The 57,671-nt window shown below is 47.9% G+C and carries 51 protein-coding genes (2 of these 51 cut by a window edge); 24 read left to right on the top strand and 27 right to left on the bottom strand.

Features of this window, described 5'->3' with window-relative positions:
* The 9 genes from GMA8713_RS07555 to mak form a co-directional block, all read right to left on the bottom strand.
* Positions 1-340, bottom strand: the start of a protein-coding gene (locus tag GMA8713_RS07555; RefSeq protein WP_062707368.1) for an SPFH domain-containing protein. 605 nt of this gene lie to the left of the window's left edge; the window shows 340 of its 945 coding nt (coding positions 1-340); its start codon is at positions 338-340; its stop codon lies beyond the left edge, outside the window.
* Positions 341-460: 120 nt separating this feature from the next.
* The gene (locus tag GMA8713_RS07550; RefSeq protein ID WP_062707366.1) at positions 461-1,414 is read right to left on the bottom strand and encodes a hypothetical protein; all 954 of its coding nucleotides are present in this window, start codon (positions 1,412-1,414) and stop codon (positions 461-463) included.
* A gap of 75 nt (positions 1,415-1,489) precedes the next feature.
* Entirely contained in the window at positions 1,490-3,256 is a 1,767-nt protein-coding gene (locus GMA8713_RS07545) for a chemotaxis protein CheA (RefSeq protein ID WP_062707362.1), read from the bottom strand.
* Positions 3,253-4,812 (bottom strand): chemotaxis protein CheB, encoded by a 1,560-nt coding sequence (locus GMA8713_RS07540; protein WP_062707359.1) that lies wholly within the window; start codon positions 4,810-4,812, stop codon positions 3,253-3,255. The genes GMA8713_RS07545 and GMA8713_RS07540 overlap by 4 nt, the downstream gene beginning before the upstream one ends.
* Positions 4,805-5,716, bottom strand: coding sequence for a CheR family methyltransferase (locus GMA8713_RS07535; RefSeq protein ID WP_062707356.1), 912 nt, complete (start codon positions 5,714-5,716; stop codon positions 4,805-4,807). Before GMA8713_RS07535 ends, GMA8713_RS07540 begins: the two co-directional genes overlap by 8 nt.
* A 15-nt stretch (positions 5,717-5,731) precedes the next feature.
* Positions 5,732-7,849: a CHASE3 domain-containing protein gene (locus GMA8713_RS07530; RefSeq protein WP_062707353.1), complete on the bottom strand. Its 2,118-nt coding sequence runs from the start codon at positions 7,847-7,849 to the stop codon at positions 5,732-5,734.
* A gap of 15 nt (positions 7,850-7,864) precedes the next feature.
* On the bottom strand, positions 7,865-8,446 hold the full coding sequence (locus tag GMA8713_RS07525; protein ID WP_084387675.1) for a chemotaxis protein CheW: 582 nt from the start codon (positions 8,444-8,446) through the stop codon (positions 7,865-7,867).
* Between the two features lie 254 nt (positions 8,447-8,700).
* On the bottom strand, positions 8,701-9,255 hold the full coding sequence (locus GMA8713_RS07520) for a response regulator transcription factor (protein WP_062707350.1): 555 nt from the start codon (positions 9,253-9,255) through the stop codon (positions 8,701-8,703).
* A 158-nt stretch (positions 9,256-9,413) separates the two neighbouring features.
* The gene (mak, locus tag GMA8713_RS07515; protein WP_062707347.1) at positions 9,414-10,313 is read right to left on the bottom strand and encodes a fructokinase; all 900 of its coding nucleotides are present in this window, start codon (positions 10,311-10,313) and stop codon (positions 9,414-9,416) included.
* Between the two features lie 553 nt (positions 10,314-10,866).
* Here mak and cspE point away from each other — a divergent pair.
* The 7 genes from cspE (at position 10,867) to GMA8713_RS07480 (ending at position 18,822) form a co-directional block, all read left to right on the top strand.
* The gene (gene cspE / locus GMA8713_RS07510; RefSeq protein ID WP_062707344.1) at positions 10,867-11,073 is read left to right on the top strand and encodes a transcription antiterminator/RNA stability regulator CspE; all 207 of its coding nucleotides are present in this window, start codon (positions 10,867-10,869) and stop codon (positions 11,071-11,073) included.
* 192 nt (positions 11,074-11,265) lie between these two features.
* Complete coding sequence (locus tag GMA8713_RS07505) at positions 11,266-12,177, top strand: helix-turn-helix domain-containing protein (protein ID WP_062707341.1); 912 nt, start codon at positions 11,266-11,268, stop codon at positions 12,175-12,177.
* Positions 12,140-12,877 carry an AzlC family ABC transporter permease gene (locus GMA8713_RS07500; RefSeq protein WP_062707339.1) on the top strand — a complete coding sequence of 246 codons (738 nt, stop codon included), beginning with the start codon at positions 12,140-12,142 and terminating at the stop codon, positions 12,875-12,877. Before GMA8713_RS07505 ends, GMA8713_RS07500 begins: the two co-directional genes overlap by 38 nt.
* Positions 12,874-13,179 carry an AzlD domain-containing protein gene (locus tag GMA8713_RS07495; protein ID WP_062707337.1) on the top strand — a complete coding sequence of 102 codons (306 nt, stop codon included), beginning with the start codon at positions 12,874-12,876 and terminating at the stop codon, positions 13,177-13,179. The genes GMA8713_RS07500 and GMA8713_RS07495 overlap by 4 nt, the downstream gene beginning before the upstream one ends.
* A gap of 116 nt (positions 13,180-13,295) precedes the next feature.
* Complete coding sequence (locus tag GMA8713_RS07490; protein ID WP_062707334.1) at positions 13,296-14,333, top strand: response regulator; 1,038 nt, start codon at positions 13,296-13,298, stop codon at positions 14,331-14,333.
* Positions 14,334-14,356: 23 nt separating this feature from the next.
* Entirely contained in the window at positions 14,357-18,256 is a 3,900-nt protein-coding gene (locus tag GMA8713_RS07485; RefSeq protein WP_062707333.1) for a hybrid sensor histidine kinase/response regulator, read from the top strand.
* 224 nt (positions 18,257-18,480) lie between these two features.
* Positions 18,481-18,822, top strand: a complete 342-nt coding sequence (locus GMA8713_RS07480) for a hypothetical protein (RefSeq protein WP_062707332.1) — start codon at positions 18,481-18,483, stop codon at positions 18,820-18,822.
* A 250-nt stretch (positions 18,823-19,072) separates the two neighbouring features.
* Here GMA8713_RS07480 and GMA8713_RS07475 read toward each other — a convergent pair whose 3' ends face one another.
* A complete protein-coding gene (locus tag GMA8713_RS07475; RefSeq protein ID WP_084387674.1) occupies positions 19,073-19,285 on the bottom strand; it encodes a DUF4156 domain-containing protein in 213 nt (70 codons plus the stop codon).
* A 180-nt stretch (positions 19,286-19,465) separates the two neighbouring features.
* Between GMA8713_RS07475 and imuA the strand changes: the two genes are divergently transcribed.
* From imuA to GMA8713_RS07460, 3 genes are read left to right on the top strand one after another with little or no spacing between them, the layout of a single operon-like run.
* Positions 19,466-20,173 carry a translesion DNA synthesis-associated protein ImuA gene (imuA, locus tag GMA8713_RS07470; protein WP_062707331.1) on the top strand — a complete coding sequence of 236 codons (708 nt, stop codon included), beginning with the start codon at positions 19,466-19,468 and terminating at the stop codon, positions 20,171-20,173.
* Positions 20,170-21,576, top strand: coding sequence for a Y-family DNA polymerase (locus GMA8713_RS07465; RefSeq protein ID WP_062707330.1), 1,407 nt, complete (start codon positions 20,170-20,172; stop codon positions 21,574-21,576). The genes imuA and GMA8713_RS07465 overlap by 4 nt, the downstream gene beginning before the upstream one ends.
* A 23-nt stretch (positions 21,577-21,599) precedes the next feature.
* Complete coding sequence (locus GMA8713_RS07460) at positions 21,600-24,713, top strand: error-prone DNA polymerase (RefSeq protein WP_062707329.1); 3,114 nt, start codon at positions 21,600-21,602, stop codon at positions 24,711-24,713.
* 30 nt (positions 24,714-24,743) lie between these two features.
* On the opposite strand, the gene GMA8713_RS07455 is transcribed toward GMA8713_RS07460, so the two are convergent.
* From GMA8713_RS07455 to GMA8713_RS07445, 3 genes are all read right to left on the bottom strand, one after another.
* Positions 24,744-26,102, bottom strand: a complete 1,359-nt coding sequence (locus GMA8713_RS07455) for a hypothetical protein (RefSeq protein WP_062707326.1) — start codon at positions 26,100-26,102, stop codon at positions 24,744-24,746.
* 293 nt (positions 26,103-26,395) lie between these two features.
* The gene (locus GMA8713_RS07450) at positions 26,396-26,887 is read right to left on the bottom strand and encodes a SixA phosphatase family protein (protein WP_084387673.1); all 492 of its coding nucleotides are present in this window, start codon (positions 26,885-26,887) and stop codon (positions 26,396-26,398) included.
* Between the two features lie 6 nt (positions 26,888-26,893).
* The gene (locus GMA8713_RS07445) at positions 26,894-27,835 is read right to left on the bottom strand and encodes a chemotaxis protein CheV (RefSeq protein WP_062707320.1); all 942 of its coding nucleotides are present in this window, start codon (positions 27,833-27,835) and stop codon (positions 26,894-26,896) included.
* 396 nt (positions 27,836-28,231) lie between these two features.
* Between GMA8713_RS07445 and GMA8713_RS07440 the strand changes: the two genes are divergently transcribed.
* A complete protein-coding gene (locus GMA8713_RS07440) occupies positions 28,232-29,155 on the top strand; it encodes a chemotaxis protein (protein ID WP_062707317.1) in 924 nt (307 codons plus the stop codon).
* Positions 29,156-29,412: 257 nt separating this feature from the next.
* Positions 29,413-29,721 (top strand): DUF496 family protein, encoded by a 309-nt coding sequence (locus tag GMA8713_RS07435; protein WP_062707315.1) that lies wholly within the window; start codon positions 29,413-29,415, stop codon positions 29,719-29,721.
* A gap of 169 nt (positions 29,722-29,890) precedes the next feature.
* On the opposite strand, the gene GMA8713_RS07430 is transcribed toward GMA8713_RS07435, so the two are convergent.
* From GMA8713_RS07430 to GMA8713_RS07405, 6 genes are all read right to left on the bottom strand, one after another.
* On the bottom strand, positions 29,891-30,571 hold the full coding sequence (locus GMA8713_RS07430; protein WP_062707312.1) for a 3-oxoacid CoA-transferase subunit B: 681 nt from the start codon (positions 30,569-30,571) through the stop codon (positions 29,891-29,893).
* On the bottom strand, positions 30,568-31,254 hold the full coding sequence (locus GMA8713_RS07425) for a CoA transferase subunit A (RefSeq protein WP_062707305.1): 687 nt from the start codon (positions 31,252-31,254) through the stop codon (positions 30,568-30,570). The genes GMA8713_RS07430 and GMA8713_RS07425 overlap by 4 nt, the downstream gene beginning before the upstream one ends.
* 13 nt (positions 31,255-31,267) lie before the next feature.
* Positions 31,268-32,473 (bottom strand): acetyl-CoA C-acetyltransferase, encoded by a 1,206-nt coding sequence (locus GMA8713_RS07420; protein ID WP_062707409.1) that lies wholly within the window; start codon positions 32,471-32,473, stop codon positions 31,268-31,270.
* 379 nt (positions 32,474-32,852) lie between these two features.
* The gene (locus tag GMA8713_RS07415; RefSeq protein WP_062707303.1) at positions 32,853-33,743 is read right to left on the bottom strand and encodes a LysR family transcriptional regulator; all 891 of its coding nucleotides are present in this window, start codon (positions 33,741-33,743) and stop codon (positions 32,853-32,855) included.
* Positions 33,744-33,929: 186 nt separating this feature from the next.
* Complete coding sequence (locus tag GMA8713_RS07410) at positions 33,930-35,006, bottom strand: porin (protein WP_062707300.1); 1,077 nt, start codon at positions 35,004-35,006, stop codon at positions 33,930-33,932.
* A gap of 458 nt (positions 35,007-35,464) precedes the next feature.
* Complete coding sequence (locus GMA8713_RS07405; RefSeq protein ID WP_062707406.1) at positions 35,465-37,348, bottom strand: sigma-54-dependent Fis family transcriptional regulator; 1,884 nt, start codon at positions 37,346-37,348, stop codon at positions 35,465-35,467.
* A gap of 266 nt (positions 37,349-37,614) precedes the next feature.
* Here GMA8713_RS07405 and GMA8713_RS07400 point away from each other — a divergent pair, with 266 nt between their 5' ends.
* The 6 genes from GMA8713_RS07400 to GMA8713_RS07375 are packed head-to-tail and all read left to right on the top strand — an operon-like array spanning position 37,615 to position 43,562.
* On the top strand, positions 37,615-38,718 hold the full coding sequence (locus GMA8713_RS07400; RefSeq protein ID WP_062707297.1) for an ABC transporter ATP-binding protein: 1,104 nt from the start codon (positions 37,615-37,617) through the stop codon (positions 38,716-38,718).
* 4 nt (positions 38,719-38,722) lie between these two features.
* Positions 38,723-39,859 carry an ABC transporter ATP-binding protein gene (locus tag GMA8713_RS07395; protein ID WP_062707292.1) on the top strand — a complete coding sequence of 379 codons (1,137 nt, stop codon included), beginning with the start codon at positions 38,723-38,725 and terminating at the stop codon, positions 39,857-39,859.
* The gene (locus tag GMA8713_RS07390) at positions 39,849-40,718 is read left to right on the top strand and encodes a carbohydrate ABC transporter permease (RefSeq protein ID WP_062707289.1); all 870 of its coding nucleotides are present in this window, start codon (positions 39,849-39,851) and stop codon (positions 40,716-40,718) included. Before GMA8713_RS07395 ends, GMA8713_RS07390 begins: the two co-directional genes overlap by 11 nt.
* A gap of 3 nt (positions 40,719-40,721) precedes the next feature.
* Positions 40,722-41,519, top strand: coding sequence for a carbohydrate ABC transporter permease (locus GMA8713_RS07385; protein WP_062707286.1), 798 nt, complete (start codon positions 40,722-40,724; stop codon positions 41,517-41,519).
* A gap of 11 nt (positions 41,520-41,530) precedes the next feature.
* Positions 41,531-41,803 (top strand): DUF2160 domain-containing protein, encoded by a 273-nt coding sequence (locus GMA8713_RS07380; protein WP_062707283.1) that lies wholly within the window; start codon positions 41,531-41,533, stop codon positions 41,801-41,803.
* Between the two features lie 25 nt (positions 41,804-41,828).
* Complete coding sequence (locus GMA8713_RS07375) at positions 41,829-43,562, top strand: ABC transporter substrate-binding protein (protein ID WP_062707280.1); 1,734 nt, start codon at positions 41,829-41,831, stop codon at positions 43,560-43,562.
* A 288-nt stretch (positions 43,563-43,850) separates the two neighbouring features.
* Here the strand turns inward: GMA8713_RS07375 and GMA8713_RS07370 are convergent, their stop codons facing one another.
* Complete coding sequence (locus GMA8713_RS07370) at positions 43,851-46,172, bottom strand: hybrid sensor histidine kinase/response regulator (protein WP_062707277.1); 2,322 nt, start codon at positions 46,170-46,172, stop codon at positions 43,851-43,853.
* A gap of 82 nt (positions 46,173-46,254) precedes the next feature.
* On the opposite strand from GMA8713_RS07370, the gene GMA8713_RS07365 reads away from it, so the two are divergent.
* The gene (locus tag GMA8713_RS07365) at positions 46,255-47,037 is read left to right on the top strand and encodes a substrate-binding periplasmic protein (RefSeq protein WP_062707276.1); all 783 of its coding nucleotides are present in this window, start codon (positions 46,255-46,257) and stop codon (positions 47,035-47,037) included.
* A gap of 27 nt (positions 47,038-47,064) precedes the next feature.
* Positions 47,065-47,745 (top strand): flagellar brake protein, encoded by a 681-nt coding sequence (locus GMA8713_RS07360; protein WP_062707275.1) that lies wholly within the window; start codon positions 47,065-47,067, stop codon positions 47,743-47,745.
* A gap of 49 nt (positions 47,746-47,794) precedes the next feature.
* On the opposite strand, the gene hppD is transcribed toward GMA8713_RS07360, so the two are convergent.
* The 3 genes from hppD to GMA8713_RS07345 all read right to left on the bottom strand — a co-directional run bounded on the left by hppD (position 47,795) and on the right by GMA8713_RS07345 (position 50,442).
* Positions 47,795-48,868, bottom strand: a complete 1,074-nt coding sequence (gene hppD / locus GMA8713_RS07355) for a 4-hydroxyphenylpyruvate dioxygenase (protein WP_062707274.1) — start codon at positions 48,866-48,868, stop codon at positions 47,795-47,797.
* Between the two features lie 191 nt (positions 48,869-49,059).
* Complete coding sequence (locus GMA8713_RS07350) at positions 49,060-49,407, bottom strand: DUF2750 domain-containing protein (protein WP_062707273.1); 348 nt, start codon at positions 49,405-49,407, stop codon at positions 49,060-49,062.
* Positions 49,408-49,542: 135 nt separating this feature from the next.
* Positions 49,543-50,442 carry an AraC family transcriptional regulator gene (locus GMA8713_RS07345; RefSeq protein ID WP_062707271.1) on the bottom strand — a complete coding sequence of 300 codons (900 nt, stop codon included), beginning with the start codon at positions 50,440-50,442 and terminating at the stop codon, positions 49,543-49,545.
* A gap of 191 nt (positions 50,443-50,633) precedes the next feature.
* Between GMA8713_RS07345 and GMA8713_RS07340 the strand changes: the two genes are divergently transcribed.
* Entirely contained in the window at positions 50,634-51,533 is a 900-nt protein-coding gene (locus tag GMA8713_RS07340) for a DMT family transporter (protein ID WP_062707269.1), read from the top strand.
* Positions 51,534-51,784: 251 nt separating this feature from the next.
* On the top strand, positions 51,785-52,150 hold the full coding sequence (locus tag GMA8713_RS07335; RefSeq protein ID WP_062707267.1) for a cupin domain-containing protein: 366 nt from the start codon (positions 51,785-51,787) through the stop codon (positions 52,148-52,150).
* On the opposite strand, the gene GMA8713_RS07330 is transcribed toward GMA8713_RS07335, so the two are convergent.
* From GMA8713_RS07330 to GMA8713_RS07315, 4 genes are all read right to left on the bottom strand, one after another.
* The gene (locus GMA8713_RS07330) at positions 52,147-52,509 is read right to left on the bottom strand and encodes a hypothetical protein (RefSeq protein ID WP_062707266.1); all 363 of its coding nucleotides are present in this window, start codon (positions 52,507-52,509) and stop codon (positions 52,147-52,149) included. The genes GMA8713_RS07335 and GMA8713_RS07330 overlap by 4 nt on opposite strands.
* A gap of 175 nt (positions 52,510-52,684) precedes the next feature.
* On the bottom strand, positions 52,685-53,887 hold the full coding sequence (locus GMA8713_RS07325; RefSeq protein ID WP_422615192.1) for an ABC transporter substrate-binding protein: 1,203 nt from the start codon (positions 53,885-53,887) through the stop codon (positions 52,685-52,687).
* A 61-nt stretch (positions 53,888-53,948) separates the two neighbouring features.
* Entirely contained in the window at positions 53,949-54,800 is an 852-nt protein-coding gene (locus tag GMA8713_RS07320; RefSeq protein WP_062707264.1) for a carbohydrate ABC transporter permease, read from the bottom strand.
* Position 54,801: 1 nt separating this feature from the next.
* Positions 54,802-55,704 (bottom strand): carbohydrate ABC transporter permease, encoded by a 903-nt coding sequence (locus GMA8713_RS07315; RefSeq protein ID WP_062707262.1) that lies wholly within the window; start codon positions 55,702-55,704, stop codon positions 54,802-54,804.
* Between the two features lie 223 nt (positions 55,705-55,927).
* Here GMA8713_RS07315 and GMA8713_RS07310 point away from each other — a divergent pair, with 223 nt between their 5' ends.
* Both GMA8713_RS07310 and GMA8713_RS07305 read left to right on the top strand, forming a co-directional pair.
* Positions 55,928-57,061, top strand: a complete 1,134-nt coding sequence (locus GMA8713_RS07310; RefSeq protein ID WP_062707261.1) for an ABC transporter ATP-binding protein — start codon at positions 55,928-55,930, stop codon at positions 57,059-57,061.
* Positions 57,062-57,103: 42 nt separating this feature from the next.
* Positions 57,104-57,671, top strand: partial view of a substrate-binding domain-containing protein gene (locus GMA8713_RS07305; RefSeq protein WP_062707260.1) — the 5' portion only. The gene runs 443 nt beyond the window's last position; 568 of the gene's 1,011 nt are visible here — the first part of the coding sequence; its start codon is at positions 57,104-57,106; its stop codon lies off the right edge, out of view.

Raw genomic sequence — 57,671 nt, 5'->3', positions numbered from 1 at the left:
TATAGTCATCCACGCCGTAGCAGGCTTTCACAGGGTCGAGCACCTTGATATACAACACGCCATCTACAACCAATGAGATGTTGTCGCGAGTGATCGCTGATTGCGAAGGGACATCAAACGCTTGCTCTTTCAGTGTTCTTACATACGCCATACGGTCAATAAACGGTACCAACACATTTAGGCCTGCTTCCATGGTTTTGTTGTATTTACCGAAGCGCTCGATCACATAGGCTGTATTCTGAGGAACGAATTTGACTGCTGAACGCAGCGCGATAACCACCAAAACCGCAAGAATGACCCAGGTATTGATGAGTGAAGGTAAGATCTCCAGAAAGTCCATTTTTACCACCCCAACTGTTTGAAATTTCACCCATCATATCGAATAGGGTAAGACAACTGTGCATCAATATATGGAAATTGGGACGGGGAGAGAAATTTATTGAGTCAACACGTCCTTGGCTCAGAACATATCTCTAACTTCTTCAATGTCTACTTTGTAGCCCCGGCCTTGAAGCTCCTTGTTTAGCTTATGGATATCCTCCAACACTTTGAGATATTTCGTTTTCTTATCCTCTTTTTCCCAGAAGCCCTGCTCCGATTCAACCACAACCAGCTCATTCCTTAACTGGCTCAATACATCCAGCACATTGAGGTTTACCGCTGCCAAGGCTGAGAAGTCTGAACTCTCAAGCTTGTGCAGGAAGCACTTATAGAACGCCAGCAAATCCTCTGATTCGTGGATCAAATTTTCGGTTAGTACTGCACCAATCCCTCTCGCCGTTCCTTTGAGCGAGTGATACTCTGTAAAAAACTTGTCCAACAACTCTTCGGGCGAATCCTCGCTTTTGTCGCTCCCCAGTTTTTCAATCGCAAGAATCATCAATTCCAGTGCTATCTCTTTTTCCTCGGAGAAAAGGTCAAGATATTCGGACGTATTTCCCTCTGACGCTGTTGAAAAGTCAGGCTCATAGTTGATTTCTGGCATACCTTTGCCAGCAGAATCTTCAGATAGATCCAAAATGACGTTTTCGGAAAAAAGCGCAAAGTCATTGTTGTTTTCAGAACGGTAAGCGTGATAGTGCTTGATAACAGATAATAGAGCGGGTGGGTCGATGAGCTCTCGTTCAACTAAAAGTTGTCCCAGCGTCCCCCTGCGCTGTTCAACCTCTTTATTGATGATGTCGATAAACTCGCTTTTCCAGATACTTAGTTGTAGACAAGCGGTTCTAAAATCCAGGTTTTCATCACTCTGAAGTGTAACAATCGCCAGAAGTTGCTCAGGAGAAATTACACCTTTCTCGTACAGGATTTCCACGCTATGCGGCGTTTTCCTAACCAGCTCAACCATTGCATCAGCAAGATCTGAGGCTGAAATCAATCCCTCTTCCAGCAAAAAGCTTCCGAGAGTCTTCATCTGTCACCCCAATCATGAAATTGTATCCGTCTTAAGTATAAGATTAGCATCTGCAATTCGGGCGACAGATCCCGATTATCCGTAACGCACAAAACGCAGCACTCTCTTCAGGTTGATCACCAACGCCAAATCACCATTTCCCAGCAAAGTTGCGCCAGAGAATATGTTTTCATGGTTCATGCTTTTATCTAATGGCTTAATAACGATATCCAGAAATGCCCTGACCTCATCAACTACCAACCCCCAGTATTGCCCCCTATCTTTGAAGGTCACTACGCTTAACGACTTCCCTTGTTCATACAGAGACTGAAAACTCTCCCCGTTTACCAGTTCACCAAGGTAGTCTTTAGCTTCAATCAAGGGCGTGACTTTGCCTTTTCTCAGCATGGTTGCAGAGCCGCTTTCAAATCGAATGGAGATTTCGTCGTCAATACGGCTGACACCTACAATGCCTGAGATTTCTGAGGAAGGAATGGCGTAGTTAAGACCACCAACCTGGAACAGGGCGACTCTCAGCGTTGCCATTGTGAGCGGGAACATCAGCGAAATCTCAGTACCCACACCGATTTTCGAATAGATATCGACCGTGCCTTTTATCTCTTCCACCTTTCGTTTCACGGCATCCATTCCCACTCCACGGCCTGACACTGAACTCACTTGCTCCGAGGTAGAAAGCCCAGAATAGAAAATCAACTCCATGATTTCCTTATCCGACATTCTCTCCGCCTGCTCTGACGAAATCACACCGTTATTAATGGCTTTGTTCAACACTTTTTCGGTATCAATGCCTTTGCCATCATCTTCAATGTTGATCACCACTTTCCCCGACTCGTTATAAGCATGAATCAGCAGACGACCAGTCAAAGGTTTTCCCGCCCCAGTGCGCTCATCTGGCATTTCAAAGCCGTGGTCTATTGCATTTCTGACAAGGTGTGTCAGTGGCTCATTGATGGCATCCAGGACATTATTATCGAGTTCGATATTTTCACCAATGATGTCGACATCGACTTTTTTGCCCAACTCATTAGAAAGATCCCGCACCATTCTTCGATACTTGCTCAGCAAGTTGCCCATTGGGCGCATTCGGGTTTTCAGCAAGTCGCCCAGCATATTGTCGGAAATAGTCATCAGCTTGTTAGAAAGCTCAGTTAAGCGCTGATTCTCTTCCTGTTCAGCGAGATCGACCATCATATTGCGGATCTGAACCAGCTCTTCGGTGTGGCTCATGAGCTTTTCAAGCAATTGGGATTTCACACGTGTGGTCTGCTCAAAGTTCGACTGAACCGAAGAGGTTTTTGGCGTTTTAGTTTTAGACAGGAACTTTCGTCCAGACAACGACTTAGGTGAGTTTTCCTGACCTTCATGTTCCACCAATGAACACAGGTACGCCAGCTCATCAGCTACATCACCATCGAAAGCAAAAGTGTCTTCACAAAAACGAATATCAAACGACTCTCTATTGAGAAAACAGGTCGCCATGCCTGCCAGCAAGGCTTCTTTGTGGTTGCTGTATTCCTCGTTAGGCTGACCATTGATAAATGAGCGTAAGTCTTCTTCCACCTCTTCTATAGCACGCATCAATAACTCTCGGCTTTGCTGGTCAAGCTCACTGCTTCCAGCAGCCAGATAATCAGTAAGGGCTTGAATATTTATTAACAAATCATCGACAGCACGATAAGAGGTCATGTCCTTTTCTTTGTGACCTTCGTGGAAGGTGAGGAGGTCTCCGATTTCTTCATTCACCTTGGAAAGTGAAGACTTTTCCCCCAGTAAGGCTTGAATGTGACCAGCTTTCTCTGCCAGGGATTTTAAATGGGTGGTTTTAGATGCCTCCCTTTTCATCCTTCATCCCCACTTATTAGCAAACTCTTTGGTAAGCTTTTTGACTCTGTTTTTTGGAACAACTTCACCGCAAACTCAATCGCATCTGCAATGCCAGATAAAGGGACAGTTCTGCATGCAGCCTCCAGCTCTTCAGCTGCCCGAGGCATACCATAAACAGCACAGCTCTCTTTATCCTGTGTAATGGTGAATGCCCCGTTGCGCTTGAGGTTAAGCAACCCTTTTGCGCCATCCCGCCCCATGCCCGTCATTAAGACTGCTACCTTGTTAAGCTTCTTGAGCTTGAGAGCGGACTGAAACAGGTAATCAACTGATGGACGAAATCCATTCACCAAGGGATCCTCAGTGACCCTCACCACGACACGCTCATCCGGCAGTTGCATTAATCTGATGTGCTTACCCCCGGGCGCGACATACACATGTGAGCCTTCAAGAAGCGCACCGTCTTCCGCTTCACATACTTTTAGTTCACATGACTTGTTAAGCTTCTCCGCCAGTGAGTGAGAATAATCAGGGGGAATATGTTGGACAATGCAAACCGGCGGAAACGGCGAAGGCAAGTGCTTGACTACACAATCCAGCGCATCAATACCGCCTGTTGATGCGCCAAGAAGCACCACTATATCAAAGGGGGCTGGGGTTTTATGCGCCTCCGCTAAACAGCCTCCCGCATTGAGGTTTTCAATCGAAGCTTTTGCTGCCAGTGCTGAGGCTAATACCTGATTCAACGTTGTAGGTGTCGTCACAAAATTATATCGGCCAACTACCTGATTGAGCTTGCGGTATTCTATGCCACTAAGCGAACGTGCGGCGCGAGAAACTAAAATGGTTGGAATGGTTTTATTACTCTTCGCACCTCCCAGCCAATCATTGCCACTGATATGATAGGGGTCCATCACTACCACATCAGGTGCGAGCTTTGCGGCTCGATCAAACAACACTTTTGCATCAGCAAAGTGTTCTACCCTGACATCATCGCTGCCACAAACTCTATCCGTCCACGAAGTGTCAAGGTGAGATCTCCCCAATGTCGTGTAGATCCTTCTTACATCCGAGGTCTTTGGGTGGCAATTTAGGGGGGGCGTATCATGCTCGGACACAAAGCGAAAATCTACGTCGCCAGTGAAGGGGTTAAAGCGGACTTGACGGCCTTCAACACCGCCTATTGATACCCCAAGGACTGGCAAACCGTAAAGCGCCAGAAGTTCAAGGGCGATGGAAATGTTCCTGACGCCAATTTGCTGCGACTGCAGGAAGTCACCGCCCTGCAACTGTGCACCACCAAGTACCCGAGCCGTTAGATTTTCCAGTCGAGAAGAGGTTTGCTTAAAACGACGCAGTAAGTTAGGAATTGCAAAACTGCCAAAGTCATTGGCATCACTACTTTGTGAGAAGTTATTCTGTGCGCTAGGCAGTCTATAATGGCACATACCTCCACTTTGATTTTCCCTGTCACAGATACAAACGGTGACACAAGTCCCTACCAGCGTCTGCATCCATGCATTTTTGCGAAAGAAAAAGCACAGATCGCCGGAACTCACCTGAATATCAGCCATCGCTCTTTCCTCTGTGAGTAACCTTTCTATATACCGAGGTACCCACTTGCTCGAGTCCAAGATCCAAATTGTTCAGCGTTTCTGTCAGCCCAACGAAAATCATCCCTCCATGTTGTAGTTGGCTCAACATAGAGCGAACCACTTTTTCTGCCGTGGAGGGTGGGAAATAAAACAGTACATTACGCAGAAAGATGTAATGAAACTGGATGCCAAATTTGTCAGAAAAATGAACAAGATTGTATTGTCGAAACTTAATTTGCTGGCGAAGTATATCCGCAACATGAAAAGTGTCATCCTGAGGGTCATCAGAGAACTTGGTATACCGGTGCCGAAACTGAATAGGAATCTCACTCAAACGCTCTTTTTCGTATCTGGCGCTCTCGCAAATCGCGAGCCTCTGGGTATCAATATCGGTCGCGAGAATTTTAGCTTCAAACCCCGGGTTATCGTGTTGGAGTTCATCACATACCATGGCAATGGAATAAGGCTCTTCACCACTTGCACACGCGGCGGACCAGATGAAAATCGTGTCTGAACGGTGTTGGTCAATGATATCCTTTCTCATCAACTCAAAATGGCAGGCTCCGCGAAAGAACTCGGTTTTATTAGTGGTGATGGCATTAGTGAATTCTGTTAACTCCCGTCCACTCATGTCGCTTTTCAGATAATCGGCATATTGTTTAAATGAGTGGATTTTTAGCGCGTAAAGGCGTTTTTTCAGCCTGCTTTCCAGCATGGTTCGTTTGTCGGAAGAAATACGGATACCCGCGTGGTGATAGATCAGATGGGTAAAGTGTCGAAATTCCACAGAAGACAGCCGCACCATTGAGGTATCAAAGTTTTCTCTGCCTTCCGCAGCAGCATCAGCTTGGCTAGTGAAAAGACGATCGACTTTTTGCACCACGACCCATCACCCCGTTCAAAGCCGGTTCCAGGCGCTGTTGTTGTTCCCTTCCATCGTTACATCATCACTTTGCGCATTCGCTTTCTGCACATGATTATTTCGTTCAAAGTCATGTTCAATGCTCTCCTCCCAATTCAGAGGCTTCTCTACTTTATTTTCTTCCTTGGCTTCCGCTTCATGACCACACAGAAAGTTGCTCATGTGCAAGACAAGCTTATTGAGATCTTCAGCCTGTCTGGTCAACTCTGAACTGGAGTTAGAGGCCTGATCGGCAATAGACGCCGCGTGCTGCGTCGCTCTGTTGATAGACTCAACCGCATTGCTGATTTCTTGTATGCCCCTTGCTTGCTCATTCGAAGCTTCAAAAATGTTGGTTGCACCTTCCACCATCGACTGCGCCTGCTGGCGGGTTTCCGACACAATGCCTCCCCCATTTTCTACCCGTATGGTGTTTTCCTTCGCGATTGTTTCGGCTTCGCTGATACTTTGCTTCACAATGGCAGAAATGTCTGTTGCTGCTTTCCCGCTCATTTGAGCCAAATTCCCAACTTCCTGAGCCACAACAGCAAATCCTCTGCCATGCTCTCCCGCCCTTTCCGCTTCGACTGAGGCATTGAATGAAAGCAGTTTGGTTTGGAAGACAATCTCGTCGATGATTTCGGTCTTTGCACCAATTTCCGCAATGATCTTAACCAGCTCTGTAATTTTATGATTTGATTCAGAAATCTGGCACATAGCTTCGTCCAAGTCTGTCATTCTATTCCCAACCTCTTTGGACAGGTCCCGGGAGTGTTCGGCGGATTGAACGTTATTTTGGACCATGCTGGAGATCTCTTCCGCACTCGCAGATGTTTCCTCCACTGAACTGGCTTGTCGATTAGAAATTTGGGAAAGGTTCTGAGAAACATCCTCAATGTTGGCGGCGATCATTGCTACTCTGGACGCCCCTGTATTCATGCGTCGCACCACTTCATTGAACGAAACGCGTAAATCCCCCAGTTCCTTCGAGCTGAACACCGTCAGCCCTTTAAAAATATCTTGGAATGGGCGCATGATGGCCGCACTCAAGAAGTTAGCAACAAGCACTGATGCAATAACGGCAAACACCATGCCAGCAATAATGGTGATGTAGGTACTGGTGACACTTTCGTGTGCAGCCTGTGTTCGCGCTGCCATCAGAGTGTCTTCCCGCTCGATAAAAGTCCTCATTTGGCTTCTAAATTTGTCGAAGTACTGCTTCCCGCGCTCCTGAGCCACCAGATCAGAAATATCATCCATGGTTTTGGCATCACCTATCTCACGTCTTAACGTAATATAGTTTTCAGCCACATTCCCACGCCAGTCACCCAAAACATCTTCTATGTTTTCCAGCACTGACACTTGAATGGGGTTGTCCCTGACTTCCAGCTTAAGCCCTGTCAGTAATCGGCTTATTTGGTTGCTCCCTTGAGCATAAGGTTCCAAAAAAGCCTCTTGCCCTGTTAGTAAGAAGCCTCTCATCCCTGTCTCCATATCCAATACTGCGATTTTAATCAGCAGAGCTTTTTGGGCTATGTCGCTAAAGCCCTCTCTATCTTCGTCGGATTGGGAAGCGGGGAAGTTATCGTTCGATATCGAGCGTTGTTGGGCAATAAAGGTATCTAGCAAACCTCTCGCTTTGTCGATGTACGCTTTTCCTTTGGCTTCTCCCACAGTCACGCTCATGTCGTTCATGGTTTTAGCATTACCTATAGAGCGTCTCAGCGAAATCATGTCCTCGGTAACATTGCGTTGCCAGTCTGCAATCGTAACTTCAACGTCTTGAAGTAAAGAAACCTGTCGGGGGTTGTCGCTGACTTTTTGTTTCAGGTCCTCAACGATGCTCTCAAACTCTCGCTTTCCCTCATCATAAGGCTCAAGGAACTGTTCTTTGCCTGCCAACAGATAACCCCTCATCCCGGTTTCCATATTGATGGCGGCAGCAATCAAATTCTGCGCTTTGTTGATAACTTCGTGGGTATGCTCCACCCACCTTTCAGTAGCGCTCAGATTTTTCATGCTATTGAGACTTAGCAACCCAAGCGCAATGAGAAACAAAAGCACTACACCATTACCCAAAAATATTTTTGCTCGTAAAGACAGGTTTTCAAGCATGGCTATCATCCTCGGCTAAATATCAAAATTCGTGTTGCCAGTTGTCGGCTGCACAGAAACGTGTGTGCTAATCAAATCTAATTCCTCTGGCTCAAGCACGTTGAGAATGTCCAGCAATAACACCAGACTGCTATCCTCGGCCTTCGCCACGCCATAGATGTACTCTCGCTTTATACTGCTGGATATTTGAATTTTGGTTTCGATTTGCTCATCCGTGAAGCCTATAACCTCATTCACGTCATCCACGATGGTGCCGACAGTCAGTGAATTGACGTCGCTGATAATGATGGAGGTCTTCTTGGGCTCATAGGCTTTTTCTTCGAACCCGAGTTTCAGCCTGAGGTCGATAACGGAAATGATTTTCCCACGAAGGTTGATAAGGCCTTTAAAAAAGCTCGGCATATGAGGGATGGGCGTCACCTTCACCATACCAATCACCTCTTTCACGGAAGACAGAGGAATTCCATACTGCTCCTCAGCCAGAGAAAAGATGAGTTTCTTCTGTTTTAACCTCGTTCCGCGATGATGACCGACTTGTCTATCTCCCGAATTCAGGACAGCGCTTTTTTCCAAGTATCGCTCAGCTGCATTATCCATGGCTAGCCCTTCAAGCTACAGGCTTACAAAACAACGGATTAGACAAACCCGCCCATAGAGCAACCTCATGTTTCAATTTTGAGAAAGTATTGAGGCTTTGATTTAACAGTAGGCCAGCTTGTCCCAATGTCAAAGCTATCAATAAGCATCTGTAATCTTGGCAATAGGCCAATAACAACATGAAATAGTAGGGAAATTAGAAGGAAGGTTGATGTGATTATCTACCCGAACGAGCAGATAATCACACATCTGACTTACACGATACCGATATTAATAAAGGATTCTGTCTTGTTCAGCTCATCAAACAACCCATGCATTTTTCTCTTTGTAATGGGTTTGCGCATGTAGCCTGAGGCACCGTAATACTCTACAACCTGTACAGGATCTAATCTCAACTTTTCACAACCAATCAGAATAGAGTTGATTTTGCCTTCCTCCACTTCATCGTCAATGACGCGGTGCGCAATCTTATCGAGCAACGCCAGCTTTTCTTCCGTGTCAGCATCCACTTTTATCTTTTCTGCCCGAGAGATTGAGACAAAGCTTTCATTGGAAATGACCACGATATTTTTGATATTACAGTTTGCCTTCAGATAGACTAGCGCTGACAAACCATCCATGTTGGGCATCCTCAAGTCAGTCAAAACCAAATCGACAGAAGGATTTCGCTCAACCAAAGAAATAAGCTCTCTACCATCTTTGGCCTGCCCAAGGATTTCTAATGGCCCAAAGTCTTCATTCAATGCATTCAAAGACTCCAAAATGCTGTCGCGCATGTCTGCCATATCGTCTGCAAAAATGATCTTCATACGTCCCCTTACAATGCCATCAAACACTAAAAGTATTAGAAATGAGAATCACTTTGTAACTATAGAGGCATTCGTTGAGGTTGGCGTGAAGAAGAAAAATTGAGGAAAACAAGAAAGCAGGGGTATGGTGGAAGACACCACCATACCACAATGAATCATTACCAGAGCCAGGCTGCCCCACGTACGCCGCTCGAATCGCCATATTTAGCTTTCACAATTGGCGTGTCACACTCGCCACCCATGACCCATCTTTTCATCAATGCTGGAACATTTTTGTAAATACGTTCAACGTTGGACATCCCGCCGCCAAGTACAATCACATCGGGGTCTAGAGTATTAACAACCGATGCCAATGCGCGGGCTAAACGGTCTTCATAGCGTTGGATGCAAGCTTCAGCGTCTTTATCGCCTCTCTCTACACGGTCCATGATATCTGGCCCTCGCAGTGTTTCACCATGCGTCAACTCGAAATCTTTCCAGAAGCCAGTGCCGGAAATAAATACCTCAAGACAACTTGGTCTGCCACAATAGCAGTGAATGTGCTCAGCATGGTGGCGATCCTGTTCGGTCTGCCAAGGCAGTGGATTGTGGCCCCATTCGCCCGAAACACCATTACCACCTGCATGGACTTTACCGCCAATCGAGATTCCTCCACCGCAACCCGTGCCAATGATCACCCCAAATACTAGGTGCTTGCCTGCCCCTGAACCGTCGACGGCTTCAGAGACCGCGAAGCAGTTTGCATCATTTGCAATACGAACTTCACGGCCAAGTAAGGTGCTAAGGTCTTTATCAAGTGGCTGACCATTAAGCCAGACTGAATTGGCATTCTTTACTTTCCCTGTCACTGGAGAAAGTGTACCTGGGATCCCCATACCGACGGTGCATTTTTCGCCAACGGCGGTCTCCGCACGATCTACTAGCCCTTTTATCGCGTCCAACGTCCCCTGATAGTCATGCTGTGGCGTGGGAACTCGCTCAACAAAAAGCTGTTCACCGTTATTGTTTAAAACAACGGCTTCAATTTTTGTGCCGCCCAGATCAATCCCAATTTTCACTAATAATCCTCCCGAACTTTCGATTCTTTAGTGATGATTTTATTTTTTTCCATTAATTCAAACAGTGACAGGATCGAAACATCACAACTGGATGCCTCAGTAGGATAGGTGGTTTTTGATCGCTATTTTGAAAGCAGTGTGACAATTTTGCTTCAACTTACTATCTAACGTTATGATTCTTAGAACAAATACACTTCCCCTTTCGAAAATCGAGAGATGTCTCACTTTCTTTTCTCAGAATTCCGACTATTTTTACGTTGTGCTTATTTTCGCCAACTTTCAGCGTAATTTGCGAAGAAGTAGTGGACCTAATGCACAAGGTGACGCAGAAGAGCCATAAATTAACTATACAATTGGCACCTCTGTGGTACTATCGTTCGGCCTGGTTAATAGAGCTCTTTATGCTGCAATTGAAAACTTCGTTACACCCTACCTTCGCAAAAGTAAGTTGTCCTGAAGATGTTCGCTACATTTGCCACCATAAGTGATTCGTTAATAGGTCTTAATGCGCGTGTGCGCAATGATACAAATAGAAATACATTCAGGAGACAACATGTCTAAATCTACCGGTACCGTGAAGTGGTTTAACGAAGAAAAAGGTTTTGGTTTCATTCAGCAAGAAAATGGCCCAGACGTTTTCGTTCACTTCCGTGCTATCACTGGCGAAGGTTTCAAAACTCTGGCTGAAGGCCAAAAAGTGGCGTTTGAGATCGAGCAAGGTCAAAAAGGCCCACAAGCTGCAAACGTAGAAAAAATCTAATTTTTTCTTCTCGCAGAGAATTTGAAAGGACGCCCCATGGCGTCCTTTTTCTTTTCCCAATTCCACTTATCCGTTCTTTTTGCATCGCACCCGCCATCACTATCGCAATTTTGTACAAATTTTTATCGTCGTCCTTGGGTATACTCGTAAGACTTAGAACGCCAGCCCCTTATCGATAGAGCAAGGAGTGTAATGGAACACGCGAAATTTGATTCTTCACCTCTATTAGGCGGCTTGGAAGTATTGGAAGCCTCTTACGAAAAACAAGCTTTTTCCCGCCATACCCATGAGGGCTATACCGTCGGTGTCATTCGCAAAGGCGCACAGCGTTTCTGGCGAACCGGTGGCTATCATATCGCGCCAGCCAGTAGCATTATTCTTGTCAACGCAGATCAGGTACATGATGGGCATTCCGCCACCGAAGGAGGCTGGACTTACGAAGCTATGTATCCCACCGAGGCGCAATTCATAGCCATTTCTAAAGATCTTGGGCTGGCATCCAAAGTGCCATATTTCCCTTTTGCGGTTGAAGAAGACCCCAAGCTATCCAATCAACTTTTAATGCTCTTCTCTCTGCTGCGCAGCAATGAAGATCCGCTGCTTACTGAAACCTTCACCCATCATGTCCTGCTTTCATTGACGTGTCGGTTCAACAAGCGCCCCCAATTGCCAGAGGACATCACCAAGATTGGTCCCAAAATGGATTTAGTACGGGAATATCTACATCAAAACGCAACGGAAACAGTCACTTTGGACACCTTAAGTCAGCTTTCTGGGGTCAGCCCATATCATTTGGTTAGACAGTTCAAAGCCCGTTATGGGTTGCCACCTCACGCCTACCAGATACAGCTACGTGTCCGTCGCGCGCAACATATGATGAAAAATGGGTTCGGCCTTGCCGACTGCGCAATCTCCTGTGGTTTCCACGACCAAAGCCATTTCCACCGACATTTTTGCCGTGCCATTGGCGTAACACCGAAGCAATACCAGAAAGCAATTTTGTGCAATTCTTCGATACGTGTGGCTGATAAAACAGAAAGCATTCTCCCGCATTCGAAGGATAAGCATGAACAAAGACAACCCCTCATTACTCATGAAGAATAAAGTTTGGCTCAATGCCTGCTCAGACATGTTGCCGCTCAGCGTGGCAGTGATCCCTTGGGGCGTGCTTTGCGGCTCGCTAGGAGTCCAAATGGGCCTAACACCTTTACAGGCGCAAGCTATGTCACTTTTTGTGTTTGCCGGAGCAGCACAACTTTCAGGTGTGACCATGATGGGCGTGGGTGTGCCAGGAAGCACGCTGTTTGGTACCACTTTTGTCATCAGTGCCCGTCATCTGCTCTATTCTGTTAACTTTCGTCAGTACATTCGACAATTACCCCTGAGATGGAGAGTCACTCTTGGCTTTCTGCTGACTGATGAGATGTATGCACTCTGTGCTGCCAATATTGAGAGAACGGGAGAATTCGACAAGCACTACGCCCTGTTCAGTGGTGCATTTTTCTACTTCTGCTGGAACCTTGCGACTCTCTTGGGTGTGCTTGGCGGCACGCAGTTTGAGAACATTGAAGAACTAGGACTGGAATTTGCCATCGCTGCGACATTCCTCGCCTTAGTCATACCTACAATTAAAGACATTCCGGTCCTAGTCTGTGTGTTGGTCTCATTCGCGGTAATGACGACATTGACACTGGCAGGCTATGGCAATGCACTGATTGCTGCCGCTATCACTGGTATGATCGCTGGGTTTGTGTCTGAAAGTGCTATGCCTATACACACCAAGAGGGAGGGGAAGAGAAAATGAATACTTGGCTTATTATTATCGGCATGGCAGGCATTACTTTTTCGGTGCGTTACTTCTTTCTCGCTCAGAGCATCCCATTCCGCGTAACCCCAGTGATGCAACGTATCCTGAAATACTCGGCACCAGCAGTGCTAATGGCATTAACCGTACCTATCCTACTTTTTCCTCAAGGAAGCATCGACATATCATTGCACAACCCATTCCTGTTGGCGGGTGGATTCGTATGCGCACTCAGTCTGTTGCGCCTTAGCACCCTGAAAACGGTCATAATTTCAATGATTTTTTTCTGGTTAATCCGCTAACGGGATCTGTATCAGAATTAGGAATCTCAATTCTAAAACCAACGTCTCTTTAATTGAAAAAACAGCCCTCTAGGCTATTTTTATTAGGGGAGACTGTACTTAAGTTGGGGTAGCTAATGCTTGAAAAGTGCTTAGTTGTTGATGACCATGAAATGATCCGTGAGACCATTGCCATTATGGCAAAGTCTCAAGGGTTTAATGAGTGCATCACAGCTACTGACGGCGCAGATGCCATGTCTAAACTATACCATGAGCGCCCCTCGTTCATCATTACTGATCTACAGATGGAACCCATTGATGGACTAGAAATGCTTCGACTTATCAGAAGTGGCCGTTATGGGCTGCCTCATGACATCCCAATCATTATCCTCACAGCTAATGCCGCAGAGACTGTTATTGCTCAGTGTATCGCTTTCGATGTGGACGCTTTCCTCGTGAAGCCAGTAAATAAGCAATCGCTTCAAGATAGAATCAGCCAGCTCTCGCAACAAGCCAAACCAAAGAAGGGTATCGAACACTACTTTGCTATGTACGAGCAAGATCCTGCTAAATCAACAGCATTCAAGGTGAACGGTACCGTTGCATTTACTGACGATGTTTTAAAAGAAGTTGATGCAGTAATTCATGAGCATAAAGAATCAGGAACAGCAGAGCCTATGCTCGCAAATGCCACAGAAAATGTAACACCAAGCTCTACAGAACATTCTTCTCCACCGCCGGTTGCTCCCGCAGCAGAAGAAGGGCAACCAGAGTCAGACAACCGTAAGAAATTTATTAAGTGGCAGGACCGCTTCACTGTCGGTCATCCAGAACTAGACCAGAGCAACAAAGAGTTGCTCAGTATCATCAACGACACCTATGACCTTGTTGTTACTCATCATGAAGGCAATGAGTTTGATGACATTGCAAAGCGCTTTCAGCATTACGTTGAGGACCATATTGAGTTAGAAGAGGATCTGCTCACTGATGCCAACTATCCAAGATTAAAAATGCACAAAGACATGCATGCGCGCCTTGTTAAACAGGCAGAGTTTGTGATTCTTAAGTGCCAAGCGGATCCCGGCTTTTATAAGACCGATTTTTTCCGTCTGTTGCGTTTTTGGTGGGTGAAACATGTGGTACAGGAAGACACTAAATACAAATCCCTATTTTAATATGCTCACATGACGAGGACTAAATGGCTAACAACTTCCGCCTAGCTAGCCAGGAATCTCGCTATACACTGGCCCAACTCTTCCTTAGCGGCGGTGCAGTCGTCATTATTCTGCTGCTATCTTTCCTTTGGTTTTATCGCTCCATCTATCAGGACACGCAGGAAAAACTTTCTTACTTTCTTACAACAGAAATCAGCAATCTCAGCTCATCAGTTGATGACTGGTATCACCACCGTGAACGCGAGTTGGGGATTATTGCCACTGATAATCAACTGATTCAGGCGCTGGATATTGGCGGCGCATTCAACGGAGAAGCCCTAACCAATGCCGGCGAAGTAACAAAAATCTTAGATTTATATCGAGAATCCTTTTCACTCGACGAAGTCACTCTATTTTCCCCGGAGGGAGAAATTCTTCTTGAGCTTGCTTACGAGTTTTCAGATGTAGCCGTCAATATCTATCCAAACATCATTCCTATGGTCAAACGACAAACTCTGTTTATTAGCCCTCCTCACCTGTCTGATGATGAAAAGCCATTGACGGAAATCATTATGGCTCTCGCCTTTTTTAACGGTTCCAGTCATACAGATCCTGTTGTTTTGGTGGCAACCCGGAAAAGTTCGGACTTCGACAAATTGTTTTTCAGTCAGGAAACTATCCCTTCTCGCATTGCTTTCGCTATCAATGATAATGGTCAAATCATCGCCCCAACTAAGAATCGCCTTCTGCTGCCTGACACAATTGAAACAGTCAATCGGATAAGGAAAACACCATCAGACTTACTTTATCGCTCAGATAAATCCATCAGGCTCAATGCAGAAGGCTTTCAAGGACACCTCCCTGATCCTTCGATTGGCGTCTGGCAATGGTACCAAGAACTCCCTATTGGGCTTGTCATTGAGTTTGATGCAAACAGCGCACTTAGTGCCGTTACATATACCCGAAACTACCTTTCAGTGACATTTTTTGTTGTTACCGGTGCATTTATACTGTTTCTTATGAAACACGCCAACTCACTACTGCGTATTGGGTTCACCAAACAGTACCTTGAATCTATTTTAAAGAACTATGCTGACGGCGTGATTGTCCTCGACAGCCGCGGTAATGTTATGACGGTGAATCACCGTGCTTCCACACTCGTCGATTTGCCGAACGTGCCAGAAAAAGGCACGCCATTGAATACCCTCAGTACTGACATCAACCAACAACTTATTCGAACCATTGAACAGGTATACCAAAACTCGCTCGTCAGCGAGGAAGCTAGCAAAATATTTCACGGTGGAGATAATGATTCCCTGTTCCTCCGCCTTGTAGGGAATAAGCAGCGCATTGGTGATCGGGATTATGTGGTCATGAACGTTCGTGACATTACCCAGCGCACACTTATGGAAGCCAAACTTAGTCGAAGTAATGCACTGTATTCTGTTTTTAACTCTGTGCAGGACATGTACATGACCACGGGGAACTCCGAGCGGTCATTCAAAAAAGCGTTGGTGGTATTGGCAACGTTTACCGACAGTAAGCTGGTAGCAATGTTGTCTATAAAAGGCGGCGTTCAGAAGCTACTTTTCAAGCACCAAGTCAATAACCTCAAGCAAGAATTTAAGGAGCTACCGCTTCCACTGCTACCGTTTGCCGAGTCCGCTATCCGCCTCAAACGTACAGCGTATTCTTCACCCCACCAAGGTGTACTCAACGATGATTGCGACTTTTTTGAGCACTATGCATTCCTACCGTTGGTCACGATGGGAGAAGAAGTCGGTATCATTGTGTTAGCGGGTCGTGATAACCCTTACACTGGTGAGATCGTGGATTGGATTGCTCCCGTCGTGAAAAGCATCTGTAGCATGCTCTATTCCGACCGCCAGACGCAACTTAACAGGGAAGTAAATGAAGCCTTGGTGCGCGCGAAAGACGATGCCGAACAGGCCAACGAGGCCAAATCCAATTTCCTGGCCATGATGAGCCATGAGATTCGTACGCCAATTAATGGCATCATGGGTATGTCGGAAGTACTCTCACACACCCAGCTATCCAACGAACAGCGGCAATACAATGACACCATTGCGGTATCGGCAAGTGCATTGCTAGATATTATCAATGATGTGCTAGACCTTTCGAAGATTGAAGCAGGTAAAATGACCGTTCGACAGGAAATCTTCTGTATTCATGAACTCATTGAAAATGTTACTAATATCGTTGCGCCCCGAGTGAAAGACAACGTCAGTTTTACCACATTTACCGACCCCAATTTACCCTGCTCAATCATGTCGGATTTTTCCAAGTTGAGGCAGATACTGGTTAATCTGGCTGGTAACGCTGCTAAGTTCACCAACAGTGGTTATGTGGATGTCTCTATCACCCAGCTCCGTCGGAATGGTTCTGACTGTGAACTGGCGATAAAGGTAGCAGATACTGGCATTGGGATCGAGCCAGCGCAACTGGACAAGGTTTTCGAAAACTTCTCACAGATTGATAACTCCAGTAGGCGTCGCTATCAGGGGACAGGGCTTGGCCTACCTATCTGTCGTAAGTTTGCTGATCTTCTCGGGGGTGACATTCAAGCTAAAAGTGCCATTGGTCACGGCTCCACCTTCAGCGCTCGCTTTACTGTCAAAGTCCCTGATACATCGCGAGAGCAAATGCCTTCACACACATCATTACTTCAAGGAATGAAGACGCTGCTTATCTCCCGCAGCGTTACTCAGGTAAGTAACCTGTATAAATATTTCACCCTGTTAGGGCTTTGCGTCACAATCGCCCGCGATGAAAATGCTGCATCTGCTGCACTTCAGTCTAACCAATTCGATGTGACCTTGCTTGATCACACTATTTCTCTTGAAAAGCTCAAAGCCTCTATGCTCCTACAAGGTAATTCACATACGGTGCTTTACCTCGCTGATATCCGCGGTGTGTTGATACAGAATACAGAAGTCATTTCAGCGTCAATCAGCGCACCTTTTAATATTGAGTCTATTTACGAGATACTTTCGACAGTCATCAAACTGGATGCCAAAGGACTCAGCCGTAAACAGATTTTCCGCCAGATGACCCACAATGAGGAAACTTCTCGCAATGTCGGCAACAGCCTTTATGTTAAAGGTCTATCAGTACTGATTGCGGAAGACCACCCAGTCAATCAAGAGCTCATCAATACAGTTCTCACTAAACTCGGCTGCAAGACCACACTTGCTGACAACGGATCTATCGCCTTCGAGCGATTTATGTCTAATCGCTATGACATGATTTTTATGGACTGCCAAATGCCTGTAATGGACGGATTCGAAACCACACGGAAAATCCGCCAGTTAGAAATTGAGAACAATTTGCCTGAAGTACCGATTATCGCTATGACTGCCAATGCCATGAGTGGTGATCGTGAGAAGTGCCTCAATGCCGGAATGACGGAGTACATCGCCAAACCCTTTAAACAGCACGACCTGATCGTTCTGATGAACAGCTTTCTAACAGAGCCTGAACCCTGCTCTGAAAGCTCTTCATCTACAACGGTTTCTCCTTCGCTTGCAACAACTGCAGCATCAAGTGCTGTCAAAACCCAAACGCAACAAGCAGAAGTGGAAAGCGAAACGCTTGAGCCTTTTGACCTTTCAACACTGAAAGAGAACACAGGTGACGACCCTGAGCTCATTGGTATGTTGATAGACCGCTACCTCTCCGCGCAGGAAAGTGACATCAAAGAACTAGTTAAGGCTTGGGAAAGCGAGCGCTATGTGGATGTAAAGAAAATTGCCCACAAAATGAAAGGGGCGGCGTTGATGGTTGGAGCGGTTGATTTTTCTACTGATTGTAAAGCGTTGGAACAATACAATTTTGACGGCGGCAACCGACCCGAAGAGCTTTACGAAAAGCTTCAACGAAGCTCAATACAACTGTGTGAAAGGATGTCCGCCAGCAAACCCTGAGATCAGGCTCCTATTAGTTTTCATGGGTAGTAGAACATTTGCAATTGTGCAAGTGTCATATAGTCACTATTTGCATTCTTTTTATTAAGATTGCAAACCGAACTCCACTATCTAAAGCCCTTACTGGTCAACGTGGCTGGTTTTACTAAACTATTCAATAAATAAGAAAAAAGCCGCCTAACAGGCGGAAATCAATAATTATTATATATTAAAGAGATTACGCTATGCCGACTCTGATTCCTTTCCCTGCTGAAGGGGGTTCAACACGTGAGCCTCAGAGCAGCCCCATGACTGATATGATTCGCGAAGAACTGAATCAACTCAGCTCCAATGATTACATGGTCAACTGCATTTTGGAGCGTATGAAACCGTTCATTGCCACGCTCGATTGCGACCTAAGCTTGGACATGGAAATCACGGCTGAGAACGAAGCTGGTGTGATGCAGGTGATACCGTCGATTCAGGATCTTCAAAGCCGTTTCGATGGCATCATCTCAGAAATTATTTCTGAGCGAATCTTGCATGAAATCCATCTTTTTCACATCGAGCGGGCCACTAAATTCTGAACGATGACAACAGAATGATGAAAGCGGCTAGCAAGCCGCTTTTTGGTTTCTCTGACGCTTACAGTTAATATTATCCCCTATCTCTTGTAGCGCTTTTCAAACAAACCAATCACAACGTCCGCTGATTTCCAACGGGAACCATAATATTCTCTGGCGAAGATCACTCTATCTCTCATGAAATAAAACGGTGGCTTCCGCATTTAGAAACCACCGCTGCATTCAGTGCACTACTTATCTTTGTCATGCTGCTTTACGGATGACAGCGATACGCTTTTGCCAAAAAAGTTACTGACGTAGAGAAGGGGTTCGGCGCATAAAGAAGGACAATATCAGAATTCAATACCATCGCTTTATTTCTCAGTTCATTGACCGCACCTTGCGTCAAGATGCCATTGTCAATCAACCAGTAGTCATACCAATGCCCCTGTGAGCCAACAATATTGCCCCAAGTGGTGTTGCCCATTTATTCATTTTATCTTCAGAGAGTTGGATTTTGAGACCTGTGAGTATATCGGCAATCTAAGTACTTAACGAGCCGCTTTTCTGTTCATCCATGACGGAACAATATGCATCAAAACACACTTGCTCTGATGAAGATCTCTCACTAGAATAACACTGTACATATATACAGTGTTATTTGCTTATGCTCGATAATTTTCTCGCCCTGCATTCAGGGATCTGGACGGCCAACCGTCTCTATCAACCTAAAGCACACTGTCGCCCCAGCGGCCACACGGTGATTGATGAAAAGCTGGATGGCGGCTGGCCAGAATCCGGTGTGGTTGAACTACAATTGCCCTGTTTCGGCATTGGCGAATTACGCCTGATCCTGCCAGCGGTCGTCAGTGCCCTGAAAGACAGTGAGCTCACCGTGTTTGCTGCTCCGCCAGGAGAGCTCAACCCGATAGCCTTGTGTCAGGCTGGATTGGATCTGGAAAAAGTGATCATTCTGGATGCCTCCATCGCATCCAGCCTTTGGTGTGTAGAGCAGGCTCTGAAAAGTGGCTGTTGTCGCTCTGCAGTACTCTGGGGAGATGCCCTTTCCGTGACGCAAGCCAGACGCTTGCAACTCGCTGCGACCGAAAATGACTGCCTGTTGTTTATGATTACTCACCAAAAGAGTGTTCAAGGCTTACCGATCAGTTGTCGCCTGTCAGTTATCCCCGATGAAGTAGGACTGAAAGTGACGGTCGTTAAGCGTCGTGGCCTTCCCGTTGAACCCTTTCATGTGCCATTGGAACCTGTTTTTCATTCTTTCTCGCTAGCTGAAAAAGCTAAAAAGTCTGAAGTTATCACACTTGAATCGCTCCAATTGGCAGACACCTCCAATGTGGTGCCACTCTTTCGATGATCCTCTGGTTATATCTGCACTTTCCAGCCTTACAGCTTGACACCCTTATCCGTGACAACAGGGTGGAGACGCCACTGATTGTGCTTTCCCGCGCCACTGGCAGTGTTTATCAAGCTAACGCACAAGCGCGGGAGCATGGCATTGTAGTAGGCAATGACCTCGGCACTGCCAGCGCTCTGTGTCATGGTCTGGATGTCGCAGATTATGACGAGCAGGCAGAGGCTGATCGCCTAATGCAACTGGCTTCCCTTTTGTATCAGGTCAACGCGGATATCATCCCCTATGCGCCGGATGGGCTTCTGCTGAAAGTCACTCCTATGCTCAAGCTTTACGGCTCACTCGACAGATATTGGCAGTCGCTACTACCTGTACTCAGTGGTGAGCAAGTGCAATATCATTTCTCGCTCAGCCCTTATCCAGAAGCGGCTCGCTGGCTGGCCCGTGCAAAAGCGGACTGCGGCTACCTGACACCGGAAGCGACCGAGCAAGCGCTCGCCGTGCTTTCAGTACGTGAACTGGGGTTCACTGCTAAGCACGTTGTTCAGCTGGAACGTATGGGGATACGACATGCCCAACAATTACTAGCGTTGCCTGTGGATTCACTCGGTCAACGTTTTGGCAAACCGCTGACTGCGCATTTACGCTCTCTGACCCAGAAAAGTCTCGCATTACCTGCGAGCTTTACACCGCCTGAGCACTTCTATCAGTCACTTGAGCTTTTGCATGAAATTGCAAATAGCCAGACGCTTTGCTTTCCGCTTCAGCGCATGCTCAAGGAAATGGAGAAGTTCCTGCATGTCAGAGAAGCCGTAACACCCGCTATTACCATTGCGCTGACACAGCGCGAGCATGACGACAAGGTATTGGAGATCACTGCTGCAGCACCCGAGTCTTCCTCCAGTCGATGGATGTCATTGCTCCAGCTTCATCTGGAAAAGATCAAGCTGGATGCGCCTGTCACCCACCTTCGGCTGGAAGCCAATACCCTATTACCAAGGCAGTCCCCCACCCAGGATTTGTTCGCCGGGAAACGTGGACAGCTCACGCCGGGAGAACTCATCAGCCTGATGCAGGCGAAAGCGGGGAAACATGGGGTTTACAGCCTGTCATTGGAAAGTGACCACCGCCCAGAGCGCGCCTTCAAACGTCAATTGCCACTGCAGAAAAGTACGCAAATGTTACCTCCTTTCCTGCCAACACGCCCTGCGTTACTTCATGTATCGCCACGCCCTTTGCTATCTCGTCCTGACACCCTCACAGGCCCTGAACGCGTCAGTGGCGGTTGGTGGGATGAATCGCCCATACAGCGCGACTACTTTGTTGCCCGTAATAAACGGGGGCAACTTTGCTGGGTATTTCGAACCGCACAGGGAGAGTGGTTTGAGCATGGCCTTTTTTGTTGATCCGCAGTTTGAGATCGCTTCCTATGACAACACCTTCTGATAATCGCCCACTCACGTTTTCAGAGCTCCACTGTAAAACCAATTACAGCTTCTTAACTGGTGCTTCCCACCCAGAAGAACTGGTCGTTCGCGCCGCAACATTAGGTTATCACGCACTCGCTATTACTGATGAATGCTCACTTGCTGGCGTAGTGCGTGCTCACACCGCAAACCGAGACCAGAACCTAGGCCTCAAGCTTATTATTGGTTCAGAAATCACCTTTCAGGACGAAAAGCTGGTACTGCTTTGCCCAAACCGGCAAGCCTATGGTGAGCTCGCACGCCTTATTACCCAAGCCAGAATGCGCAGTGAAAAAGGGCACTATCAGGTATTCAGTGATGATTTCAGCCACATCACACAGTGTCTTTGCATCTGGTTGCCGACACTCAAACATGAAGAAAAAACCAAGCCTTCGGATTTTCAGAACTGGCTGAAGAGCACTTTTGAAGAAAGACTCTGGATCGGTGTTGAGCGGCTGTTATTGCCCAATGAATCTACCTATCTGACTATGGTCGAATCACTGTCAAAGGAGCTCAACCTGCCGATTGTCTGCACCAACGATGTATTAATGCATCACACTCGTCGCCAGCCGTTGTTAGATGTGATTACTGCCATTCGACTCGGCAGGCCCTTACAGCAATGCGGCTTTGATTTGCCCAGGAATGGCGAACAGGCACTCAAACCCGTTGAGAAACTGGAAAAGCTCTACCCAGAAAGATGGCGAAGAGAGACCCAGTGTATTGCCACCAAATGTACTTTCTGCCTCAGTCAGCTTCGCTATGAATACCCCGCAGAACTGGTTCCAGATGGATTTACCGCCAGCAGTTACTTGCGCCACTTGGTGGAAGAAGGCATTGGAAAACGTTTCCCGAATGGTATTAAGCCAGAGATCCGCACCACCATTGATAAAGAGCTGGGGCTGATTGCCGAACAGCAGTACGAGTATTTTTTCCTCACCATTTACGACATTGTGCAGTATGCGAAATCACAGGGCATTCTATATCAAGGCCGAGGGTCAGCAGCTAACTCTGTGGTGTGTTATTGCCTTGAAATCACCGCGGTGAACCCGGAGAAAATCAAGGTCCTGTTCGAACGTTTTATCTCTAAAGAACGTAATGAGCCCCCAGATATTGATGTCGACTTCGAGCACGAACGACGGGAAGAAGTATTTCGCTACATCTATCAGAAATATGGCCGTCAGCGTGCAGCTATTGCCGCGACTGTGATTACCTACCGTTTTAAAAGTGCGCTCCGCGATGTCGGCAAAGCGCTAGGGCTCAATGAAACCCAACTGGATTACTACATCAAAAACCTTAACCACCGCGACAAAGGGCTGGATAAAGGCGAACAGCTTGAAGCGCTGGGGTTGGACACCCACTCACACCTTGGACGCTGGCTGATGGAGCTGGTTGAAGAAATCCGCGGCTTTCCACGTCACCTTAGCCAACATGTCGGCGGTTTTATTATCTCCGCAGGCCCTTTGTATGAACTGGTGCCAGTAGAAAATGCCGCAATGGCAGAGCGCAGCGTGATCCAGTGGGACAAAGATGATTTGGAATCCCTTGGACTGCTGAAAGTCGATATCCTTGCACTGGGGATGTTGAGCGCAATCCGCAAAGCTTTTGCCATCATCGAAAGCCAGCATCAGCGCAGATTGTCTATCAGTGATATCGTTACTATGGGTGATGATCCTATTGTCTATCAACAGCTCCAGAAGGCAGACTCTGTCGGCGTGTTTCAGGTCGAGTCCCGTGCCCAGATGAGCATGTTGCCAAGACTTCGCCCAAACTGTTATTACGATCTGGTGATTCAGATTGCCATTGTCCGCCCTGGTCCGATTCAAGGCGACATGGTACACCCCTACCTCAAACGACGTTGGGGAGAAGAACAGATCACCTACCCATCAAAAGAGGTGGAATCCGTTTTAGAACGAACCAAGGGTGTGCCCATTTTTCAGGAGCAGGTGATCCAACTTGCTATGGTCGCCGCCGGATTCAGTGGCGGTGAAGCCGACCAACTTCGCCGAGCAATGGCAGCCTGGAAGCGCAGTGGAAAGCTCGCCCCTTTCCGTGAAAAGCTGATCAATGGCATGCAAGAACGCGGTTATGACATTGAGTTTGCTGAGCAAATTTTCCGCCAGATTCAGGGGTTCGGTGAATACGGCTTCCCTGAATCTCACAGTGCTTCCTTCGCGGTATTGGCTTACACCTCATCATGGTTAAAACACTACTATCCGGTCGCCTTTTACTGCTCACTACTCAATAGTCAGCCTATGGGCTTCTATAGCCCTTCGCAGCTGTTGCAGGATGCCTCCCGCCATCAGGTTCAAATTCTTCCTGTCTGCGTCAATCGAAGCCAGTGGGATCATCAGCAGGTCACAGTGCAAGATCAACCCGCGCTGCAACTTGGTTTTCGTATCGTCAAAGGATTATCTGAACTCGGCACAGAAAAGCTGCTTCAGTGTCGTCCACGTATTGGATTCCAGCATCTGAACGACATTAGAAAATGTGGTTTGAGCAGAGGCGATCTGGAAGCGCTCGCCAGTGCCAACGCCACCAAAATACTGGCGGATAATCGCTTTTCTGCTCGCTGGCAAATGATGGATGACAGCCATGTTTTGCCACTGTTTTCCAGCGCTCCACCAGACAGTTCGGACGCCAACGCGATTGCAGCGCCTTCTGCGGTAGAAGATTTAATTGAGGATTATGCAGCTACAGGCCTGACGCTCGGCAAGCACCCTATCGCACTGTTGGATGAAAGCGGCAAATTGGGCAAGCACCGGTTGGCCAATGAACTCAATACCATTCGCTCAGGCTCAGCGATAACAGTTGCCGGTGTGGTGACTGGCAGACAGCGCCCCGGGACAGCCAGCGGCGTAACTTTTGTGACGTTGGAAGACCACACTGGAAATATCAATATAGTGGTGTGGCTTGCCACTGCGCGCGCACAGAACACACCGTTTGTTTCGGCAAAGATATTAAAAGTGAAAGGAATTCTGGAACGGGAAGGCGATGTGGTACATGTGGTGGCAGGAAGATTAATCGACATGACTCACACCCTCGATCAGCTACTCATCCATTCACGGGATTTTCACTGATCAAAAAGCTTAGGTCTGTTGACCCTGTATTCACGAAAATACTTCCTCTACATCAATCACTTTGGAACGATTCACCGTGATTTTCCAGCGCTGGATGGTGAAGCTGCCGTCCTGATTCTTCTGCTTGGAAACCAGATTAAATTGATGACGTTTATCGATAGATTCACGTGTCACCTGACCATCGCTCAGCGCATAGTAACGCTCTTTACCACGCGCCATCAGGCGAGAAAAGGGACGAAAATCAATTCGCCACACTTCACGGGTCATGTCGTAGCCGCTAAGAAACTTGGTGGTGGACATCTGGGTCACCATCTTTATTTTGACCACGGACTCTTCGCGCTGACGCAGCTTACCTTTTCGCATCTTGCGAACATCATCAGGGATTTTGTCGAACGGAATGTAGTCCAACCACTCCAACTGGCTGCCGATACGCTGACCGGAGGTTGGGTCAGTGAACATTTTCCGCCACTTCGGACGTCCTTTGCGAATGAAGCGCCAAAGCACATCACGCAGGTCATCCTTGAAGATCTCTCGCATGGCATACAAACCCGCCATTGCGAGCGCAAATGACAAGGTAATTTCGCCAAGGAAACTACGCATACGAATAATGGCAACCGTCACGAAAATCATCACCAAACCAGCAGCAGCACCTTTGGCAAGTTTATTCAGGTTTTGCCCCAGCACCACATCCTTCTGGCGAATAGTGACCGGGTATTCAATCAAACGACGGGCGAGGCGCATCTTATTCACCATACGCGTCGCATCGGTTTGTGCTTTCGACGAATTGTAGTTTTGCTCAATGCGATAAGCCGCTTCAGATTCACAGAATGCCAGAAGCTGCTCTTTAATCGGTTTAAATGCCGCACTCCTTGGCATATGAGCGATCAGCGACAGGAATCGCTGCTCAGTCAACCAGGAAAGGTAGTTGTCGACATTGTTGTAATACTTGATGAGGCTTTCATCTTTTGGCACATAACGACGGAGACGACGAAGGATCTCAACCGCCATGTCAGTGATCACTTCCAGTTGTTCAACCGCCTCTTCCTCTTCGACATCAGCCAAGGTGTCAAAGAAACGGTGCGTTGTTTTTTCCAGTGACAGCGCATATTGATAGGCATACAAACTCAAGCTGACGCGGTATTTGTCGGAAGGCAGTTTATCCCGGCTAGCGAGTCGTGAATGTACAAGTGGTAAGTGGTGCTGCGACGTAAAGTAGGTACGGGTGTTTGACAGTACCTTATAGTAAAACTCATCTTCGCTGAGTATGCTCTTGGAGAAACTCAGCTCTCCAGGAACAAATAGGTAGAATTCGACGTCCTGTCTTTTTATCTCTTCATTGATCAGCGCAATCCGTGCGGTTAACCCCTCATATTTTTCTACAGAGATCAATTATGTACTCCAAAACATTCTCTATTTACGGGTCTTTCCGCGAAGGAGGAAGAACGCATAGTTTATACCGAAACATTCTCTGTGCGCATGCCCCCAACAGACTTAATTGCGCTGAACAGATGGAAAAACCCAGCAATCAATGATTGTGCATTTTTTAACCATCACGAGCGGATCAATTCGTAACTTCGATGGCTAGGGCTTGCCTGAGGGTTAAACCCTAAGAGTTAACTGGTTTATCCACAGAAAAAGTGAATAAGTCGCAGTAGTCAGATCGTCTTGCTTACTATTACCGTCTAAAAATTCAACCGTTTAGGATAATCAAGGAACAGAACGTGCTTGTCTGCTACCGACCAGTTTGACCAACTGTCGCTGTGAAGCGTAATCACCGCTATACCGCAAGTTGGAAGGTTATCTATTTCAAAAGGGATATGGGATAGAAACTCGTTGAATGCTGGATTATGTCCAACCAGCATGACGCTGTCTTTTTCATCATCAAACCGCTCTACAACCCTTACCAAGGTTTCCCAATCCTCTGTGTAAACATCATTTTTAATGATCACAGGTGGTGAATGAGGCAGTTGCTCAGCCATCAGCAACGCGGTCGTTTTTGCTCGGAGTGCACTGCTGGAGACTATCGCTTTAGGTCTGTTAGTCCAAGCCGCAAGTCGTGCACCCATTTCAGGGGCATTTCGACGACCACGCGGATTTAGTGGCCTGTCATGATCGTCGAGGGAAGGATCATCCCAACTGGACTTTGCATGGCGGGTCAAGAAAAGTAACTTCACCCGCGCCTACTTGCTGAGCGCTTCGCGCATGCGGGTTTGCACCACATCCACCAAGAGATCAGGTTGAAACTTAGAAACAAAACGATTGCAGCCAACCTTTTCCACCATGGCTTCATTGAAGCTGCCGCTCAGAGATGTGTTCAACGCAATGTATAGGTCGTGCATACGGCTATCAGCACGCACTTCCGATGTCAGCTTGTAGCCGTCCATCTCCGGCATTTCGGCGTCCGTGATCATCAGCAAGATTTCATTACGTGGGTCCTTTCCTTCGTCACACCAGGATTTGAGAAGATTAAGCGCTTGTTGGCCATTTTTCTTCTCAATGCATTCAATGCCTAGTTGACCCAATGTTTCGGTAACCTGCTTACGCGCGGTAGAAGAGTCGTCCACCACCAGTACTTTCTGACCCACAAGATGATTAGAGAGATCATCATCCAACACACCATCTGATATACCAATGTCATAGGAAATGATTTCCGCCAACACTTTTTCGACATCAATAATCTCAACCAACTTTGGCTCGTTTTCATGGTCAAGCTTGGTAATCGCTGTGAGATAATTAGAGCGCCCCGTGCTTGGCGGCTCCATGATTTCATCCCAACCCATGTTTTTTATATATACCACCTTGCCCACCAAAAACGCCTGTACCGAACGGTTGTACTCAGTCACAATGAGATTGCTTTCTTCATCCTTGCTGAGAGGACGTAACCCTATAGATTGTCGCATATCAATAACAGGGATAGAGCGTCCACGAATGGTGGCAACACCACTGATTTTGGGGTGAGAACCTGGCATTTGGTTAAGGTGCGGAACTTGCAACACTTCCCTGACTTTAAAAACGTTAATCGCAAAAAGCTGTCTTGTTCCTAGCTGGAATATCAACAATTCTAAGCGGTTTTCGCCAACCAGATTGGTTCGGGAGTCTACTGAATCTAAAATACTTGTCATGGGTTACTAACCACTCTCAGATCACATCACTGTGATTTCTCATTGTCTTATCTCTGATTGCCAGTAAAACACATAGTGAGAAGCTACTCACTCCGTCATTACTTTTTAGCGCGTTACTTCTTAATAATAGAAAAACTCCTTGAATAAAGCGAAATTACACCGACTCTAATTTCATTTATATCAATAGGCTGTAAATACTTTTTCACACAGTAGGTTAGCAACATTATGATCATACTGGAAATTTGCGAAAATATACTGAACCAGTTTCATAAAATGGTAAATCATAGGTGTGATGATCGCGTTGAAACGCTACAATCAAGAGAGATAATGTGGTGTTGCTGGAAGGCAACTTATCACTGTTCTCGATTTATCATTCTGGCTAATAACAGGCGCTATATGAAAAGCAAAGCCAATGAATCGCAGGGAATGTTGTTGTTCCGACTCTCTGCCACACAGATTTTTGCCATTGGCACTCTCAAGGTCAGAGAGATCGTTCCTTTCTGCCCATTAACTGCACTTCCTGGCTCTCATCAAACCGTAGTAGGCACTGCCAACATGCGCGGGATCACGACACCTGTTATCGACATGGCAAAAGCCATCGGTTATCAACCTATCGACAAAAGTGAGTATAAGAACTGCTTTATCATCATTACCGACTGTCAACGTCGTGTGGTGGGTTTTTTGGTACGCGGCATAGAGAAAATCAGTGAATGTGACTGGCACAATATTACCCCACCACCTGAGACGCTGGGTACGCGCGCTTTTCTCACCGGTGTTATGAATGTCGAAAACAAGTTGGTCCAACTACTTGATGTAGAGCTGGTGATGTCCAAGATCTTCCCTGTACCAGAAGACAAGCTGCACCCCATTCTCGCCGACGTAGATCGCGAGAAGCTAAAGCCGATGCATATTCTGCTGGTTGATGACAGTAGTCTTGCTAGACGTCAGCTTTCAGAAGCCCTCGACAGTATCAATATTCCTTATGTGGTCAGCACTAACGGGATTGATGCCCTCGAGAAGCTAAAAATCTCAGCCAGAGATGGTCGACCGTTTGACATCGTGGTGAGTGATATCGAAATGCCGGGAATTGATGGGTACGAACTGGCATTTGAGATCCGAAGCAATGAGCCGCTCTCAGAAGCTTATCTGATCCTTCATACCTCACTTTCCAGTGAAATCAGTGTAGACCGAGCCCACCAAGTGGGGGCTCATGAAGCCCTGACTAAATTTGATGCGAACGAGTTGGTGAATGCCATGCTTCGCGGTGCAAACCTCAAACTGGAAGGTGAAAATGTCCGCCTTGAAGGGGCAGTGGAGTAATTTACTTTCACTTTCGTCAAAGGCACGCTTCCACGCGTGCCTTTCTCTTTCCTATCAACATGCTATATGGTTGATTTGTGCACGATTCGTGTGCCTCGAATATTCTGAGCTCACGAGGTTATAGCACATATTTTCCCGCCCAAGCTGTCACTAAAAGTTCTCGCAAAATACTGAGCTTTCCTTGATCAAAAGACTGTTTCCGACGGTCACCTTGTGGTTTAATTTCATCAGGATCACACAAAGAAGGTTACAGACCTATGAACAATGTATTCGAGATCGTTAAGTTCTCTCGTCGCAAGAATAAACTGAAGCGGGAAATTCAGGATAACGATAAGAAAATCCGCGACAACCAGAAGCGCGTGACTTTGCTTGAGAACCTGCTTGATTACATTCAGCCAGAAATGACTCACGATGAAATCGTAGAGATCGTTAAAAACATGAAAGCTGACTACGAAGATCGTGTTGATGACCACATCATCAAGAGTGCAGAGATTTCAAAAGAGCGCCGCGAGATCAGCCGTCAAATCAAAGAACTGACCCGTCTGGACAAAGAAGGCAAAAAATAAGCTTTCTTTCTGTTGTGGCTGGAACCATAAGATAGTCCTAGCCACATCTGTTATGGCTGGAACCAACCCACATTCCTAGCCGCATCTGTAATAGCTCAGCCGCCTAACCGCGGGAATAACAAGACTACCCTCTCGGTGGTCTTTTTGTTTTTAGCCATACCAAACTAAATTAGCTTGTAGGTAATTGCATCGGTCGTAAATTCGGTGACACCAACAGTGGTGCTTCCGTGGCAGCCTGTACCTCTTCAATGGAAAACTCTGGCGCAAGCTCTGTCAGAACCATGCCGCTCTCATTGATTTCAAACACGCCCATTTCCGTCACAATCAGATTCACCTGATTGGCAGCAGTCAGAGGCAAAGAGCACTGTTTCAGCAGTTTCGGCTGACCTTTCACCGTGTGCTCCATGGCGACAATCACCTTCTTCGCACCGACGACCAAATCCATCGCGCCGCCCATGCCGGGTACCATTTTCCCTGGGATAATCCAGTTGGCGAGATTCCCGCGCTCATCCACTTGCAGTGCCCCCAGCACCGTCGCATCAACATGACCGCCACGGATAATGGCAAATGAGTCCGCACTGTTGAAGTAACAGGCACCGTCGACAGCGGTAATATGCTGGCCGCCCGCATTAACCAGATCCGCATCTTTCGTCGCTTCGCAAGCCAGTTGATCGATACCGAGTAGGCCGTTCTCGGCTTGGAGTAACAACTCAACCTCTTTGTCGACATGGTTCGCCACCAGCGTTGGCAGGCCAATCCCAAGATTCACGATATCGCCGTCATTCATCTCGCGGGCAACGCGCCATGCGATGCGTTGACGGACGGTCTCTTTATCGAGTTGCGCTGTCATTGGATGTCCTCCACTGAGCGCTGACCGACGTAGCTGTGATCAACAAGGATGTGGTCGACAAAGATACTTGGCGTGTGAACCGCTTCTGGCTCAATATCGCCAAGCTCAACAAGCTGTTCCGGCTCCACAATCACCGTCTCTGCTGCAGTCGCCATTAACGGGTTAAAGTTCTGGGTCGTTTTGCTGTAAAAGACGTTCCCACGACGATCGACTTTCGAACCCCGGATCAGTGCCAAATCCGCTTTCAGCGGCGTTTCCAACAGGTAGGCTTTACCATCGACTTCAATCACCCGCTTGTTCTCCGCCACAATGGTGCCAAGACCAGTTGGCGTGAGCACACCTCCCAAACCCGCACCGCCGCTTCGAATACGTTCTGCCAGCGTACCTTGGGGAACCAGCTCGACTTCAAGCGTGCCATCGTTCATTTGCTTGCCCGTTTCCGGGTTGGTGCCAATGTGAGAGGCATACAGCTTCTTCACCCGCTTCTCTGCAATAAGGCGGCTTGATCCTCGACCGGGAGAGCCGGTATCTGTGGTGATCAAGGTGATATCTTTGATGTCTTTTTTGATCAGCAGATCAATCAGTCGCTCTGGAGCACCTGTTGCCATAAAGCCCCCAATCATAATGGTCATGCCATCGTGCAAAAGGCTTTCTATCTGTTGAGCGGTCGCGGCTTTTTTCATGGTATTCACGCCCTCAGCAACGTTTCAGGATGAGAGCGGTGCCCATACCGCCACCGATACACAAGGAGGCAAGACCATAGTCTTTCTCGGTACGTTGCAGTTGGTAAACCAGTGTCGTCACGATCCGGTTACCGGAGGTACCAATGGGATGACCAAGCGCAATTGCTCCACCGCTGAGGTTACTGCGCTCAAGCAGCCAGTTTTCATCGACATTGTGTGCTTCTGCCAGCCCCTGAATCACCCCCAAAGCTTGCGCAGCAAAGGCTTCGTTCAGTTCGAATACTTCGATGTCCTCGATGGTCATTTTGGCTTTCTTCAAGGTATTAGCGACAGCAGAAACTGGGCCGAGTCCCATGATTTCGGGGGCAAGCGCACCTTGGCCGTATTCCACCAGCTCTGCCAGAGGCGTGAGATTATGCTGCTTCACCGCACTTTCTGATGCCAGCAGGATGGCCGAAGCACCATCGTTGATACCGGATGCGTTACCAGCAGTGACACTGCCTTGCTTATCAAACGCGGGACGAAGTGCCTGCAAACCTTCGAGAGTGGCACCCGCTTTCGGGTATTCGTCGTCTTTCACTTCAAACTGGCGTTTACGCTCAGTGACAGTGATTGGGGAAATTTCTGCCGAAAAGTGGCCTTTTTCGATCGCGTTAACCGCTTTCTGTTGGCTATTTAGGGCGAATTCATCCTGCGCGTCGCGGCTGATATTGCATTGGGTCGCGACGTTTTCTGCCGTCACGCCCATGTGGTAGTGATGGAAGGCATCGGTCAAACCGTCTTTGATGATGCTGTCTTCCTGCATTTGATGACCCATACGAACGCCACGGCGGATCTGCCCTGACGTTACGTAAGCGGCATTGGACATGCTTTCCATGCCGCATGTCAGCACAAGCTTCGCGTCACCTGCACGGATATGACTTGCACCGTCCATAATCACTTTCATGCCGCTGCCGCATATCATGTTGAGGGTGTATGCAGGAACCGTATCTGGCACGCCCGCCTTGATAGCGGCTTGTCGACCCGGCCCCATGCCAACGCCACCTGTCAACACGTTACCGACGATCACTTCGTCGATGTGCGCAGGTTCAATACCCGCTTGCTCGACCACCGCTTTCATCGCGTGCGCGCCGAGTTCAACGCCTGATAATGACGCCAGAGAACCGTTAAAGCTGCCGATTGGCGTGCGCTTTGCCGCCACAATAAAGATGCGTTCCATACCGCCCATACTCCCATATCCACTGTTTGGTTTTCAGTGTATGGGAGAGGCGAAATTGGCGATATAGACAGAAATTCAAAGCGGCTTTGCGAAAATGCAAAGCAAAAGAATATACCCAAACAACCTGAAGATGCAGGATTCAGCGAGATTGACTGGCGTTGTGATCGCGGCGTTCCTTTGCCGGTGTAGTCATCTCCATCAAAAAGGAACAACAAAGAGCACGGCGTCAGTCAACTCGCCCGAAGGGAGGCCATCAATGCGCCCACTTCTTCGTTAAACTCCACGGAAATAGAATGACTATTCCTCGCGGAATTTGCCTCGAATTGAACGCATTGATGACCTCTGAATGCGCGCAGCTTCAGGTCGTTTGGGTATAATATCAGCAGGGGTTTTCCAGTAGAAAGTCCTTGAACTTGCTGGCAACGGGAGAGGCAACCCCAGAGGGGTGATAATAGAGATTAAGACTCCAGGTACTGGTTTCAAAGTCTTTCATCAGCGGGATAAGCGCGCCATTTTCAATCGCAGGCTCAGTCACAAACTTTGGCAGATAAGCCACGCCAGCCCCTTGAGTCACGCCACGAAGCAACAGGTCGCTGTCATTCACTTCAATGGTTTTCGGCACTTTCATGACGATGGTTTCCACGCCTTTTTGGAAAATCCATTCGTTACTGCCCGTAAGTGTGGTCGCCACCAGACAGGCATGATCCTGCAAATCTTCCGGCTGCGTCGGTAAGCCCTGCTTTTCTGTGTAATTGGGAGAAGCAACAACCACAAAGGGGGAGGCCAACAACTCCCGCTTAACCAGCATAAGGTCCTTTTCTCGGTAACCCTGAAACCGTGCATTAGCACTGATCATCAAATCGCTGGTGCTGGCGTGGTCGAGCGCCCAAGGCGTGACATTGACATTGAACGTCACTTTCGGGTTGAGCCTGGAGTACTCGGTGATTTTATCCATCAGGTAATGGTTGGCATAAACCGGCGTGCAGGCGATGTTGATGTGGCCTTTCTCATGATCCTGAAAGCCTTCCAGCTTGCGACTGATACACTCAGCTCGGTCGACAATGGGCGAGAACTCTTCATAGAGCGTCTGGCCTGCCGGGGTTGCTTCTAAAAGGCGGTTGGAACGATGGCAAAGTGTTGTGCCGAAATGCTGCTCTAGCTCCTGAAGCCAGCGACTGCCTGCCGACACTGAAACGTTAAACTGGCGCGCTGCAGAGGAAATAGACCCAGTGCGGATCACATAGGTAAAGAACGCCATTTTATCGAGCATGGAATCTCTCCGAAGCTGAGTCAGAACATGTGCCAAATCTCTTTGTAAAAGATTCGGTTAACTTTTGCACGTGCACCACGGGCAGTTTTTGGATTTGTTCTCAACACAACAAGCAGATACAACAAAGCCCAGCATCCTGCTGGGCTTTAAAGACAGTGTGAAGTTTAAGCGTGATTTACTGGGTAATTACCAAGATACGCGAGCACCGATTGCGTAAAGCATTTCGCCATCGTATGCAGTGCCAGGTTTCACTGACATGTCATTTTTGTTGTTGGTCAAGCCGATAGAGGTAGAACCATCAACGTATGCCGCTTCACCGTATACGCGGAAGTAGCTATTGAACTTGTACACGGAACCTACATAAGCAACATCAGCTTCGCCTTTGCTCTTGCCGTCGATAGCTAGATTCTTAAGCTCCCAATCAGAAAACTCGTACGCACCGTAAACAGAAGCTTTATCGCTTAGGCTGTAGCTAAGTGCCAGTGCATAACCAGTGCGCTCCAGCCCTTCAGTGCCATTCTTACGTTCAATGTCACTTGAAGCATATTGAGCACCTACATAAAGATCTCCAAATGAGCGCTCTACCCACACTGTGTGGAAAGTGTCTTCAAAGGTTGACTCTGGGTAGGTAGTTTTAACCAGATTGCCCTGCTCATCGCGAGACTCAACATCTTTTTGCTCAGCATTGAACTTTTCAGCTTTAGAAACACCAGCTGTAATGTCAAAGCCAGCAACGTTTACGCGACCAAAAAGTTCTGCTACTTCAGCATTCGCACCATCTTCTGGGAAAGCGTAAGTCGCATCCAGGTAGATTACGTCGTTTTCATATGTGTAACGAACTGCACTGTCATGAACACCGCCAGATACTGCGCCCTCAACAATATGTGTGCCACCGAAGAAGTAAGAGTTATCTACACCCCACAGATCGTCAGCAGTCACATACTGCTTACCGATTTTGACTGTACCCCATGAACCGTTTGCACCGATGTAACTGTAACGGTTTTTTAGCTCACCTGGACGAACTGAAAACTCAACGTTACCAAACACGTCAAAATTGTCTGCTACGCCGAAAGTACCTGCCAAACCGGCACGGGAACTGCCGTCATCCAGTTTAGGATCTGCATCTGGAGTCTTGGTCAGTTTTGCACGAAGAGAGCCGTAAAAATCAACCGAACCGTTCTCGCTGCTGTAGATCTCCGCTGCGTTTACATTGCCTGCTAAAAGTACCGCTGGGATTGCTACTGCTAAAAGTGTCTTTTTCATAGAATACGTTCCTGTATTTCTTATAAATTCCATTTGCAAAAATGCTGCGAGATGAAAATTAACATTCCAGAAACACAGGGTAAAACGTCACAAAAATTAACAAATTAGATGCTTGACAGACGTTTTGACTAACATAAAACCAACAAGCCAACATTCATAAAATTGACATATAACCGCATAAAAAGTCGTATTTTTGATTTGTTAGAAGCAATTTTGAGACTATAAATGCAAAAAGTGAGGTACGACTAGAAAGGTCAAAGTCTCACACGGGCGTTCAAAAAACACACAAAAAGATGAGTATTTATAAAACCGTGATTTGCGACACACTTCTCGTATCGATAAATCCAATATTGGGCATTACAGGGATTTTTACGGGTTACATGCTAAAAAACCGTGCAACAGGACGCTAATAATGCAGATATGTTCACAAGAAAAAGTATTCAAATACAGCAAGTTAACTACTTAATCCCAAGCTCACGTAGACGTTTATAGATGGTGTTTCGGCTTACACCGGAAAGTTCCGCAATACGGGTAATGTTTCCCTCTGTTGCAGAATAAAGTTCTGGCAGGCTCTCTCGCCAACTTACGACTAGTGACGGAGTCATTTCAATTTGTTCGTGAGGAGTCGCCTCTGGTTTTTCAGATGGCGTTTCTAGATCGAGGAAGAAATCATCGGGTAGATGGTGAAGGTGGATCATACTGCCACCTGACAATGCCAACGCAACACGTAAAGTGTTCACCAACTGGCGAATATTGCCCGGCCAGGGATGCTGCTCAAACAAGCGAAGCACCTCATTACTGATAGGAGGAGAATCCCCTACCGTCAGTCCATCAAGTAAATGAATAACTAGCGCGTTGATGTCCGATCTTTCTGATAGGGAAGGAAGAAACAGGGTTAGCCCGTTAATACGGTAATACAAGTCATCGCGGAATTGCTTCTTGAATACCGCTTCCCTTAGCGGTTGGTGAGTCGCACTGATCACGCGGAAATCAACAGGGTAACTTTCCGTACTTCCGAGCGGGGTTACTGCTTTTTCCTGCAGTACACGCAGCAATCTTGCCTGCACATGAAGCGGCATATCGCCAATTTCATCTAACAGTAAGGTGCCGCCATCAGCTTGCCTGATATAACCCATGCTGCCTTTGTTATTGGCACCGGTAAACGCCCCTTTCACATAACCAAAAAGCTCTGACTCCACCAGCTCAGTGGGAATCGCGGCACAGTTCACCGCCACAAACTTCTTATCCGCGCGGTCGGAAGATGCATGCACCGCTTTAGCAAATACTTCCTTGCCCGCACCGGTCTCGCCCTGAATCACCAGGGGAATATCACTGTTGGCGACGCTGGCTGCCCGCTTAATCGCTTTCTGCATTTTCATGTCGCCAAGATCCAAGTCTGAAAGTTGGCGTTCACCTGAGGCTATTTTTGTTGGCTTCGGCTCTGATTTTATTTTGACTGAAGACAAAGGCGATTGCGGTGCACGGATCATGTTAGTGAGGGGGCGTTTGAGCGTACCAAACAAGCGATAGTTAGAGATGCCAAGGAAGGAGAGTGTTTGGTTCTCTGGATGCGCTGATAATTTTAGCGTGGTGATCCCAGTCACCATTTCGATGTTCAGCCCTTTCAGCACATGCCCAACTAACAGATCTGCCCGTCGGTTGGCGGCGACAATCTCACCTGCGTCATTAAAAACCAGTAATCCCGCCCACTGACTGGTGTGGTTATCCTCGCTGTTATTGAACACCAAGGTGTAATAGTGCTGGCGATACGTCGCCATGATGAGCTGGTTCTCAACCGATTGCGTCATCACTTTCACCATCCCATTCACATGGGAAGTAGGTAGATAAGCATCAGATGAGATATTCAATACCCCAACAAGCTCACGCTCACTGTTAAAGATAGGTGCAGCAGAAGCGGTCATATAGCGGTTGGCGATCAGATAGTGCTCATCCCGACCGACGACAACTGATTCGCCTGTTTGTAATGCCGTGCCAACCGCATTAGTACCATTAAACCGTTCCAGCCAACTGGTTCCCTGCTCGAAAAGATGGCTTTCCATTTGGTTAATAAAGCCCGGACGTCCCCAACGGCTCAATAAGTTTCCGCTGCTGTCAGCCAGTAAAACCAAGCTGTTGCTGTTTACCAGAATATTTTCGTAGTAAGGCAGCACCTGCTCTTGCGTCGTGACAATCAGGTCTCGTGACTTCCCCTGAGCATCTTCCCAGTCCCCCTTGTTCAAACGAATGATCGCCGGTGCACTCTTTGGATTTAGTCCAAAGGAACGGCAGCGCTTCCATGAAGCCTCTATAACCTCATTGTGAGACTGAGTTAGATCGCTCATTTCACCACCCATCCATGCGCGTTCGAACAGAAAGAAGACTGTCAAGCATTGTTCACATTTTGTTAACAGTCAACAAATATGTTCACACTACTTACACAGTGACGCTGTTCACACTTATTTTTATCCCTTCAAATTCATTTAATTAACATTAATTTAACTTCTGGCACGAATCTAGCGTATGACATTCGGATTCGAAAATTAGTGCGCGTTCGCGCAATTGACGATGTCGCCAGTACAGCACGTCGTTATTTATACAGGGAGTTTACATGTCACTCGAATTGGAGAACGTCACAAGGATCAGCAACCATGAAACGTGGTTGGACGATATCAACCTGAGGATAGAACCCGGTTCTTTTAACGTCCTACTCGGCAGAACACTGGCGGGGAAAACGAGCTTGATGCGCCTGATGGCAGGGCTGGATAAACCCACCAACGGCCGCGTGCTCTTTAATGGACAGGATGTCACTGGCATACCCGTAAGGGAACGCAATGTCTCCATGGTCTATCAGCAATTTATCAATTACCCCAACCTGACTGTCTTCGAAAACATCGCCTCACCGTTGCGATTGGAAAAACAACCTGAAGCACTCATTAAGCAGAAAGTGCAGGAAACGGCAGAGATGCTTCACATTGAACAGTTTCTTGACCGACTGCCTCTCGAACTGTCAGGCGGTCAGCAACAACGCACCGCGATGGCAAGGGCACTGGTGAAAAACGCTGACTTGATTCTGTTTGATGAGCCTCTGGTCAATCTCGACTACAAACTGCGTGAGGAGCTTCGTCAGGAAATGCGCGAGCTGTTTGCTGAGCGCAACACCATTGCGGTTTACGCCACCACAGAGCCTAACGAAGCCCTTGCTCTTGGCGGCAATGTGGTTCTGATGCATGAAGGTAAGGTGATTCAATCCGGGCCGACCGCAGAGGTTTACCACCACCCCTCTTCAGTCACCAGTGCTGAACTCTTTGGTGAGCCGCCCATTAATCTGATCCGTGGCCGTGTCGGCGGCGGCAATGTTTCTTTCGACGAACACATTCACTTTCCACTCAACACTGACCTTGGCGAGCTAACCGACGGGGAATATCAATTTGGCATCCGCCCTAACCACCTCAGTTTGGTGCCGAACAATGATGACGATTTAGAACTGACCGTTGATGTCGAACTGGCGGAGATCAGCGGCAGTGAAACTTTCCTGCACGTCAGAAACCGCGACATCAATATGGTGCTTCACTTACCGGGGGTTCACGACTACGACGTTGATCAGAAGATCAGTATTTATGTGCCTACCCACAAACTTTATGTCTTCGATGAGTCACAAAAGCTCATTCAGTCTGCGCGTCGCGTCCAGTCAATGCCGGGCATAGGGGGGTAACAATATGGCAGAAATCATTCTTAATTCCTTGGCACATTCCTACAAGGCTTCACCACAAAGCCGAGAGGATTATGCTATCCGGAAAATGACCCACACCTGGCGCAATGGTGGTGCCTATGCCTTGTTGGGCCCTTCCGGTTGCGGCAAAAGCACCATGCTGAACATTATCTCCGGCCTGCTGACACCGTCAGAAGGGGAAGTGATGTTTGATAATCAGGATGTCAGCCAACTTGCGCCACAAGAGCGCAACATCGCGCAGGTTTTCCAGTTCCCTGTGGTATACGACACCATGACGGTATACGACAACCTCGCCTTTCCCCTCCGCAACATGAAAACACCGGAAGCCAAGGTGCGTTCACGTGTCAGTGAAGTGGCTGAGCTATTGGAACTCAACAGCGTGCTGGATAAGCGCGCCAGCAACCTCAACGCAGATGAAAAACAGAAAGTCTCCATGGGTCGCGGTCTGGTGCGTGAAGATGTCTCCGCCATTCTGTTTGATGAACCACTCACTGTTATCGACCCACACCTTAAATGGAAACTGCGCCGCAAGCTTCGCCAGATCCATGAACAGTTCAACATCACCATGATTTACGTGACCCACGATCAACTCGAAGCCGCCACCTTCGCAGAAGAGATCGCCGTGATGTTTGACGGGACAATCGTACAGTTTGGCTCTCCACGCGAACTGTTCGAGCGCCCCAACCACACCTTCGTGGGTTTTTTCATTGGCAGCCCAGGCATGAACCTCTTGCCTGTTCAGCGCTCCACTGACGGCAATGTGTCTTTTGAAGACATGCCTATCACCTTAACGGACACTCAGCGCCAGATGCTGGAAAACACCAGCAGCAACAACATCAAGGTCGGAATACGCCCTGAGTTTGTGCATGTGTGGCAGGAAAAAAGGGAGGATTCTTGGGAAGTCCCCGTACAGCACGTTGAAGATTTGGGCACCTACAAAATCGTCACCGCCATGTTCGGTACCCAACCTATCAAACTGCGCATCGCTGAAGAAGCGCCGATTCCTCAAGAACACGCCCATATCAGCTTCCCAGCTCAGTGGCTGAAGCTCTACATCGATGAGTATCTGGCCGGAGAGCCGGAAGAAAGCACAAGCGCGACAGGAGGTCAGGATGCAAACTAAGACGGAAAATAACCGCGCCTGGCTACTGGTTCTCCCAGTATTCCTGCTGGTCGCCTTCTCCGCCATCATCCCGTTGATGACGGTGGTGAACTACTCGATTCAGGATATTTTCGATCAGAACACCCGCTACTTTGTGGGTACAGAATGGTACAAGGAAATCCTGAACGACCCTCGTTTACACGACTCTCTGGTTCGTCAGTTTATCTACTCTTTCTGCGTACTGGCGATTGAAATCCCGCTGGGTATCGCGGTGGCGCTTTGTATGCCGGCACGCGGTTTCAAAGCCTCGCTGGTGTTGATCGTTCTCGCCATTCCCCTTCTTATCCCCTGGAACGTTGTCGGCACCATCTGGCAGATATTCGGGCGGGCAGATATCGGCTTACTCGGCTGGTTCCTCAACAACCTTGGGGTGGAATACAACTATGCCTCCGATCCGGTCGATGCGTGGATTACCGTGCTGGTGATGGATGTCTGGCACTGGACATCACTCGTCGCCCTGCTTTGTTACTCCGGCCTTCGTGCCATTCCTGATGTTTACTATCAAGCGGCGAAAATCGACCGCGCATCGAACTGGGCTGTGTTCCGCTACATTCAATTGCCCAAACTGAAGAGTGTGCTGCTCCTCGGTGTCCTGCTGCGGTTTATGGACAGCTTCATGATCTATACCGAGCCCTTCGTGCTGACAGGCGGTGGTCCGGGTAACGCCACCACTTTCCTCTCACAGGCGTTAACCAAGATGGCCGTCGGTCAGTTTGATATCGGCCCTGCCGCCGCCTTCTCGATCATTTACTTCCTCATCATCTTACTGGTGTGTTGGGTGTTCTATACCGCAATGACCAACATGGACAAAAGGAGCTAAGCCATGAACAGAAAAACCTTTGGCCTGCTCGCCTACATTGTGTTTCTGATGACGCCAATTTACTGGCTGCTGATGATGTCATTTAAAACCAACGAAGAGATTTTAGGTGGCCTCACCTTCTGGCCACAGAGCTTCACGTTGGAGAACTATGCGGTCATCTTCTCCGACCCAAGTTGGTATTCGGGGTATCTGAACTCACTCACCTACGTGAGTATCAACACCCTGCTATCACTGGCGGTTGCGTTGCCTGCCGCTTATGCGTTCTCGCGCTATAAGTTTATCGGCGACAAGCACCTCTTTTTCTGGCTGCTGACCAACAGAATGGCACCACCTGCAGTATTCCTGTTGCCCTTCTTCCAGCTCTACAGCTCCGTGGGTTTGTTCGATACGCACATTGCGGTCGCACTCGCCCACTGCCTTTTCAACGTACCGCTCGCGGTATGGATTCTGGAAGGCTTTATGAGCGGTGTGCCAAAGGAGATTGATGAAACCGCCTACATTGACGGATATAGCTTCCCGCGCTTCTTTAGGCGGATCTTTATCCCGATGATCCGCTCAGGGATCGGCGTTACCGCGTTCTTCTGCTTTATGTTCAGCTGGGTTGAGCTACTGCTGGCACGAACACTGACTTCTGTAAACGCTAAACCCATTGTGGCAACCATGACCCGAACCGTCAGTGCCTCTGGTATCGACTGGGGTGTGCTCGCCGCAGCGGGTGTGTTGACCATTGTTCCCGGCCTGTTGGTGATTTGGTTCGTGCGTAACCACGTTGCCAAAGGCTTTGCACTCGGACGTGTATAAGGAGAAATGACATGAATTGGATGGCCTGGACACTCCCGAGCGCCCTGTTTTTTATCACCATCGCCTGCATGTTGGTGGCGATGACCGTATTCGAAGTACTCCGTCCCTGTGTGGAAAGGAAGGGATTCCTGCCTATCCGCACAACCCGGGGTGATCAACTCTTTATAGGGCTGCTTGGCAGTGCCTATATCCACCTTTTCTTCATCGGTATGACGGATCTGCCTATCTGGTATCCCTTCGGGATCGCCATCGTGTGGCTTATCTCGGTTTTACGTTGGGGTTAGGACAAAACGACAAAGGAGCGAAACTATGAAGCAATTGCCTGCTGTAAACAAATGGACACCACTTGGGTTCATGATCAGCTTGCTACTGGCACCGGCGGCCCTCGCCGATCAGTACAGCGACGCAGCAAAGAAGTGGGTTGGCGATGAGTTTACCCCTTCCACGCTAAGCCAAGAGGAACAGCTCAAGGAAATGGCCTGGTTTACAGACGCTGCCAAACCTTTCCGTGGCATGGAAATCAAGGTTGTATCAGAAACCATTACCACCCATGAATATGAGTCCAAAGTGCTGGCGAAAGCCTTCGAGGAAATTACCGGCATTAAGGTCACCCATGACCTGATTCAGGAAGGCGACGTGGTGGAAAAACTGCAAACGGAGATGCAGTCTAACCGCAGTATCTACGATGCCTATATCAATGACTCTGATTTGATTGGTACCCACTTCCGCTACGGCAAGGTATTCCCAATCAGCGATTACATGGTCGGCGAAGGGAAAGACGTCACCCTGCCTACTCTGGATTTGGACGATTTTATTGGCATCAGTTTCACCACCGGCCCGGACGGCAAAATCTACCAACTGCCTGATCAGCAGTTCGCTAACCTCTACTGGTTCCGCGCTGACTGGTTTGCCCGTGATGACCTGAAAGCCAAGTTCAAAGAGATTTACGGCTATGAACTCGGTGTACCGGTCAACTGGTCTGCCTATGAAGACATCGCTGAATTCTTCTCTGTTCACGTAAAAGAGATTGATGGCGAGCGCGTATACGGCCACATGGATTACGGTAAAAAAGACCCGTCTCTGGGTTGGCGCTTCACCGATGCCTGGTTCTCAATGGCAGGTGCCGGTGACAAAGGTATTCCAAACGGTACGCCCGTTGATGAGTGGGGTATCCGTGCTGAAGGCTGTTCACCCGTTGGTTCCAGCGTTGAGCGTGGCGGCGCCACTAACGGCCCTGCGGCAGTGTATGCCACCACCAAATACGTTGACTGGTTGAGTGATTACGCGCCACCGGAAGCACAGGGCATGACCTTCTCGGAAGCAGGTCCGGTTCCAGCACAGGGCTCTATTGCTCAGCAAATCTTCTGGTACACCGCCTTTACTGCTGACATGACCAAACCGGGTCTGGCCGTTGTGAATGAAGATGGCACACCAAAATGGCGCATGGCACCTTCGCCTCGCGGTCCTTACTGGGAAGATGGCATGAAGCTCGGTTATCAGGATGCCGGTTCATGGACTCTGATGAAATCGACCGATCCAAAACGCCGCATGGCGGCATGGCTTTACGCGCAGTTCACTGTGGCGAAATCCGTGTCTCTTAAGAAAACGCTGGTGGGTCTGACGCCTATCCGTGAGTCTGATATCAACTCTCAGGCCATGACAGATGCAGCACCAAAACTGGGTGGCTTGGTGGAATTCTACCGCAGCCCAGCGCGCGTGCAGTGGACGCCAACCGGTACCAACGTGCCTGACTATCCAAAACTTGCTCAACTGTGGTGGCAATTCATTGCTGAAGCAGCAAACGGCGAGAAAACACCGCAGGAAGCACTGGACGGTTTGGCGAAAGCACAAGACCGCGTACTTCAACGTCTTGAGCGTGCAAAAGTACAAGGCGATTGTGGTCCTAAGCTGAATGAGCCACGTGATGCTGAATACTGGCTGAACCTGCCGGGCGCACCGAAAGCCAAGCTGAGTAACGAGAAGCCGCAAGGCCAGACCATCAACTACGATGAACTGCTCCAGCAATGGAAGTCAGCATTGTAAATATTGAAGTAAAGAGCAACGACGACGAGATGTTTTATCTTGTTGAAGATGTAATACCAATCACAGTAGGTAGGTGATCAGAGATAGCGTAGGAAAAGTGCTCGAGAACAAGGCGAAAAATTTCGATAAGTAGTTCTTCTACAATCAAATTTTTCAACGCAGTTATCGAGTGTTTTTACAAGCTAGGATGAGCAGATATTTACTACGATTGGTATAATGTAACGAGTCCAAGTAAGCAAAACGCCTGCGGTAGCAGGCGTTTTTATTTGACTTAAAAGGTTCTAAACGTTAGAGCGTTTTAGCTTCCCCATGCTGTGAGCCAGGCATGTGTGCCTTAATCATTCGCTCCAACTCTGCCCTACTCACTGGCTTCGCAATGTAATCGTCCATGCCGCTTTTAAGGCATTCATCCCTATCTTGTGCTGTTGCATTTGCCGTCAGGGCAACAATCGGCGTGTGCGGGGCATACTCATGCTCACGGAGAAGCCTGGAAGCCTGATAGCCATCCATCACTGGCATCTGGCAATCCATAAAAATCAGGTCAAACATATCTTCTTTGCAATAATCAATCGCCACCTGACCATTCTCAGCAACCACAACCTCCACACCAAGCTTTGATAGCATCGCCTGTGTCACTCGCTGATTTACCAAGGTGTCTTCCACCACCAACACTCGTCCTGAATAGGTGGGCGCTTCTGCTACTTTGACTTCCCGTGACTCTTGCTCGGCTTTATGGCTAGCCATGGAAATCACACCAAGGTTGGCTTGCTGACCACGCAGGATACGGCTCAGGTGACTGCGCAGATCGTTAAATTTGTAAGGCCTGGAGAGGTAGCCTTCAATATTCAAGTCCTTTAACTTTATATTGTCTTGCACCTCAGGCGCTGCAGTGATCATCATTAGGCTTGGACAGCACTTACCAAAGCGCTTTCGCAATTGGGAAGCAATGGAAAAGCCATCTGAGTTTGGCATCAACTTATCGAGAATAACGATTTTGAACGGCTTGGCAGTATCGATTCGCTCTTCAATCATCCCTTCCGCATCTTCCGGATGAACGCAGCAGGAGACCTGACAACCAAGGTTACCCAGTTGCGCACTGGTTATCCTCATATTCAGGCGACTGTCATCCACTAACAACATAGCGGCATCTGAGAATAGCAAGGCATCGGTAGGTGTTGCTTCAGGCATTTGAGCGCGCTCTAAGGTGACGGTAAAGTAAAAACAACTCCCTTGACCTTCCTGACTTTCCACAAAAATGTGTCCCCCCATAAGCTCAACGATTTGGCTGGAAATAGCCAGACCAAGCCCGGTTCCGCCAAAATTACGGCTCATGCTGCCATCAGCTTGCTCAAACTTCTCAAAAACGGTGTCGAGCTTATCGCGGGGAATCCCAATGCCCGTATCTGTGACTTCAAAGCGCACCGAAATGTTGTCACCCGCTTCCGCGACTTGGTGAATATCCACAGTCACACTGCCGTGCTGAGTAAACTTGACAGCATTACCAACAAGGTTAATCATGACTTGACGCAATCGCGGTGCATCGCCCATCAGTAATGGTGTGAGGTCTTTGTCGAGATGGCAGGCAAATGCTAGTCCTTTCTCTTTTGTACGTAAGCGGAAGAGGTGCTCAATGTCTTTGCATAGCTCGCACAAATTTAACTCCACCACATCCAGCTCGAGCTTTCCTGCTTCAATTTTAGAGAAATCAAGAATGTCGTTAATGATATCGAGCAAAGAAAGGGAAGAGGTTTCCAACATTTCGATAAACTCTCGCTGCTCTTCATCCAACCGCGTACCCTTCAGTAAAGAAGCCATACCAATGATACCGTTCATCGGCGTTCGAATTTCATGGCTCATATTGGCAAGAAATTCACTCTTCTTCTGGTTTGCGGTTTCTGCTTGTACCTTAGCGCTTTTAAGTTCTGCGCTGTACTCTCGCATTTTTTCGATAGTGTGATTGTATTGGGTGTAGAGCGTGACCAGCTCCTCGCCCATTTTCTGGCTGGGTGGTTCAATCGGTTTAGGTAGATTATCCGTACCAAATTTGGTGACGCCGTGAGATATCCATACCAGCGGCCGCACAACATCCACGTAAACAATAAAGAAAACCAAACCACCGAGGACAAGGGTTGCGCCACCCAAGAAGAGCAACAGCGTGACAAACCGTTCAGTGAGTGCACTGTAAATGCCCTCCAGACTCACTTCTATTTGTAAGAAACCAAGATGATAGGTTTTTCCGAATTGCTCGTGCACCAATGGCCATTGATACGCAAACTTTGGCTCTGATGGGAGGACACCATGTTCAGATAAAGTACGATCTTCATCGAAGACACGGATGTAGCTGATCTCGGGGTCGCGGAAGATCCCAAGTGTGGTCACCTCCAATTGCACCATGTCTTCTTGCCATACACTATTCGTAATACTGGCAAGATCGGTCTTTTGTATTAACAAAGCATTTCTACGCATTTGTTCAGTACGTGACTGATAATCCAAGTACAGAGCAAAAGCCGCGACAAGGAATGCAAGAAGACTACAAACAAGAAGAACACGACCGACTAACCGTGCTGCCATGCTTGAAGGCTGATGAAGATTCTCTTTTTGATTCAACATAGTCTAGGCTTATTAATGTCTTAAATTCAGATCAACCACATGTAAGAATAGCCACGATTTGTAAACATGGATGGTCAAAACTATGTCTGGAAAGCAATCCATTCGCCGTATTGTTAATCGCGTCATCTTCTACCCGATGCCACTTTTCCTTTTATCTGCAACTACTTTCTCTGCGACGTTGGACTACTACGTTATCCAAGATCAGGCTGAACCGCTGCAAATTCAGGACAACGGTGCTAACCATCGTGGCATAGTCACGGACGTACTTAAACAGGCTTTTTATGGTACTGATCACCAGCTCGTTATTCATACTTACCCATTCAATCGCTATCTTGCTGAATTAAATAAAAATAAAGACAAAAACTGGGTAACATATGGCAGTCCTGTCTGGGGCGACATGCAAGCGGTCAATCTATCAAAGTATCCAATTCTTGAGGTAGAGCACAGTATCCTTAGCCGAACTGATTCAGATTTTGTTTACCAAACCCCGGAAGATCTGAACGGGAAAATCGCTGTGCTGCTGTTTGGGTTTGACTATCCCGGCCTTGAAGAACAAATCAAAAAAGGAGCCGTCAGTGAAGTGCGCGTAAAGAACTATGACTCCGCATTTCGCGTCGTTAACCGTCTTAAAAGTGTCGGGGGATTCGTCGAAATGGATCTTCGGCTTAAGTATCACCTTAAACGTCTCGGATACACCCAGAACGAATACACCCTGTATGAGGTCAATAACCTCATTCCAAAATACAACATTTATCTCGCCTACTCACCAGGCATCAATTCGGAGCTTAAAGAGTTTATGGATAAACGATTACAGGAAATGCTCGATAACGGGGAGTTGGCAAGCATCATTGGCGAATATTTATGATCTTCTTAGTGGGCAGAGAATACATTTATGCAGGTAGTAAGAAAAGACTCTCCTGACAGTTTTTACCGGCTGTTATCGGTAGGGGCTAGACTGAACATTGAGCTTTCAAACGACCCACGAAAAACTCAGGTAACGTCAAGGATTGTCGGTTATCGCAAAGACCAATTTTTGCTGATTGATTGCCCATACGGTCAGGACCCCATTATTGAACGTTTCTACATACCCAATAACGAACTCATCATCCGCGCGGTCACATACAGTGAGTTTCGCGATGTGATCGCATTTCGCTCCTTGGTCATGGGGGTTATCAAGAAACCTATTCGCATGCTAATTGTCTCCCTACCGGAAAGCATTGCTTATCGACAAATCCGACAGGAACCTCGCATAGATACAAACCTCACGGTGCGTGTAAAGGCAGACGAGGGTTTATTCAAAGGACGCCTTGTCGATTACTCTGTTTCAGGTTGTTGCCTTTCGGCTTCCGGTGACGAACACCTTTTTTTCGAAGACGAAACGCTGAAAATCCAGATTGAATATAGCAGCGATTTAAAAGGCACCATCACTGGCAAAGTTATCTCCGTCAACAACGAAAAAGAGCCTCCTTTCGCAGGCATACGCTTTGATGAAAGCAGTTCGACTTTGCGCAAAGAGTTTTTCTATCAATTGTTATTCGATATGCGGGTGAACGACAGGTCGCTAGATGTATAAAGAAAAAACAGGCCGATTGGCCTGTTTTCATCTTCAGAGGTTAACGAGCTTATCCGGCATCCAGCACCCCGCGGCGAATTTGGTCAAGTTCAATTGATTCAAACAACGCCTGAAAGTTACCTTCACCAAAGCCTTGATTACCTTTGCGTTGGATGATTTCAAAGAAAACAGGGCCAATCACGGTATCTGTGAATATCTGCAGCAAGATGCCTGTTTCCGCATTACCATCAATCAAAACCCTCAGGTCGCGGAGTTGGTCAACGCTTTCTTCATGGCCTCCCACACGCGAGTTCACGTTCTCGTAGTACGTGTCTGGTGTATCCATAAAGCGCATACCACGACTTCTCAGTGACTCCACGGTTTTGTAGATGTCATCAGTGCTTAGCGCGATGTGCTGGATACCTTCGCCATTGTACTCTTTGAGGTATTCAGCGATTTGAGACTTGTCATCACTAGACTCATTGATGGGGATGCGAATTTTACCGCAAGGTGCGGTTAGCGCACGAGATTTCAATCCGGTGTGTTTACCCTCGATATCAAAAAATCGAATTTCCTTGAAGTTGGCGATGCGGTCGTAAAAGTCAGCCCATACATCCATATTGCCTTTTTCAACATTGTGGGTGAGATGGTCAATCACCTGCAGGCCCGCATTCGACGCGTCAAGGCGCTCACGCCAGTCTGAGTAGTAATCAAAATCGATGTCGTAGATTTCGTTGTCACCATAACGGTCAACGAGGTACAAGTAGGAATCACCGATGCCATAAATAGCTGGAATGTTTAGCTCCATGGGCCCAACACGTGCATCACAGGCTTTAGCGCCTTGCTTTACAGCGTAGTCGACCGCATGACGAGCATTCTGCACCCGAAAAGCCATGGCATTCACACTGGCACCATGAACCTTGGCAAAGCCTTGCGCTTGCGAATCAATTTCGCCATTTACAATGAAATTGATGTCCCCTTGGCGATAAAGCCACACATCTTTGTGTTTATGTTTAGCGATTTCCGCGAATCCCATCAGCGAAAACAGATTCTTCAGATCAGCAATGCCCTTCTCATTCGGCGCGGTGTATTCAACAAATTCGAAGCCGTCAGTCCCCATCGGGTTGATTGTTGTCTGTGCCATCGTTAATCCTCCTAACCTGCGATCCCTTGCGAGTGGTCGAAACAATACAAATAACTGTTAAAAGCTTGTTAATTTACTTAAATAGGAATAGCAGTCGTTAAGTGTGGAAAGCAACGCAAGAGTGCGCACTAAAGGTGGGTTAGGTGTAAAGAAGATTTTGTACACCCAGGTTGACAGAATTTATTAACACTCTATTTTAAATGAAATTTATTAGCCAGTTCGACAGGTTCAACTTCTTCTCCGCTGAGATTAATACCCCAATCAGGACCCAACATCACCGCATCATTCGCCAGACCTATCAGCCACTCATCGACAAATTCTTCGAGTGGAATAGCAACAGGTGCAAAGTCAGCCCACTCATCAATACAGTGAATTTCCGCCGCTTCACGGGATGACCAAAACGGCATCACATCCGTATCTTCGTAGATAGCTGAATCACAAATCACCCAACCATCTTTACAGTGTAAACCCCATATCGCGCCCGTTTCTCGGGAAGCGTGCACGAAATGCTCTAAAGGCGTGGTGTTCTCGGTCGTCATGCAGGCTCTCCTATGCATCGCAATAATTGACCAGTCAGCGGGAAATCAGTTTTCCCAACTTCTCAATCTATGCGCCATGAGAGCAAAGGCGTGTATTAAAAGTGAGGATCGTGCAGAAGCGCTTTCTAACTGGCCTTAACGTCGGTTTTGTGCCTTACGAAAAGCAGCGGGTGTGCTGCCGACACGTTGCTTGAACTGCTGGGAAAGGTGTTGTTGAGAAGAGAAGCCACAGGCGTCGGCAATATCTGCAAGCGGAAGAATGTTTTCCTGGAGTAAATCCTTGGCCCTTGCGATTCGGCGCGACAATACATATTGGTGGGGCGTACAGTCAAAGCTGGTTTTGAACATGCGGGCAAAGTGGAACTCACTGAGCTGTGTTAGCGTCGCTAAATCCGACAAGGTAAATGACTGCATCAGGTGGCTTTCGATGTAATCCATAACCAAACGTTGGTTTTGTGGCGACAGCCCACCTTGCGTTTTTGGTAATTGCAGTGGCAATTGGCAATAACGCCGCACCAGATGAAGCAATAACATTTGCTGGGCATGGGACATCATGATCTTGTCCGTATCGCTGGCCCAGTCCAACTGCAGCATGGTCTGGCGCACCAGTTGATTGACGAAAGGATCATCAACAAAGGTGCACTCTTTAAGCTCAATATGTCGGCCTTCTTTGTCGAACACTTGCTCGGCAAAGTTCTGTAAATGCTTTTGCTCGAAGTAGAAATGGAAGAAGCTGAAAGGATCGGCAAAAGACCATTGCGAGCGATGATCGGTCGGCATCAGACACAGCTTGTCTTCACCACCAAACATGTCACCACCGGACAGACAGCGCTTGGTATTCTGTCCGCCGCTAAGATAAAAACTCAACGTATGATGCCCCGGCTTTTCATAGCTGGCACTGCCGTGGCTATTACTCCACACGGCAGCCCCAAGACCATTATCCTGCCAGATTTCATTGTGCAGTCGCGCCGTGTTGTCCTTCAACACATTGTAAACGCGCTGCCTTTTAAGGTAATCAGACGAATCCTTATCCATTGATATATCGCTCCTTTTTAGGGTCTGTTGACCCTAGTCTCAATATATCGGCACTTCCTCTGGTTGAACATGCTTCGAACAAAAAAAGCGCAAGAATCTATAAAAACCGCAAGATGCTGAAAGCCTAAAAAATTGCCCGAAGATAGATTGACGAAAAAACAACGATAGTTGGCGCGAGAAAAGGGGGAGTCATGAACGCATCGCTTTACATCATCACGGTTTTAATCTGGGGAACCACCTGGTTGGCGATCACCTTCCAGATTGGAGACACCCCAGTTGTTGTCTCTGTGGGTTGGCGGTTTGCTATCGCATCCGCTGCGCTTCTGGCTTGGCTTGCCCTGCGCGGCAAGCTGCCCCGACTTTCCAAAGAAAACCACAAAATGGCAGTGCTGTTGGCGCTTTGCCTGTTCTCCAACAACTTTCTCTGTTTCTATTTCGCCACCCAGTACATTCCAAGTGGGCTCAACGCGGTCGTCTTTTCTCTCGCCCCGATCCTGAATGCGCTCAACCTCTGGTGGCTTGAGAAAAAACGTCCCGACGTATCTTTCATCCAAGGGGCACTCATGGGTTTTTCTGGCATCTTGATGCTGTTTGGCGCCCAGTTCATTCACTCCGCCATGGATCTCACCATTTTGCTCGGTCTTGGCGTCACCTTTGTTGGCACTTACTTTTTTTCCATGGGTAATCTGGTTTCTGCCCGCGCACAACAAAAAGGCATGCCACTACTGCCAACCACGGGCTGGGCCATGGGTTATGGTGCGCTGTATCTGTTCGCCATCGCCTTGTTCATGGGTCATTCACTCGCCTTCACCACCACGCCGCTGTATGTATCCGCGTTGGCCTATCTCGCCATCATCGGCTCTGTGATCGGTTTCAATACTTATCTTGCGTTGGTTGGGCACATTGGCGCGGCTAAAGCGGCTTACTGCACCGTCCTCTTCCCGCTGGTTGCCCTGTCTTTGTCGACCATTTTTGAAGGCTATGAATGGACATGGCAATCGGTGCTCGGCGTAATGTTGGTGGTTGGCGGGAACCTGAGAGTATTTGGCTTACCTGAGCCTGTAAAACGCTGGTACCACGCACACCGCTAAGCACTCTCGTTTTATTCTGCCGCCAGCTGAATCACCCAAACCATGCTGATCAAAACCGGCCAAAGCCAGGATGGGATGCCGAGCGTAAATGAGTATTTGTTTGGTTGCTTTTTCATCGTCTTGCCCTCTCTTGTTTGATTGGGTGATTAAAGCGAACAAAGCGGGCAATACAGGCGTTAAGAAATGGCATTATGACGAACAATAGTGACCAAAATATGGCAGTAACGTTCACGCTACCTAGGAATACTGAGATGGACAAAATTACCCTGACCGACAAATATTCTCTGTTTGATGAAATCTGGACGCCCAAAATCATCACGGAATCTAACGGACAATTAGTGAAGATCGCCAAAGGCAGCGGCGAATTAGTCTGGCATAGCCATGAGAATGAGGATGAACTGTTTCTGGTGCTGAAGGGTCAGCTGACCTTAAAGCTTCACGACGGAGAAATTGTGCTCAATCCGGGGGAATTGTTTGTGGTGCCAAAAGGTGTGGAACATTGTCCGATGGCAAAGGAAGATACCCACTTCATGATGATTGAACCAGCGTCCACCCAGCACACAGGCGCGCTGGAAACTGATGTCACAGTGTCAGCAGATGCGCAGGAGTGGATTTAGACCTTGAAGTTGTAACTCGTCTCGCCTTCGTTCGGCGTAATGGTTTTCTCGACTTGTTTTAAGAGTTGCTGCTGACCTTGAGTGTAAGCCGAAAACTTGGCCATTTTTGCTTCCTGCTCCGCCACGCGGTCTATCAAGCCGCGGTAATCACCGCGCTGTGGCGAATCTTCCTGTGCTTTGTCCGCCTGCATTTTCTCTTCGCGCTCTTTTCGTAGCATTTCTGCTCGTTCTGCGGGAGTCAATGACTGATCAGTTTTCACGCCTTCATTACGCGCGCCATACTGCGCCTCATCTTTCTCACGCTGACGCGCGCTGAGGTACATGTTGTTCGAGTAACTGGCGTTGATCAGATTTGGCATTGCCCTTTCCTGTCAGCAATTCATTTTACACATCGGGATCTTAAATTTAGTACAGGGTGTTAGAGTACAGCATATATTTTCCTCTTTTACATGCCTAAACCACTTGTGCAAAAAAGAAGCAAGCGTTATGCCAACAACGCTTGCTTCTGATTCTAAAGGGTTGATATATCGGTTATTACTTGAAAGTACGCTGACGCGTTTTTTCCAGTTTCTCAAGAATCTTGTCGATACGGTCTGGGTGAACCATATATTGCTGGAAGCCCTTCATACCTTCTTTCGCCATTGCCGGGTCGGTATCACGGTCATAAAACTGCGCAGTACCCGCCGCTTCACCCAACATCACCACACCTGCGTTCAAGTATTCATCATCTTTAGGGGTCGCTTTGTTATTGGTTGGGATTTGCAGTAGCGCTTCATTGATCATGGTCTGGATTTCAGGTTGCGCCACAAACGCCAGGAACTTACGCGCATCTTCTTTATTCTTCGCTTTTGAAGGAATATGTAGCGTATCCATTGGCGCGTCTTCTGCCATTGGCACATCTGGATTAATCACAGGGAACTGAAAGAAACCCATGTTTGGACGCACTTCATCGGTAAAGTTCGCTGCCAGGAAGTTGCCCATAAGGTACATGGCTGCCTCACCGTTGTAGAGGAAGGGTTGCGCTTCTTGCCAGGAATAGGAAGCATGGTTGTCAAGGTAGTAGCCAGGCTCAACCAGATCATTCCATTTCTCAAACACCGCTTTCACGCGTGGGTCCGTGTAAGGCACCTTGCCGTCCATAAGGTCAATGTGGAAATCGAGACCATTCACACGCATGTTGAGGTAGTCAAACCAGCCTGCTGCTGTCCAAAGGTATTTGGTTCCGATAGTAAATGGTGTCACGCCGTTGTCTTTCAATTTCTTCGCAGCAGCGACTAAATCTTCCCAAGTCTTAGGCACTGCAATACCATACTTATCGAACAGGTCTTGACGGTAATAGATACCCCATTGGTAATAGGTGTAAGGCACACCATACTGCTTGCCGTCTACTGACATAGCGGGCATCGCGCTCGAGAATTCAGTGTTCATATTGTTGGTTTTCCACAGATCACTGACATCTTCAAACAAACCACGATCGACGAAAGTTTTCATACGGTTTCCCGCATACCAGAATACGACGTCTGGCGGTGAAGTCACCAACCAGTTACGAATAGTAGTCTTGTATGCTTCGTGGTCATAAAGGTTATATTTCACCTCAATGTCCGGATAAGCCTCTTCAAACTTTTCAATCACCTCTGCCCACGCTTTCTTTGGTGCGGGGTCTGAGGCATCAGAGTTTATCACCAGCGTCCCTGCGGTTACTGAACCGCTGAGCGCTAGCATCAGACCACTGAACATCCCCAAGCTTTTCTTAGCAAGCGTTCTCATATCCTTCATCCTTACTTTCGTTAAACCAGGCTTAGCCTTTGGTAGCACCCAGCGTTAACCCGGCAATAAAGTGACGTTGCATCGTAAAAAACAGCGCAACAGGCGGGAGTGCAGCGATCACTGCGCCTGCTGACATGTACTGCCAGGATGCAAGCCATTGTCCTTGCAATGCGTTCAGGCCTGCTGTGACAGGACGAACCTCATCGCTTTGAACCAGCACCAGAGCCCAGAAAAAGTCGTTCCAAATAAAGGTAAAGACTAAAACAGACAAAGCTGCCAGTGCGGGTCTCACCAACGGGAGAACCACGAACCAGAAAATACGCCACTCGCTGACCCCTTCCACACGGGCTGCTTCGATCAGGGCATCCGGAATGCCGACAATAAAGTTGCGCATAAAGAGGGTACAGAACCCGGCCTGAAACGCGATATGGAAGAAAATGAGTGCCCAATGAGAATCATAGAGACCAAAGCTGATGGTGAGATCGCGAACTGGAATCATCAATATCTGAAACGGGACAAAATTGCCGCCGATAAACAGAGCAAACAGCCAAACATTGGCTCGGAACTTATACTTTGCCAACGCAAAGCCTGCGAGGGTCGATTGCACCACGGCTCCAGCCACAGCCGGAATGCAAATTAGCAAACTGTTAAGCAGGTAACGCCCCATCGGAGTGGCCGTAAACACCTGAGTGTAGTTTTCAACAAGCTGCAGTTCATCCGGCATACCCCAGTAGTTACCGGCATTGATATCCGCAATGGAGCGGACTGATGTCATCAAAACCGCTACAAGCGGGATCAGCCAAAGGCAAACAGCGATGTAGAGTGAAATGCGATAGGTGGCGTTAGCAACTTTGCCACGCTGCTCAATGGGTCTTGGAAACATATCAGCGCTCTCCTTTCAGCATCCGCCACAGGAACCAGGCGATATAGATATCCATAATCAGGAAGAGCACCACGGCGACCGCGGCGCCATAACCCATGCGGTAATTGAAAATTGACTCTTCATACATGAGGTAAGCAAGCACCGTTGAGCTACCCCACGGGCCGCCAGCTGTCATGGTCGCTACCAAGTCGAACGACCTTAGAGCACCGATAACCGTCACAACCACAGCAATGAAAGTGGCAGGTTTGAGTTGTGGTACCACCACATACCAGAGCATTCGCCAACCTTTTGCGCCGTCAAGGCGAGCGGCTTCAAGCTGTTCAGGGTCAAGGTTGTTAAGCCCCGTCAAATACAGAATCATGCAATAGGCCACCTGAGGCCAGAGACCCGCAGCAATGATCCCGTAGGTCACCAGATCTTCATCGGCAAGAATGGAGATAGGATCAAACCCCAACGCCACAACAAATTGGGTCAGCAGACCAAATGAAGGGTCATAAAACCAGGCAAATACCAAGCCCACCACCACTTGGGAAATCACAAACGGGAAGAAGAACAACGCCTTAATAAGACGGATACCTGCCACTTGCTGATTAAGGAAAAGAGCAATCAGTAAACCAATAGGAGGGGCAAGCATGAAAAGGACCATCCAGAGAAAGTTATTCACCAAAGAGGTGTAAAACGCATCGGAATCGAAAAGCTCGATATAGTTTTCCCAGCCCACCCAGGTCTTTTCACCCAGACCGTCCCACTCAAAAAAGCTGAGCCAGACGCTTTGACCAATGGGGTACAGCACATACACCGCAAACACGAAAATAGCGGGAGTCAGGAAGAGCCAGGGGGCAATAGCCAGCTGGCTTCGCTGTGCAGCAGAAGGTCTTGTTGCTGAAGAAAAGTTCCCTGTCATGTTACGTCCTGTATTTCGTACTTAGAGATTTTCCATGGGAATATCTGACGCGCTTTTTGTTATCAAAATGTAATCTCCACAAATTCGCAGGTTAAAACTAGTTCACAAAACAGATAATGTAAACGTTTCCATTTATCGAAAAACCGCCTATTTTTATAAAAGGGTGACCGAAACGACGAAATTTAACCGCCCTAAAAGGAATTGATTGCATAGGGACTGCAGTATGGCCGACATCACACTGAGAAATGTTGTTAAACGTTTCGGCAAAATCGAAACAATTCACGGTATCGATCTCGATATCAATGGGGGAGAGTTCGTGGTGTTTGTTGGTCCTTCCGGTTGCGGAAAGTCAACGTTACTACGTCTTATAGCAGGGCTCGAAACCATCTCTGAGGGCACCATCTCTATCAACGGCACAGAGATCAATGATGTTGACCCTGCCGATCGCGGTGTCGCCATGGTGTTCCAGTCTTATGCGCTTTATCCGCACATGACAGTCCGGGAAAACATGGGCTTTGGTCTAAAAATGAACGGGGTAGACAAAGCGGAGATCGACAAAAACGTCAACCGCGCAGCGAAAACCTTACAACTCGAAGCCCTGTTGGATCGCAAGCCAAAAGCTCTTTCTGGTGGACAGCGACAACGTGTCGCCATTGGCCGGGCAATTGTGAGGGATCCCAAGGTCTTTTTGTTTGATGAGCCGCTCTCCAATCTTGATGCAGAACTTCGTGTCGAAATGCGCCTGCAGATCGCCAAACTGCATCAGGAGCTCAAAAACACCATGATTTACGTGACCCACGATCAGGTTGAAGCAATGACACTGGCTGACAAAATCGTGGTGCTCCGTGCGGGAAATGTTGAACAAGTAGGCTCGCCTTTGGTGCTATATCACAATCCCGCCAATCTGTTCGTGGCAGGTTTCATTGGTTCACCGAAAATGAACTTTGTGCCCGGGCGCGTTTCAGCCAGCAATGGTAATGAAGTCGCTGTTACCATGCCTGATGAACAAATACTCACCATCAAAGTTGCTCGACAGGTTAACGAAGGCGAGCAAGTGACGGTTGGTATCCGGCCTGAACACATTCAGATTGGCAATGGCCCTGGGTTTAATTTCGAATTTAACAGTGAAGTGGTGGAACGCCTTGGCAACAGTACATACCTGTTCGGCCAATATTGCGGCGAGGACGGATTTAAGGTTCACATTCCCGGCGACAACGCCGTGAAAGCATTCCAGACCGTCTCCTTGCACTGTTCACCGGACGACATTCACCTGTTCGACAGTCACGAACTGGCGTTAACCCATCGTCCAGAAGGCACGGAAGATCCTTTACCACTCACTGCCAACGCGCAGGAATAATAATAATGCCGTTTTTAGGCAAAACGAAGGAGGCTTCACATCATGGCAACGATTAAAGACGTCGCACGTCATGCAGGCGTGTCGGTTGCCACGGTTTCCCGGGTAATAAACGGCTCGCCGCTGACCAAGCCGGATACTGCCGACTTAGTAAAACGCACCATGCGCGAGCTGGGTTACCGCCCAAATGCCGCAGCCCGAACTTTAGTGAGCAAGCGAAGCCTCGCCATAGGCGTGGTTGTGGCAGATGTCTCTGATCCCTTCTTTGGCTCACTGGTCAAATACGTCGACAACGTGGCCCATAAGCAAGGCCATCACCTTTTGATTGGTAACGGCTACCATGAAGCAGCAAGAGAAAAACAGGCGATTGAATCGCTGATCCAGAACCAGGTCACTGCACTTATTGTGCACAGCAAAGCACTCGATAACGACACCCTCCGTGCTTATGCACAAGAGCATGGGGCAATGGTATTTATTAACCGATTAATCCCTGGGCTGGAAGATCGCTGCATCTATCTAGACAATTATCACGGTGCATTTCTGGCGACGGAACATCTCATCGAGCAAGGTCACCGCTATGTGGCGTACATCGGCTCAAGCCACGCTATCGAAG

This window comes from Grimontia marina, from assembly GCF_900060185.1.
Lineage (GTDB): Bacteria > Pseudomonadota > Gammaproteobacteria > Enterobacterales > Vibrionaceae > Enterovibrio > Enterovibrio marinus.
The sequence above is the reverse complement of the archived record's forward strand: the minus strand, read 5'-3'. Positions and strand labels throughout refer to the sequence as shown.

Bases quoted from the DNA above. Each gene is read 5' to 3' on its own strand.
- GMA8713_RS07390 (WP_062707289.1), top strand. From the start codon at position 39,849: ATGCAAACTAAGACGGAAAATAACCGCGCCTGGCTACTGGTTCTCCCA.
- GMA8713_RS07415 (WP_062707303.1), bottom strand. From the start codon at position 33,743: ATGCTCGATAAAATGGCGTTCTTTACCTATGTGATCCGCACTGGGTCT.
- GMA8713_RS07325 (WP_422615192.1), bottom strand. From the start codon at position 53,887: ATGTTCAGTGGTCTGATGCTAGCGCTCAGCGGTTCAGTAACCGCAGGG.
- GMA8713_RS07465 (WP_062707330.1), top strand. From the start codon at position 20,170: ATGATCCTCTGGTTATATCTGCACTTTCCAGCCTTACAGCTTGACACC.
- GMA8713_RS07420 (WP_062707409.1), bottom strand. From the start codon at position 32,473: ATGGAACGCATCTTTATTGTGGCGGCAAAGCGCACGCCAATCGGCAGC.
- GMA8713_RS07395 (WP_062707292.1), top strand. From the start codon at position 38,723: ATGGCAGAAATCATTCTTAATTCCTTGGCACATTCCTACAAGGCTTCA.
- GMA8713_RS07505 (WP_062707341.1), top strand. From the start codon at position 11,266: ATGGAACACGCGAAATTTGATTCTTCACCTCTATTAGGCGGCTTGGAA.
- GMA8713_RS07375 (WP_062707280.1), top strand. From the start codon at position 41,829: ATGAAGCAATTGCCTGCTGTAAACAAATGGACACCACTTGGGTTCATG.
- hppD (WP_062707274.1), bottom strand. From the start codon at position 48,868: ATGGCACAGACAACAATCAACCCGATGGGGACTGACGGCTTCGAATTT.
- GMA8713_RS07460 (WP_062707329.1), top strand. From the start codon at position 21,600: ATGACAACACCTTCTGATAATCGCCCACTCACGTTTTCAGAGCTCCAC.
- GMA8713_RS07525 (WP_084387675.1), bottom strand. From the start codon at position 8,446: ATGGATAATGCAGCTGAGCGATACTTGGAAAAAAGCGCTGTCCTGAAT.
- GMA8713_RS07370 (WP_062707277.1), bottom strand. From the start codon at position 46,172: ATGTTGAATCAAAAAGAGAATCTTCATCAGCCTTCAAGCATGGCAGCA.
- GMA8713_RS07340 (WP_062707269.1), top strand. From the start codon at position 50,634: ATGAACGCATCGCTTTACATCATCACGGTTTTAATCTGGGGAACCACC.
- GMA8713_RS07320 (WP_062707264.1), bottom strand. From the start codon at position 54,800: ATGTTTCCAAGACCCATTGAGCAGCGTGGCAAAGTTGCTAACGCCACC.
- GMA8713_RS07405 (WP_062707406.1), bottom strand. From the start codon at position 37,348: ATGAGCGATCTAACTCAGTCTCACAATGAGGTTATAGAGGCTTCATGG.
- GMA8713_RS07550 (WP_062707366.1), bottom strand. From the start codon at position 1,414: ATGAAGACTCTCGGAAGCTTTTTGCTGGAAGAGGGATTGATTTCAGCC.
- GMA8713_RS07495 (WP_062707337.1), top strand. From the start codon at position 12,874: ATGAATACTTGGCTTATTATTATCGGCATGGCAGGCATTACTTTTTCG.
- GMA8713_RS07490 (WP_062707334.1), top strand. From the start codon at position 13,296: ATGCTTGAAAAGTGCTTAGTTGTTGATGACCATGAAATGATCCGTGAG.
- GMA8713_RS07520 (WP_062707350.1), bottom strand. From the start codon at position 9,255: ATGAAGATCATTTTTGCAGACGATATGGCAGACATGCGCGACAGCATT.
- GMA8713_RS07365 (WP_062707276.1), top strand. From the start codon at position 46,255: ATGTCTGGAAAGCAATCCATTCGCCGTATTGTTAATCGCGTCATCTTC.
- GMA8713_RS07310 (WP_062707261.1), top strand. From the start codon at position 55,928: ATGGCCGACATCACACTGAGAAATGTTGTTAAACGTTTCGGCAAAATC.
- GMA8713_RS07500 (WP_062707339.1), top strand. From the start codon at position 12,140: ATGAACAAAGACAACCCCTCATTACTCATGAAGAATAAAGTTTGGCTC.
- GMA8713_RS07425 (WP_062707305.1), bottom strand. From the start codon at position 31,254: ATGAAAAAAGCCGCGACCGCTCAACAGATAGAAAGCCTTTTGCACGAT.
- GMA8713_RS07540 (WP_062707359.1), bottom strand. From the start codon at position 4,812: ATGGCTGATATTCAGGTGAGTTCCGGCGATCTGTGCTTTTTCTTTCGC.
- GMA8713_RS07485 (WP_062707333.1), top strand. From the start codon at position 14,357: ATGGCTAACAACTTCCGCCTAGCTAGCCAGGAATCTCGCTATACACTG.
- GMA8713_RS07350 (WP_062707273.1), bottom strand. From the start codon at position 49,407: ATGACGACCGAGAACACCACGCCTTTAGAGCATTTCGTGCACGCTTCC.
- GMA8713_RS07360 (WP_062707275.1), top strand. From the start codon at position 47,065: ATGCAGGTAGTAAGAAAAGACTCTCCTGACAGTTTTTACCGGCTGTTA.
- GMA8713_RS07380 (WP_062707283.1), top strand. From the start codon at position 41,531: ATGAATTGGATGGCCTGGACACTCCCGAGCGCCCTGTTTTTTATCACC.
- GMA8713_RS07445 (WP_062707320.1), bottom strand. From the start codon at position 27,835: ATGACAAGTATTTTAGATTCAGTAGACTCCCGAACCAATCTGGTTGGC.
- cspE (WP_062707344.1), top strand. From the start codon at position 10,867: ATGTCTAAATCTACCGGTACCGTGAAGTGGTTTAACGAAGAAAAAGGT.
- GMA8713_RS07480 (WP_062707332.1), top strand. From the start codon at position 18,481: ATGCCGACTCTGATTCCTTTCCCTGCTGAAGGGGGTTCAACACGTGAG.
- GMA8713_RS07335 (WP_062707267.1), top strand. From the start codon at position 51,785: ATGGACAAAATTACCCTGACCGACAAATATTCTCTGTTTGATGAAATC.
- GMA8713_RS07385 (WP_062707286.1), top strand. From the start codon at position 40,722: ATGAACAGAAAAACCTTTGGCCTGCTCGCCTACATTGTGTTTCTGATG.
- GMA8713_RS07330 (WP_062707266.1), bottom strand. From the start codon at position 52,509: ATGCCAAATCTGATCAACGCCAGTTACTCGAACAACATGTACCTCAGC.
- GMA8713_RS07410 (WP_062707300.1), bottom strand. From the start codon at position 35,006: ATGAAAAAGACACTTTTAGCAGTAGCAATCCCAGCGGTACTTTTAGCA.
- GMA8713_RS07345 (WP_062707271.1), bottom strand. From the start codon at position 50,442: ATGGATAAGGATTCGTCTGATTACCTTAAAAGGCAGCGCGTTTACAAT.
- imuA (WP_062707331.1), top strand. From the start codon at position 19,466: ATGCTCGATAATTTTCTCGCCCTGCATTCAGGGATCTGGACGGCCAAC.
- GMA8713_RS07400 (WP_062707297.1), top strand. From the start codon at position 37,615: ATGTCACTCGAATTGGAGAACGTCACAAGGATCAGCAACCATGAAACG.
- GMA8713_RS07430 (WP_062707312.1), bottom strand. From the start codon at position 30,571: ATGACAGCGCAACTCGATAAAGAGACCGTCCGTCAACGCATCGCATGG.
- GMA8713_RS07545 (WP_062707362.1), bottom strand. From the start codon at position 3,256: ATGAAAAGGGAGGCATCTAAAACCACCCATTTAAAATCCCTGGCAGAG.
- GMA8713_RS07440 (WP_062707317.1), top strand. From the start codon at position 28,232: ATGAAAAGCAAAGCCAATGAATCGCAGGGAATGTTGTTGTTCCGACTC.
- GMA8713_RS07315 (WP_062707262.1), bottom strand. From the start codon at position 55,704: ATGACAGGGAACTTTTCTTCAGCAACAAGACCTTCTGCTGCACAGCGA.
- GMA8713_RS07475 (WP_084387674.1), bottom strand. From the start codon at position 19,285: ATGGGCAACACCACTTGGGGCAATATTGTTGGCTCACAGGGGCATTGG.
- GMA8713_RS07530 (WP_062707353.1), bottom strand. From the start codon at position 7,849: ATGCTTGAAAACCTGTCTTTACGAGCAAAAATATTTTTGGGTAATGGT.
- GMA8713_RS07435 (WP_062707315.1), top strand. From the start codon at position 29,413: ATGAACAATGTATTCGAGATCGTTAAGTTCTCTCGTCGCAAGAATAAA.